Below are 57,244 nucleotides of genomic sequence, written 5' to 3' on the forward strand. Positions count from 1 at the left end.
TTTTTTTGTAGGTCGCGGCTTTAGCCCGTCAAGACGTGATGTATCGTAATGCGCTCATCTCCGTCTCAAGTAGTCTGTTTTGTTCAAGAAAAGTTCTTTGACGGCCTGAAGGCCGACCTACAACTTGATTCGCTTGGGCCTGTTTCGTCCCTCAATGCGTTGGCGCCTGTACACGTCTGTGTGCGTCTGTGTGGATTAAAGGACGAATGAACAGCTGCCTTGAATTTTGACTACCAAGGTCATTGCCTGTTCTATAGATAACCTAGCAGTTGGTTATCAGTTGCTTGTTTTAATTACTTCTTCAATGCCTTCAATTGCTTTAGGTACTTTGATTCTTCTCTGTTTTTATTCCAAGCATCGTAGAGCGCTATTAGGTTTTCTAATGCAATCTGTTTAGATGCGGTTGGTGCTTGTGCTTTTTCCATCAAGGAGAGTGATTGCAGAAAGAGGGGTTCTGCTTTTAGGTAGTCTCTTTTAGTATAGAAAATAGCCCCCGCTCTTGCGGCAGTATAGGCGGCTTGTAATGGCTGGGTCGGGATCTTGTCATGAAGTACTAGGCTCTGCTGATAAAGTGTTAAGGCTTCTTTAGTGTTGCCTTGATCTTCTTCTACACTACCGAGATTACCAAGTATGAGTGCTTGCTCTATACCTTGGGCGTGGTTGAGTTTATGTAATCCAGCTAGGGCTTCTTGATAAAGCGCTTTGGCTTTTGGGTAATCATTTTTCTGCTGGCTGTCTAATGCCAATTCATTTAAGTTCATAATATTGGCTAACGACGCTTCGCTCGATGTAGATCGAATAGTAAGGGCTTGCTTACGCAGAGGTGTGGCTGAACTCTGTTTTCCTTGAGCCTCTAAGATAGCAGCAAGACGTTCTAGTGTTTCGGCAAGGTGAACGTCATTACTTTCTAGAGCATTTTGCTCTCGTTCGAGTTCTTCTTTTAATGTGCGTTGCGCGGCATCTTGCTGGTTTTGTTGTACATATGCTTCGGCTAGTGAATAGTTTATTTGACGAAAAAGTTCACTAAATGGCTCATTACTTCTTCCTTTCATAAACTCTTCGACGATGGATATGGTCTCGGCATAATTCTGCGATTCATTATGAAGGCGAGTTAGCGCGTTTACGGTTTTTAAAATGTCATTCGCTTGAACATCTTCAAATTGTTGAATATCCCAAGCTTGGGTATAAGCCTCAATGGCATTTAGTGGTTGGTCAGCCTGTTCTAGGAAATTGCCTTTATTAAATAACAGAGTGGCTACTTGAGGGTGTTTGTCATCGTAAGCGCTTTTTGTAAACCGGATCGCATCATTGATTGAATCAATTGCAGGGTTCTGCTTGCCTTGTGCTATCTGGATAAAAGCCAATAGGTTGAGACTACTGGCACGAAACGCGGTACCGTTGTCGGCTTCTTTAGCGATTTTGGCCGCGTATTTTGCATTTTTTTCTGCCTCGATGTAATCGCCATTTTGGTAAAGAGTCATGGCTTTATCTTGGTAATACTGCCAATTTCCTGCGGCCCAGGACACAGAGCTGAATAATAGGGCGCAAAGAGTGACAAAAGTAGTTAAGTGATGCAGTTTTATCATGTTAGAAATTTTTCTCCAGTTTTAGGCTGACTTGGTTGTTTTCACGGCTATACAGCCAATCTACATTGCTGTTTATATTTGAGTGTTTGATGGTTAGGCTCGGAGCAAAACCTAAGATGGACAGTTGAGGCGATTTCATGACCAATGTGTAGCTGCTTTCATGGTCATTGCGTTTTGCACCAAGAATGTTGCTGTACGCTTTGTAGGTTTGTTCGCGGAAAGAGGTGAAAAATGTTGTGCTTAGAACATTAGAAAACGATTTTGAGACCCCAAGTCGTACGCCAAGTTGTAAGTAGCCATAGGGTTTATCATCTGCTTGTCGGTCTAATCCATCAACACCTCCGAATAATGTCCAGCTGTTTGGCAAGACTTGCCACATGGTCGCGTTTGCTGAGTAGGAAGGGCCGTTATAGCGTTCGTAGTTTTGTTTTTTGTAGCGCAGTTCTTTGTAATCGCCTTGGAGTTTGAGCATTTGCTTGTTAGAAAAGCGACGAGTCCATTCGCCATGTAGGCCTAAGGCACTGTACATGGCTTTATTTCCATAGGCAGAAAATTCAAAAGAAGGAGCGAGTTGTATTTGGTCATCGAGATCTTGATAGCGATAACCTAATTGCGTTACCGATGTGCTTTCATTGTAATCAGGGTAATCGTCATAACTTTTACCGTACAGCAAAGAGCGAAAATACAGTCCATTATGTCCGACAGTTGGCATGTATTTGTTTATGGTAAGTTCGTAATCAAGTCCAGTTGCTGAAATGGCGTCAGGGATTTTCCGCTCATAAATGCATTGGCCTTGAGCGATGAGTAAACAGGTTCGGCTTTCTGAAGATTGGTTAAGGTTATCATTCCATACTGCACCAAGCGCGATGGAGATCGACCAATCACGGCGCTGTTCAAGTGCTTTACGGAAACTTTCTACTGTACGATTTACGCCTGCTTGTTGTTCATTGTCTGGGTCAAGATTTGCCGATATTTGTGCAAAAACTACCTCTGCCTCTTTATCTTGGTGATCTTCGAATAGTACGCGGGCCAGTTCCAGTTGACCTGGCAAGAACCCAGGGTTGAGGCCGAGGAGCTGGCGATACTCTGTTGCGGCTTGCTTCATATTACCCTGGATTCGAGCTAATGCGCCTTTCGCATAAGCGAGTAAAAGTGGATCAGCATCGGAAAGTGTTCGGTATTCATCGAGAAAGTAAACGACGGCATTCCATTGTTTTTGTTTAATGGAAATATAGAGCGCACGCCCGATATCATTAGCATTGTGTCCTACGGTGTAAGACTTGCCATCAAGAATCAGCTCTGGGCGTTTTCCTGATAGGTAATCTTCATCTTTGAGTAACTCACTTTCCTTTGAATTGTTTTGTTGTTCTATGTTTTGGTTTAACCTGAGCTGAGTATCTAGATCGTGATCATCTGCTGTTGCAGATCGTGAGAACATAAACAGCAAGGCCAATCCGACTATCTTGCAATGAAGAAAGTTACTTTTTAAAAAATGCATGTAAATGGCTCATCATAGGCAGTAAAGAGAAAAGCCGAGCAGGATAATCATGCTCGGCTAAGGTTAAATCATAATAATGACTTAGTCTTTAGAGCCGCCAAATGCGGTGTCGTATTGCGTACCAGCAAAGTCAACAAGCCCCGCTAGATCTGCTTGGCCATTGTAGAATTGACCTGAAACGTTACCAGCAGAAGCGACTTCGATTACTGAAATACTTGCTGTTGCATCTGAGCCAGTAACAGAAGCATCGCTATTAATGGACGCTGTACCAATATCAACAGTAAGGCCATTTGTGTTCGCCATGCTGCCTGTTAGTGTTGCCGCAGCAAAGTCAGCGGTTAATGTACCGTTTAGCAGGCTTGCTGCTGTGCCGTCGTAGTTATTGATACCCACGACTGTATAGGTGGCCGTACCAGAGGTTGGCACAGAGGAGTCCGCAGAGACGCCTGAGTAGTACACAGTACGTGTTGCGTCGCCACTAGTGCCACTAGCAGACCATTCACCAAACCAAACGTCACTGGTGCCTACTTGAGCAAAGTGAAATACCCCCAAACCTGAGTGATCAGTTTCTGGTTCTTCACCTGGCTCGTAGTCATAAGGGAAGTTTAATACATGAACACCGTTTGATGTTCCGCCATAAGCACTTAGCCCCTGAAAATCGACAAAGTTAGTAATCCCAGTGTATTGCACCGCGATTCCTGCTTTTCCTGATGAATGTGGCCCACCGTTTACTGTTGAAATATCAATATCTACATAGCTAGTGTTGCTTGATGCACCTGGAGCGGTCGCTTGTACAGTACCTGATAATGCTAAAGTACCAAGAGCGAGAGTCATTGCGCTTACTAAATGTAACTTTTTCATTGTATTACTCCATTGTGTTGTGTGTTTCCCCAATGAAAACACGGTTGCTATGACACTACTTATGTTGTGTCATCCTTGCTAACAGGTCGCTAAAAGCGGCCTGTTAAACCCAGTTTAAATGTGCGCCCCGGCGCGGCGACAACGGATCGAGTTGCTGGATCCACATAATATTGGTCGCTTAGGTTTGAACCGGTGAACTCCACATCAAAGTTGTTGTTAATTCTGTAGCGAATATAAGCATCGACTAGGACGGTGTCGTCCCAAGAAAAGGGTGTGTTAAAGGTATAAACATACCCAGTACTGTTGTTTGAATTTTGAACGGAATTACGGATGTACCAGTCTAGGTCGTCGTTGTCATAGCCCTTGTAATAGGTAAGGCGTCCGCCTAGCTCCAAGCGGCGTTCCATAAAGCGCTGTCCTAAGGATAGATTGGCAGACAGTTTTGGGGTGGCCTGTGCAAGTTGATAGCCACCAGGGAAACCGTATTTGAAGCAAGTTGGGATCGGCTCATTAGCGGCTCGACTTATATCATTAATGGATAACATCGCCGCGCTGTCTTCATCACAGATTTCATTCTGTAAGGTGTAATTCACACCTAAACCGGTGAAAAAACGGCCATTGTCATAACGGGCACTGAGTTCTATGCCACGAATTTTTTGCTCGTCGACATTATTAAATTTAAAGTATTTATCACGTTCGATAACATCTTTAGTGAGATTGTCGTAGTAGGCGATTTTTACATCAGCGTGTTCGGCATTGGTAAGCCATTGGGTTAAATCGTGTACATAAGCCAGCTCCCAGTTATGGGCGTGTTCTGGTTTAACACCATAAATGCTTTGAGACGCGGAAAAGGCGATGGTGCTTTCAAACATGCTAGGGTAGCGTAAGGTTTCGCTGTATTTTAGATAGGCTCGACTGTAGTCGGTGAATTGGTAGCTGATGCCAGCATGGGGTACCCAGCCATGGTCTTTTTGTTTTTTCGCGGTTTGGGCGATAAATTCATTTACAGGCTTAGCACTGCAGCTAACGACATTTTCATTGGCTAATGAGCCATTGAGGCAAGGGTTGTCGGCGCGGTCGTAATTGCCATCAGCATCGGGCTTCCAAGTTGCATAGTTGTTGTAAGTATTCTCAATAACTGTCTTATCGTATGAAATACCAGCAACAATTTGATCATATACTGCTTGGCTTATAGCTCCAGAATCTAGGTAGGTTTTAAAAAATGCGGTTCTTTCAGCAACTAATGCTGCAATCTCTTCATCTGTGCGGACATATCCTGTGCTGTAAGAAATATTATAATAACTAGTGTTTGCTTCTGAGAATTCTCCATTGTGAGCATTCAAAAAATCATCGAATGCCCAATAAGCGGAATAGGTCATACCACCATTGAGTTTGAGTTTATCGGTTGGTTGCCAAGCAAGGTCGAAGTTGGTTTCCCATTCTTCCCGTCGTCCCGCTCGTGGAAAAGACAATTTGCCAGATTGTGTGAAACGTCCATCGTATTCGTCTTCTGAACTGAGCTCTTCATGCTGAAAACGACCACCTAGGGTCAAATCTAAAGTCTCCGTCAAATTCATCTTATTGCTTAGGGTAATGCCATCCACAAGGTTTGTGGCATTTGCCAACCCTGTGTTGATTAAAGGCGAGTCGGTATCGTTTGGGGGGGTGGCATTTGGGTATCCCCCAGAGGTGTAAGTATCACTGACGGTGTCGGTACGCCAAAGATTGGCATTAAAATCAACCCAGCGATTATCGAGAGGTTTGTAATTGTATTCTAGGTTATAAGCTTTGGCGTTGACTTTACTGAGTGGCCACTGAATAGCGCTTCTATCATCTTGGCTGCTAATTCTGGACGGCATGATCTCGCCATAAGTCGAATCAGACTCGCGGTAATTAAAGCTAATTTTTTGCTCATCGCTGATGTGTAGCGTTGTCTTTAGCAACCAAGATTCCATTAGGCTGGAGGTGTTAGTGACTTCGGTTCCAGGTTTCCAGTATTTGGCCATGGTGGTGATGTAATCTAAATCTTGACCAATTTCTTCTTGGCTGTAGTAGCTTGTGTTGTTTTTCCCTGAGTAATAATTGCCTCGCTCCCGATAAGCATAAGCAGCGAGCACGTCAAAGTGCTCACTCTTTTTGGCCGCAGCCACGCGATAGGCGTAGTCACCACCATTTAGCGGGTTGTTATCGCTATCCGATTTGTTTTTTACATTAACACGTAGAGTTTTATCGCTCGCTGGGAAACTACTGCCAACAGGGTAACCCTCTACTTCACTAGGTAATTCGCCCGTGTGAAGGCTTGGTACTCTTGCGTTCACAGCATTGCTACTGCCTTCTATTTTGAATTCTGCCCCAAAGGTTTCACCATCGCGGATTAAGTCGTCGGGTGACAGAGTTTTGACCACCATGGCGCCACCAACGCTGCTGTGTACATCACGCTCATTGGTGGCACCCTTGTAAATTTGTACGTTGCCTATCAGGTTCGGGTCGATGTAATTGCGGTTAGTCGCGCCGTTGTAGCCACGCCATACTGTCAGCGCTTGCTCTGTACCATCTATGGTAACAGGAACACGGCCAGGGCCTTGAACGCCACGAATGTTTAGATCGAGTGCGCCGCTGTTGCGAGCTTCGCCACTGAATACGCCGGGAACGCCTTGTAGTAAATCCGATGGGGTGGTGCCCTTGTAACGCTCTACCTCTGTTTTACCAATAAAGGTCGTGGAGGTGTTTTTGTCGTATACGTCGTCATAGCCCTTTTGATCACGGGCACTCATATCAGACATTGCGTTGTTGTCTTCAATGGTAATGGTAGGAAGATTGACTCCGTCATCTCCTTGCTCGGATTTTACGATGTAACTGCCATTTTGAGTTTGTTGGGCAACCAGATTGGTATTTGCCAGAATCTTTGCCAGTGCGGCGTCCTGTGTGTAGTCGCCGTTAAGGCCAGAGCTGCGTTTGCCTGTGGTAAGGGCAGAGTTAATGGATAAACTCACATCAGCGGTTAATGCAAATTGATTCAGTACTGAATCTAAAGAGCCTGCCGGAATGGAATAGTAGCGACTGTCTACTTGGGCCATGTTATCTGCGGCTAAAACGGGAGAAATTCCATATAATGCGACGGAAACGCTTAATGGTATGGCCAGTATTAATGGTTTGAAGAGGGGCTGTTTTTGGTGTTTCATTCTTTAACTTCTCGGCTGAATTAGTGTCTATACCCTTCATACCGAGTGAAGCTGGAAAACCCACAAAAGAAAATAAAAGTAATTATCATTTTTATTTGTGGGTTGTACTTAGCTTGCTGTTACGTTGACCCAATAGGGTGTTAATTGGTAAATGTTGATGGGGAGGCTTGCTTGTAGCTGTTGTAAAATTTGATCTGTATTGTCTATAGAAAACACGCCCGTGACGGCCAGCTGTCTGAGTTCCGGTGCCACTCTGACTATACCTTTTCTGTAACGACTTAGTTCATGTATAAAATCGGTGAGGGGCATTCGTTGTGCTACCAGCTTACCTGTAACCCAACCGACGGTATTGGGGTCCGTATTAGATATGCGGGATGTATTGATGGTATTGAAAGAGACACTTTCACCAGGGCTTATTGATAGTGGGTTATGCATTTGCTTACCAAGCAATTGGACGCTTTGACCTGAGAATACGCTAATACGGGTGATGTCATCGGTACGACGAATATTAAGCTTGCCTTGATTAAAAGAAATTATGCCATCCATTGTTTCTATTTGGTAAGGCGTTGCTTGTGACACATCTAGGAAGAATTCACCGTCATCAAGTTTAAATTGATGTTCTGTTGGCATAGCAAGAGTGGTCTTCGTATTCACAACTAGTTTATTGATATCGCTTAATGGAAAGCTTCTTACTTCCCCTGTCGCTGTGGCTAGGTTCTTATAGTAAGAGGCGTGAGAGCTTAGGGACCGATTATGTATATAGCCGCCAGCGAAGAAGAGCCCTCCAGTAGAAAGCCCTATTAAACTTAAAACATGACGACGAGACATTTTTCGGCTTCGAGCTATGATTTGAATCGTCTCTTTCGGGGCATCTCCGAAATGTGCCTGTGCTTGCATCAGGCATTGCCATGCTTTTTCATTGTCAGGGTCGGCGGCTCGCCATTTATTACAAGCGTGCTGATCATGTTTGGATGGTTTGTCTGACCAGAGTCTTGCCATCAGATGTGCTGCCTGTTGAATGCGTTCTAGATCAATTTGGTTTGGTTGCATTATTTGTGTCTCTCCATCATGGCTATGGCACACGCTTGTAATGCTTTGGCGATGTATTTCTCTACAGAAGATATTGATACGTTTAATTGCACTGCAATGTCGGAATAGGACAACCCTTCTAGTCTGCGCAGTAGAAATGCTTGGCGTGCTTTTTCCGACACTTGGTGTAATAGCGCATCGATCTCTATTAAGGTCTCGATAACTTCAAGGCGTTTTTCTGGTGACGAATGATACTCTTCAGGAAGATGGCTGATTGACTCCAAGTATGCCTGTTCAATACGCCACCGACGATATTGATCAACAACTAGACCCTTAGCGATACAGGTTAAATACTGGCGTGCGTATTCGGTAGGCGGTATTTTCCCACTAACCAATACTTTCAAGTAGGTATCTTGCATCAAATCTGCGGCTTTATGCGAGCAGTTAAGTCGCTTGCGCAGAAAGTTGGATAGCCATCCTTGATGTAGCTCGTACAGCTGAGTGAATTGGAGTTGTAAATCTCTATTCATATCGTAAAACCTATCATTTGATAATGGTTATCATTTATGATTTCAGGAGGGAGCTCAATATGCAATAGATTTAATAAAACTTAATATTTGGTTGGATATTTTTGTGTATTTCCTGTGCTCGTGTCACAAAAAAACGGCCCATTTAGGACCGTTGAATTTGAACTGCTTCTTATAGTGCTAGTTTTCTATTTGTGCCTTGTCGACGATGTGGTTATCACCAATGTCTTTCGGCAAAATTAAATTCAGCGTGATCGCGACGATGCCACATAGGCTGATGCCTTGTAGGCTGAATTCGCCAATGCCAAAGGCCATGCCGCCGATACCAAATACCAGCGTTACACCAACAATGATTAAGTTGCGTGATTTATGAAGGTCGACTTGATTCTTAATCAAGGTATTTAGCCCTACTGCGGCAATAGAGCCAAACAATAGAATCATAATGCCACCCATTACAGGTAGTGGGATAGTTTGCAGAGCCGCGCCTAACTTTCCTACCCATGCCAGTACGATGGCAGCAATGGCGGCCCACGTCATAATGATAGGGTTGAATGCTTTAGTAAGCATAACGGCGCCTGTTACTTCGCTGTAAGTTGTATTTGGTGGCGCGCCGACCATCGCTGCTGCCATCGTAGCAATACCATCGCCCGTGATGGTGCGGTGTAGGCCTGGTTTCTTTAGGTAGTCTTTCCCTGTTACATTGGAAATAGACAGGATATCGCCCACGTGTTCAACCGCTGGGGCAATGGCAACGGGCAACATAAATAAGATGGCGTTAATGTTGAATTCAGGCGCAGTAAAGTTCGGCATGGCAAACCATGCTGCATTATGAATGGGCTGGAAGTCGACAATGCCGAAGAATAAACTTAATGCGTAGCCAACGATAATGCCGCCGAAAACAGGCAGTAGCCTAAAGAGTCCTTTTGCGAATACACTAATTAAAATAGTGGTTAGCAAAGAAGCTAGGGCAATCCAGATCGCAATATCGGCATCAATAACTTGTGTGTTTCCTGCTTTGCCAAGTGCCATATTGACAGCAACAGGCGCGAGACCAAGACCGATTACCATTATGATAGGGCCGATGACAACAGGGGGTAATAATGTGTGGATGAAGCCCGCACCTTTTAGTCGAATGAATCCACCAAGTACAACGTAGACAAAGCCTGCTGCAATTAACCCTCCCATGGTAGCGGGAATTCCCCACGTTTGAACGCCGTACATGATGGGAGCAATAAAGGCAAAAGAAGAGGCAAGAAAAATAGGGACGGTACGGCGTGTGGTGAATTGAAATAGCAGCGTTCCCACACCGGCACCAAAAAGAGCAACACTAGGGTCCAAGCCTGTTAACAACGGGACAAGCACAAGAGCGCCAAATGCCACGAATAGCATTTGAATGCCTAAAACGGCATTTTTCATAATTTTAATCCTTGCAATGGTTTAAGTACGGGAATTTTATAGACAAGTCGATGTCAGCGCTATCATGATATGCGCCGTTCGGTAAATTGGCGTTTTATCTGTAATTAATGCGAGTAAAAAAACAAGAAACTTGCTGTGTAATTCAGTTCCAAGTGAGCTCGTTAATCTTACTGTTTGTCGTCACGCTTTATGTTTTTTATCGGGTGTTTAAATCATTGTAAGATTTTTAAATAAGATGGGAGCTGATATTTCGTCTGTTAAGTATGATGGAAAAGAAGCTCAAATAACCGTAAGGCTCTTGTTTACGCTTTTCGTATGAATATATTAAATATTTACTCTATCTGAACACTCGATAAGGTCGTAATTAGCTAATATAGATATTAATTTTTAACTGATAGGGTCATGTTATATGTTTCCTCAATGTTTTTCAGAGTCCATGAAGGATTCAAACGTGGTTGTGCCACAAGTTGTGCGCCATCCTCATAAAATTAATGCTTCCAATCGCTTAAATAGATTAGTCAGTCGATCTTTAGTCGCTGTTGGGGTGATGTTTAGCCTTACGGCTTGTGCGGCTCAGTCACAGACATCACCGTCTCAGGCTTCACAATCTGCTGCTCAGCCGGAAGAAGGGCAAGCGTTCAGTTATGCTTGGTTAAAAGGGTATGCGCGTCAATTGGCGACAACGCCTTATAAAAGCCATCAAGGTGAATTACCGGAGAGTTTAAAGCGTCTAGATTGGGATGATTACCAAGAAATTCGTTTTAATAAAGAGGCCGCCTTGTGGCGTGATCAAAAGTCAGAATTTCGTACTGAGCTTTTTCATCTTGGTTTGGGCTTTGATACGCCCATTCATATGAATGAGTTGGAAAATGGTAAATCAACGCCGATTCCTTACATGCCTTCTGAATTTACCTACGGTAAGTCTAAGGTAGATGGTAATAAACTTCCTAAAGATCTTGGCTTTGCCGGTTTTAGAATGCAATTTGCAACAGATTGGCAGCGTGATGTGGTTGCCTTTTTGGGCGCGAGTTACTTCCGTGCTGTAGGCGCTGAAATGCAGTATGGCCTTTCAGCACGTGGTTTAGCGATTGATACCGCGATGCCGCACCCTGAAGAGTTTCCAATTTTTACCGATTTTTGGTTAGAGAAACCAACGCCAGGCTCGGATGTGGTGACTGTGTACGCATTAATGGATTCTCCAAGTGTCACGGGGGCTTATCGCTTTGATATGACCCCAGGTGAACCGTTCAAGATGCGAGTAGATTCCGCTGTTTACCCTCGTAAATCCGTTGAGCGTTTAGGCGTTGCACCAATGACGAGTATGTTTATGGTCGGTGAAAATGATCGCAGAACCAATTACGATTGGCGTGCAGAAATTCATGACTCCGATGGCCTTGCTATGCAAACAGGAAGTGGGGAATGGATCTGGCGCCCGTTAGCGAATCCTGCCAATTTGCAGTTTAATGCTTACAGTGATGAAAATCCTAAAGGGTTTGGGTTATTGCAACGTGATCGTAACTTTGACCATTACCAAGATGACGGTGTTTTCTATGAGAAGCGCCCAAGTTTGTGGATTGAACCGATTGGTAATTGGGGGAAAGGATCTGTGCAATTGGTAGAGATTCCAACGCTCGATGAAACGTTCGACAATATTGTCGCTTTCTGGAATCCAGCGGCACCAGTTGAAGCCGGACAAGAGTTGCTTTACAGCTATAATATGTATTGGGGCAGTCATCCTCCTGTACAATCTAACCGCGCTCGTGTTGTCGATACCTTTACAGGTATTGGCGGTGTGATTGGTAAGAAGCGTCAGTATTACAGCAAGCGCTTTGTGGTCGACTTTGCTGGCGGTTCTTTAGCAATGTTAGGCAATGACACAAAAGTAAAAGCCGTCATTACCTCATCGGAAGGGCGAGTTGAAATTGAATCTGCTCGACCGCTGCATTCTATCGATGGGTATCGAGCAATGTTTGATTTGGTGCCACCAAAAGGTGAGCCTAAGCCAATTAACTTACGTGTTTACTTAGAAGCGAATGGTCAGCCGTTGACTGAAACTTGGCAGTACCAGTGGACTCCGCCAGCAGAGAGCGATAGAGAGCTTCATAATGCAGGCCATTTGAAGTAGCCATTATCCATTTGCTTTTGAAGCCAATAAAAAGCGCCCGATGAGTGATTCATTGGGCGTTTTTATTTGTTCATTAATAGGCTTGGGATTGTTAACCTTTGCGGCTGTTTAGAAAATCACGGTATTCATAACCACTGCGCTTAATGGTTCTTTTTTGAGTCTGATAATCGACGTAAGTGAGACCAAAGCGTTTGCTATAGCCTTCTGCCCATTCAAAGTTATCCATCAAGCTCCAAGCAAAATAACCACGAATATCAACACCGTTTTCAATCGCTTGATGTACCGCATTTAAATGGCCCTCTAAATAGCGTATCCGCTGCTCGTCGTTCACGTCGCCATCAATAAGTTGATCTGCACATGCGGCGCCATTTTCAGTGATATAAATGGGTGGCAGTGTATATTGCTTGTGAAGGTTGACTAATAGCTCGGCGAAAGCATGTGGGGCGATTTCCCAGCCGATATCGGTATACTCAACAGAGCGATGGTTTTTCACATTTTTGAAGAGGTTATCTGCGTCGAAGGCATTGTGATTACAGGTGTAGAAGTTCATTCCCAAAAAATCAATCGGTTGAGAAATAATGTCCATGTCACCAGGTAAAACGGTTGGCAAATACTGTGGTGCGACGGTTTTGAGTAGTTGAGGATATTGTCCTTTCATAAGTGGTTCAATGAAAAATTGATTGTCTAGGGTTTCCCTTACCAAACAAGCAAATTGGTCTTCGGTTTTTTCACTGGCCGCGTAAGAGCGGTTCATATTCAGAACAATACCAACCTGAGACTTTGGCGCATTTTTGCGAATAATTGGCAATGCTAAGCCATGGGCAAGTAAAATATGGTGAGCGGCTTGTCTGCCGTATTCTGGTTTGTTTAAACCGGGAGCATGTATGCCTAATTCATACCCCAAAATAGCGGCGCAGAAAGGTTCATTAAAGGTTGCCCAGCTGTCGACCCATTCGCCTAATTCTTTGGTCACTAAATCCGCATACTTTGTAAACTGGTAGGCGGTTTCTCTATTTAGCCAGCCACCTTTGTCTTCTAGGTGTTGTGGTAGGTCCCAATGGTAGAGTGTGACAAAGACGGTCAGTCCTTCGTCTTTGAGTTTTTTGAGCAAGCGACGATAGAAGTCGAGTCCGGCTTGATTGGCTTTCCCTTCTTTATCCATTACCCGAGGCCATGCAATGGATAATCGATAAGCATCGACTTCAAGTTGTTTGATCAGCTGGATGTCTTGTTCCCATAAATGGTAATGGTCGCACGCGATGTCGCCATTATCCATGCCCTTTACCTTGCCTGGCGTCGCACAGAATGTATCCCAAATAGAGGGCAGACGATTATCAGATTGGGCGGCGCCTTCTATTTGAAACGCCGCTGTGGCGACACCAAAGATGAAATCTTGGTTAAGCATTTTCGAGTTTGCAGGTAAGTTGATAGGCATGATTTCCTCAGTATTCTTATGGGTTTCCAATCGGAAGGTCAGTTATGTTCTCAAAGGTACTGGAGGAGAGGAAAAAGGGTCAATGATGATCGATGTATTTTAGTAATTTAAGGTATTTTAAGTGCTTTTTAAGTCTACTTTAGCGGAGAATATAGCGCATCGGTGTAAGGTCTCTGCCTTGAGCTGTGTAGGCTTGAAAGCGATTTTTGAGTTCAGCTGGTAACATTTCGATAGAGATAGTCGTAAAATGATTTGCATGATAAAAAGGCACCAAGTGGGTGAATGCAAAGCAGTAAGTCGGTCTGTCACTTAGTACGGAATAAAGGTTGTTAATGAGGTGAGTGCCAAGGCCCATATTACGATGGGAGGGTTCTGTTACCATGGCAGTGAGCAGTTGATACTCGGCAATTTGCTTGAGTCGAAGTGAGCAAACAATAGCATTCTTATGGTTGCGTAGGACCCAAATAGGGTCTGCTTTGTTAGGTTTTCCGCTGGGATAATGCGTTTGGTAAAACCTTTTTACCAGTGGGAACCAAAGGGAAGGTACTTGTTCAGCATCAGGGTAAGGTCTTTTCATAGGGAATAGATGTGGTGATCAAATAATGAATGTTAGCATAGCTTGTGGCGTTCAAAAAACATTGGTTAGATTGGGTTATTTAATAATGAGAGGGATTGGTATGTGGCAAAAAATAATGTTGTGGAGCGTGTGTCTTTTGACATTGCCCATTTCTGGGATGTTAAATGCGGCGGAGAAGCAAACAGCATTTGTTTTTGCACCAGACGAATCGTTTGACCAATATCTCGTACGTGCAGAAGAGTATCTTGGCAAAAATAAGCGGTGGCTTAATCCTGCCAATAAGTTTAGAGAGCTTGATGCTGTGATGCCTTTTGAATTACTGCCTGATCCAGAGTTTTGTGCTGGGCGGGCGAATATTGGTGTGCTCTTGTCCCATGGTTTATCCGATTCCCCATTTTCGATGCGAGACCCCGCTATTGCGTTGCAATCGGCTTGTTATCATGTCCGTGTTATTTTGTTGCCAGGTCATGGTACGAAAGCGGAAGACTTATTGAATGTCTCGCGTGATGATTGGCGGGCGACGTTTCGAAATGCAGCAGCTGAATTCAGTAAGCAAGTGGATGTCTTGTACGTGGGAGGTTTTTCAACGGGCGGGGCGCTGGCGACAGAATATGCTTGGCAGCATGCAGACCAAGTGGCAGGAGCGGTTTTGTTTTCTCCTGTATTTAAAGTAAACAGCAGCATAGATTGGCTTGCGCCTTGGTTGGCGTTAGTGAAAGACTGGCTAGACAATGACCCCAGTGATGATTTTGCGAAATACGCTTCTATCCCTTTGCCAGCCATTGCCGAGGTATACGAATTATCGGCAGAAGTACGTGATTTAGTGTTGGATAACCCTAAGCGCTTACCCGTGTTTATTGCCTTGTCTGAAGATGATCAGACGGTGGATTCGTCCGTCACAGAGGAGGTGTTTAAGGAAGGGATGATTGGCTCTAAGAGTCAAATGGTGTTGTACAGTAAAGATCAAATGAGTGCCAATACGGATCGGATCAAGGTTTATAATACCAATTGGCCTAAGGACAGAATCTTAGGGCTTTCACATATGGCTGTACATGGTAATCCTGAGAACACATATTACGGTGAGTCTGGTGTCTATCGTGTTTGTGGCTGGTATGTGTCAGATGAGGACTTATATCAGAGTTGTCGTACTGATCAAGCGAATTGGTTTGGCGAAAAGTCGGACGCTTTGCTGGAAAAAAGTCCTCATGCAGCAAGGGTCTCTTGGAATCCTCATTTTAATGCCTTGATGCAAGAGATCGTGTTTTTTATTAGAGCGAATGCAGGTAGCAACGGATAAAAGGAAGGGCATATGATCAATGAAATAGAGCTTGAGCTAAACGCTATCGAGATGACTCCAATGCAAGTGGATCAATATCATAGTAAAGGGTATTTGGTGTTGGAATCGGTGGTACCGGAATCTATTTGTGATGCCTTGAAAGCGCGCATGGCATTGTTGATGAAATCATTTGAACCAGAAGCGGTACGCTCTATTTTTACGACCAATGAACAATCTCGTCACACTGATCGTTATTTTATGGAGTCAGCCGATAACGTGTCTTTCTTCTTTGAAGAGGAGGCTTTTGACGAGGCTGGACAGCTGAAACAACCGCTCGAATTATCGATTAACAAAGTTGGGCATGGTTTGCATTCTCAAGATGCTTTGTTTAATGCTTTTTCTCTGTCTCCTGTATGGGCGACACTCTTACAGCGTTTAGGTATGAAAGATCCTCGAGCTGCTCAATCTATGTATATTTTTAAGCAGCCTGGAATTGGTGGTGAAGTAAACTGTCATCAAGACAGTACTTTTCTTTATACCTCGCCCATGAGTGTGATTGGGTTATGGTTTGCTGTCGAAGAAGCGACACTGGAAAATGGTTGTCTATGGGGAATACCAGAAGGGCATAAGCAAGGTCTACTAAAGCGTTTTGAGCGTGTCCAACCTAATGCCATAGAAACCAAAATGGTGACGCTGAAAGAGCATGTGTGGAATGCCGATGAGCTCGTGGCATTGCCTGTTCCCAAAGGGTCTTTGGTGATTCTTAATGGTGAGTTCCCACACCTTAGTTACGCAAATCGTTCGGATAAATCACGTCATGCCTATGCCATACACGCAGTTGATAATGTGTGCGATTACCCTGAATTGAATTGGCTGCAGGCACAACAAGGTCAGTCGTTTTTGCCTTTTCATTAGGCTTTGTGACTCAACATATAAGAGAAAATGGGAGAGCGTCGATGCAAGCCGTTTTAGCGCTGCTTAGTGATAATGAATTTCACTCTGGTGAAGAGCTGGGAGCCGCGCTAGGCGTGACTCGTGCTGCGGTATGGAAAAAGCTGAAGAAGCTTGAGTCTATCGGGGTGAGTGTCCATTCCGTTAAGGGGCGTGGCTATCGGTTGCCATCACCACTTGAATTATTGTCAGAAGATAGCCTGCGTCAGCATGGTGTGCCGGATGAGGTCACCATTAAATTGGCGTTTGAAACGGAGTCTACAAATGGTGATGCAAAGCGATGTATTTCCCAAGGTACTTCTTTACCCGCGTTGATTTCAGTCGAGCGTCAGACCCAGGGTAAAGGGCGCCGTGGTCGGCAATGGGAATCCGGCGTTGCTAAAAATATTACATTTTCGTTTGTATGGCGTTTTGAGAATGGTCCAAACGTAGTAGAGGGCTTAAGCCTTGCGACCGGGGTGGCGGTTGCTCGGGTGTTAAAGAAAATAGGTGTTCCCAACCCCGGTTTAAAATGGCCAAACGATGTACAGGTCGATGGGCAGAAAATTTGCGGAATTTTACTCGAGATGGTCGCAGACCAAGATGTATGCCATGTCATTATTGGGATTGGTCTCAATGTTGAAATGGACAGCAGTGTCATGAAGCATGTTGATCAGCCGTGGACAGACCTTGTTTCTCGATTAAAATCAAGGCCGAGTCGAAATAGGATATTGGCAGAGCTTACTAAAGAGCTTATTGAGGTCTGCAAGCTCTTCGAAGAGGGCCATGGAATGAAACATTTCCAACATCATTGGCAGGCATATGACGTGTTATTTAATCAATCTGTCACAGTAAGTACTGTGTCTCAACAGCGCCATGGCATTGCTCGAGGGATTGATCAAAAAGGGGCGTTGTTATTGGAAGAGCACGGTGAGCTGGTGGCTCTGCATGGAGGAGAGATCAGTGTCCGTCGAGTGTAAGTTATTGGTGATTGATGCGGGCAATACAAGCATCAAGTTTACAGCCTTGTTTGGCGATCAAGTGTTGTGGGTTAGGCGCGGCGATAGCTATCCCACTGACGCAGATTTTGCGCCAGATGTGATTTATTTTGCCAGTGTTCGTTCCAAAGAGTTGAGTGCTTTGTTACGTGCAGACATTCAGGCAGAGTTTCCGCAAAGTCAGTGGTTGACATTAAAGAGTCAAGCCTACGCTTGTGGGGTTCGTAATGCCTATCTTGAGCCAGAGCGTTTGGGTATAGATCGCTGGTTGGGTGTGATTGCTGCACATCATTTGGTAACTGGGGATGTGGTGGTCGTTGATGCTGGAACGGCCATCAAAATAGATGTAGTGAATCAAGCGGGTTTGCACCTAGGGGGGTACATTACTCCTGGACTTGCTATGATGGAAGAGTCCCTACTTTCTAAAACAGCGCGCATTCGTTACGAGGCACATGAGGTCGTAGCAGGGGAGGGGCTACCTAATTCTACTGCCAGAGCTGTGACGGAAGGGTGTCATGAAATGGCGCTGGGGTTTTTAGAGCGTATTTATCGTCGTTATCCTACTTTTAAATGGGTAGTGACGGGAGGTGACGCGCAAAGGCTATTGGATTTATTGGGTGTTTCTCTGGAGTGCCAGCCTAATCTTGTTGCGCTGGGCGCAAAATTAGTTGGTGATGAGCGCTTGCGAGGCGACAAATGAAGTGGCTATTTCTGTTTGTGGTGTTACTGAATGCTGGCTTTCTTGGCTGGCATGGTTTTGTAAAAGATAAGCCAAAGGTGGTGCAGGAGTCTGTTTACGGCCCCCCAGTGAGCGAAAAAATTCATTTGCTATCCGAGGGGTCGGCAAATGGTGAGCAAGTTACTCATTCGAATGTGGCATCGAATGAAAGCTTAGAAGAGGCGCTAAATCGCGTCATAGACCAAACGGTCGCGAAATCGCCAGCATTGTTGTGTCCGCGTATGGAGATGGAGCGACAAGAAGATAAAAAACAAATTACTCAGGCTCTGAACGATTTTGGCTGGTCTTACAAAGAGCAAGAGGTGACAGGTAAGCGTCCTAAATTTTGGTTGTATATTGCCGCACCAGATACGCCAGCAACCGCGGCTAAAATTGTCAAAGATCTTGCCTCCAAATCGGTTGATAGCTTTGTGATTAATCGTGCTGAAATGAAGAATCGTATTTCATTGGGTTTATATTCATCGCAAGAGCGAGCTGATCAAGCGAAACAGCGTATACAAAATATCTCTGGCTATACGGTGGATGTCTATGAACATATGAGGAATGTGTCACTCCAGCAGGTGGACATAGCGCAGCCTGTAAGTGAGAAAGATTGGGAGCGGTTTGTTTCACGCCTTGATCTGACCAAGATGATGATAAAATTAGAAAAAAATCCTTGCTAGTGCTTGCAATTGGCAAAGCGATTCATATAATGGCTCCCACCTTTTGGGGTGTTGCGTTGTAGCGCTGAGTACGTGGAGGGGTTCCCGAGTGGCCAAAGGGAGCAGATTGTAAATCTGCCACGAAAGTTTCGGTGGTTCGAATCCACCTCCCTCCACCAATTGCGGGTATGGTATAGTGGCTATTACCTCAGCCTTCCAAGCTGAAGAGGCGGGTTCGATTCCCGCTACCCGCTCCAGGCTCATGTAGCTCAGTTGGTAGAGCACACCCTTGGTAAGGGTGAGGTCGGCAGTTCAAATCTGCTCATGAGCTCCAGCATTTTCAATGCAAAAGATAGGTGGGTTAACCGCCTTTTTTATTGTCTGTTTTTTGGGCAGATACCCTTGCTAAGTTTAGCTTGTTCAGGTATCATCCTCCGCCCATACGAATGTAGGCCAATAGTTCAATTGGTAGAGCACCGGTTTCCAAAACCGGCTGTTGGGGGTTCGAGTCCCTCTTGGCCTGCCATCTTTCGTATCCTATTTCTTAGTTAGGGATCACCTGAAGTATGAGTTCGAGTACTGAAGCTCAAGCGTCTCGCGGAGATGTGTTTAAGTGGGCGATTGTTGTTCTGCTAGTTGCGGTAGGCGTGATTGGTAATAACTATTATTCTGCTGAGTCACTATTGTATCGTTTAATCGCTATTTTGGTGTTGGCCGGTGTCGCTGGTTTTGTTGCGCTACAAACTGTGAAAGGTAAGGCTTTTTTTACTCTTGCGAAAGAAGCCAAAACTGAAATTCGCAGAGTTGTGTGGCCGACAAGACAGGAAACTGTGCAAACGACCTTAATCGTGTTAGCGGTTGTTGTTTTTATGTCTCTCGTGCTATGGGGGGTGGATTCGCTCCTTGGCTGGATCGTTTCCTCGGTAATTAGTTAGGAGTTGCTCGTGACCAAACGATGGTATGTAGTACAGGCGTACTCAGGGTACGAAAAGCACGTAATGCGTTCGCTTATTGAGCGAGTGCAGGTTATGGGGCAGGAAGAGAATTTTGGTGACATTTTGGTGCCGACCGAAGAAGTGGTCGAAATCCGAGATGGTAAGAAGCGCAAGAGTGAAAGAAAGTTCTATCCAGGTTATGTGTTGGTTCAGATGGATATGAATGATGCCTCTTGGCACTTGGTTAAAGGTACGTCTCGTGTGTTAGGGTTTATTGGTGGTACGGCAGATAAGCCATCGCCAATTACCAGTCGCGAGGCTGACGCCATTCTACAACGTGTTAGTGATGGGGTTGATAAACCTCGTCCTAAAACCTTGTTTGAAGTGGGTGAGGTTGTTCGAGTTAATGAAGGGCCATTTGCTGACTTTAACGGTGTTGTGGAAGAAGTAGATTACGATAAAAGTCGAATCAAAGTGGCGGTGCTTATTTTTGGGCGCTCAACGCCAGTTGATTTGGAATTTAGTCAGGTTGAAAAAGCCTGATTTTGTTGAACGGGTAGCCTTCGGGCAGTGACCCAATTGGAGTTAAAAAATGGCTAAGAAAGTCCAAGCTTATATCAAGCTGCAAGTTAAAGCGGGTCAAGCGAACCCAAGTCCACCAGTTGGTCCAGCACTTGGTCAACACGGTGTGAACATTATGGAGTTCTGTAAAGCGTTTAATGCGAAAACTCAAGGTCTAGAGCCTGGTCTTCCAACGCCTGTTATCATCACTGTATACAGTGACCGTAGTTTTACATTCGAAACGAAATCTACTCCTGCGGCTGTTTTGCTTAAAAAAGCGGCTGGCCTAAAGAGTGGTTCTCCTCGTCCAAACACTCAAAAAGTGGGTACGGTTACTCGTGCTCAACTAGAAGAGATTGTTATTGCTAAGCAGGCTGATTTGACTGCTTCTAACATGGATGCAGCAGTTCGTACTATTGCTGGTAGCGCTCGCGCTATGGGTCTAGAAGTTGAGGGTGTTAACTAATGGCTAAATTAACTAAACGCGCTCGCTTGATCGCTGAAAAAGTAGAAGCAACTAAGTTTTACTCTGTTGAAGAGGCTGTTGCTCTATTGTCTGAGCTTTCTACTGTTAAGTTCAAAGAGTCTATCGACGTATCTGTTAACCTAGGCGTTGACCCACGTAAATCCGATCAGGTTGTTCGTGGTTCTACTGTATTGCCTCACGGTGCAGGTAAAGATGTTCGTGTTGCTGTGTTTGCACAAGGTGCAAATGCTGAAGCGGCGAAAGCGGCGGGTGCGGATGTTGTAGGTTTCGAAGATTTGGCTGAACAAGTTAAAGCTGGTAACCTTGATTTTGATGTTGTTATTGCTTCTCCAGACGCAATGCGCATCGTTGGTCAGCTAGGTCAGGTTTTAGGTCCTCGTGGTCTAATGCCTAACCCTAAAGTTGGCACAGTAACGCCTGATGTTGCGACTGCAGTTAAGAATGCAAAAGCAGGTCAAGCTCGTTACCGTACAGATAAAAATGGTATCATCCACGCTGCTGTTGGCTCTATCGAATTTGCTGCGGATGCTATCAAAGGTAACCTTGAAGCGCTTTTAACCGACCTGCGTCGTGCTAAGCCAGCGTCTTCAAAAGGTGTTTACCTGAAAAAAGTGACTTTGTCCTCTACAATGGGACCTGGTCTACAAATTGATCTAGGTGCGCTTAACTCAACTAAGTAAGCATCTAGATCATGAGCTTTGGGGTCTGCCTTCATTTATTTGTTGAGCAGGCCGTCAAAGACCGCAGGAACCTAACGGTTTAATAACAACGTTGAAAAATGTTTGTCCTGCGCAGATGGTGTGGCCCGATTCAGATATACTTGGATCTAACTCACCAGCAAGTACTTCGAGCAATCGGAGAGTTGGTAAATATAGGGGAATTTATTCCCTGCTAATCCAGGAGAAAACCAGTGGCATTAGGTCTAGAAGACAAAAAAGCCATTGTCGCCGAAGTTAGCGAAGTTGCTAAAACTGCATTGTCTGCGGTTGTTGCTGATTCTCGCGGTGTTACCGTGAGCAGCATGACGGCGCTACGTAAAGAAGCGCGCGAAGCAGGTGTTTATGTACGTGTAGTACGTAACACTTTGGCTCGCCGTGCAGTTGAAGGCACTGACTTCGAATGTCTAGCTGATAGCTTTGTTGGTCCTACGCTAATTGCTTTTTCTAACGAACACCCAGGTGCGGCTGCTCGTTTATTGAAAGCGTTTGCGAAAACTAACAGCAAGTTTGAAGTGAAGGCGTTGGCGTTCAACGGTGAGTTGATCCCAGCTGGCGACATTGATCGTTTGGCAACACTGCCTACATACAACGAAGCTATTGCGAAACTGATGAGTGTTATTCAGGGCGCAACAAGCAAGTTGGTACGTACTCTTGCAGCGGTTCGCGATCAAAAAGAGCAAGAAGCGGCTTAATACGGTTTACCGTGTCCCTTCTTGATAAATATTTTGTTTTATTACCCTCGGGTAATTTTAAAGAATGCTAGGAATCTGAGTCATGGCTCTAACTAAAGAAGATATCATCAATGCAGTAGCAGAAATGTCTGTGATGGACGTTGTTGAACTAATTTCTGCAATGGAAGAAAAATTCGGCGTATCTGCAGCAGCTGCTGTAGCTGCAGGTCCAGCTGCTGACGCTGGTCCAGCTGCTGAAGAACAAACGGAATTTGACGTTATTCTTACTGCCGCTGGCGATAAGAAAGTAAACGTAATTAAAGCAGTTCGTGCAGCGACTGGCCTAGGCTTGAAAGAAGCTAAAGCAATCGTTGACGGTGCTCCAATGACTGTTAAAGAAGCTGCTTCTAAAGAAGATGCTGCTGCTCTTAAAGCGGCTCTTGAAGAAGCTGGTGCATCTGTCGAAATCAAGTAATGATACTTGCATTTCCAGATTTCGACCAATAGTCGAAATGGCTGGTGACATTATTGTCACCGGCCTTTTTGGGTTTCTGAAACTCAAATAAACCTTAAAAGAATTTTCAAATGGGAGATAATGCTCCCATATATGGTAAGGCCTGATTTGGGCCTTTTGCGTCAATGTGCACAAGCTGGGGAATGCTGATGGCTTACTCATACACTGAGAAAAAACGTATCCGTAAGGATTTCGGTAAACTGCCGCCCGTTTTGGATGTGCCATACTTGCTGGCAATTCAGCTTGAATCCTACCGTAATTTTCTGCAGGAAGGTAAAAGTCTTGCAGAGCGTGGGGAATTAGGTCTGCATGGGGCCTTTAAATCTGTCTTTCCAATGGTCAGCTTTTCCGGCAATGCGGCGCTAGAATACGTCGATTACCGTTTAGGCAAGCCAGTTTTTGATGTTAAAGAGTGTCAGTTGCGTGGCGTTACTTACGCGGCACCTTTACGTGTTCGTGTGCGACTCATCATTTATGATAAAGAGTCGTCCAACAAAGCGATCAAAGACATTCGCGAGCAAGAAGTCTACATGGGCGAAATTCCGCTGATGACAGACAATGGTACCTTTGTAATTAACGGGACTGAGCGTGTTATTGTATCTCAATTACACCGTTCTCCTGGTGTGTTCTTCGACCACGACCGTGGTAAGACACACTCTTCAGGCAAGTTACTACATTCTGCTCGTATTATTCCTTACCGCGGTTCATGGTTGGACTTCGAGTTTGATCCAAAAGATTGCGTATTTGTTCGTATTGACCGTCGCCGTAAGTTGCCTGCAACGATTTTGTTGCGCGCTTTGGGTTACGGAACGGAACAAATTCTAGATACTTTCTTTGATTCTACTCGTTTCTATTTGAAGCGTGATGGTTTTGAAATGGATCTAGTGGCAAATCGTCTACGTGGCGAGACTGCACTGTTTAATATTGCTGATGCGAATGGCGAGTTAATCGTTGAAGAAGGCCGTCGTATTACGGCTAAGCATATTCGTGTAATGGAAAAATCAGGTCTTGAGCGTCTTTCTGTGCCGCTTGAGTACATGCTTGGTAAAGTAACGGCGAAAAACTTAGTTCATCCTGCGACGGGTGAGTTGATTGCGGAAGCAAACACTGAGTTGTCTGTTGATTTGCTAGAGGCATTGGTTTCTTCTGGTATTACTGAAGTAGATACGCTTTATACGAACGATTTGGACAATGGTCCATTTATTTCTGACACGCTTCGTATCGATCCAACCAGCAATCAGTTGGAAGCTTTGGTTGAAATTTATCGCATGATGCGTCCTGGCGAGCCACCGACCAAAGAGTCGGCTGAAGGCTTGTTCCAAGGTCTGTTCTTCTCAGAAGATCGTTATGATTTATCTGGCGTTGGTCGAATGAAGTTCAACCGTCGTTTAGGTCGTGAAGAAGATACGGGCGCTGGCGTTCTTGATAATGACGACATCGTAGCTGTTCTAAAAACTTTGCTTGATATCCGTAACGGTAACGGCATGGTTGATGACATCGATCACTTGGGTAACCGTCGAGTTCGTTCTGTTGGTGAAATGGCCGAGAACCAATTCCGTGTTGGCCTTGTACGTGTTGAGCGTGCTGTGAAAGAGCGTCTGTCTATGGCAGAAGCAGATGGCCTTATGCCGCAAGATCTTTTGAATGCGAAGCCTGTTGCGGCTGCAATCAAAGAGTTCTTCGGTTCAAGCCAATTGTCTCAGTTCATGGACCAAAACAACCCGCTATCTGAAGTAACGCATAAGCGTCGTGTTTCAGCGTTAGGGCCTGGTGGTCTTACACGTGAGCGTGCAGGCTTTGAAGTACGTGACGTACACGCTACTCACTATGGTCGTGTTTGTCCTATCGAAACACCGGAAGGTCCAAACATCGGTCTGATCAACTCGCTATCTACTTATGCGCGCACTAACAGCTACGGCTTCTTAGAAACGCCATACCGTAAAATTATCGACGGCAAGATGACGGATGAAACTGTCTACATCTCTGCGATCGATGAAGCGAAATATGTTATCGCCCAAGCGTCTGCCAATGTAGATGCAGAAGGTCGTTTGGTTGATGAGTTGGTTCAGGTGCGTCATATGCACGAAACAACTTTGATTCCAAAAGAAAAAGTAAACCTAATGGACGTGTCTCCTCGTCAGGTTGTATCTGTTGCGGCATCTTTGATTCCGTTCCTAGAGCACGACGATGCTAACCGTGCATTGATGGGTTCGAACATGCAACGTCAAGCGGTGCCAACACTTAAGGCAGATAAGCCTGTTGTGGGTACGGGCATGGAGCGAAATGTAGCAAAAGACTCTGGTGTTTGTATCGTTGCCAATCGTGGCGGTGTGATTGAGTCTGTTGATGCTAGTCGTATCGTTGTACGTGTGAACTCAGAAGAAACCGTAGCGGGTGAAGCGGGTGTAGATATCTACAACCTAACGAAATACGTGCGTTCTAACCAGAACACTTGTATTAACCAGCGTACTTTGGTGATGAAAGGCGAGAAGGTTGCTTCTGGCGACATTATGGCCGATGGTCCTTCTGTTGATATGGGTGATTTGGCGCTTGGTCAAAACATGCGTATCGCGTTCATGCCTTGGAACGGTTACAACTTCGAAGACTCGATTCTTGTTTCTGAGCGTGTTGTAGAAGAAGACCGATTTACTTCTATTCACATTCAAGAGTTAACGTGTGTTGCACGTGATACTAAGCTAGGGCCTGAAGAGATTACGGCCGACATCCCTAACGTGGGTGAAGGTGCGCTTTCTAAGTTGGACCAGTCAGGTATCGTTTATATCGGTGCTGAAGTTGAGCCAGGTGATATTCTAGTTGGTAAAGTAACCCCTAAAGGTGAAACGCAGCTGACTCCTGAAGAGAAACTTTTGCGAGCTATTTTCGGTGAAAAAGCCTCCGATGTAAAAGACACATCTCAACGCGTAAAAACGGGTACTCGCGGAACGGTTATCGACGTTCAGGTCTTTACTCGTGATGGTATTGAGAAAGACGAACGCGCTAAGTCTATTGAGAAATCGCAACTTGATCAGGTCCGTAAAGACTTGAATGAAGAGTTCCGTATTGTCGAAAAGGCAACGTTCGAGCGTCTGGCAGAAGCGCTAATTGGCCAGCAAGCCGAAGGTGGCCCTGGTTTGGCTCGTAATGCCATTATTACGGAAGAGTTCTTGGCGAATCTAGATCACCCAGAGTGGTTTAAAATTCGTGTGGCGAACGAAGAAGCGAGTGAGCAGCTTGAAAAAGCGCAAGCCGCTTTAATTGAGCGCCGTAAAGAGCTTGATGCAAAATTCGAAGATAAGAAACGTAAGCTACAAACCGGTGATGATCTAGCGCCTGGCGTTCTTAAAATCGTTAAAGTTTATGTTGCCATCAAACGTCGTATCCAGCCAGGTGATAAAATGGCCGGTCGTCATGGTAACAAGGGTGTAATTTCTAAAATTATGCCAGTTGAAGACATGCCGTACGATGAAAACGGTGATCCAGTTGATATCGTATTGAACCCACTAGGTGTTCCTTCACGTATGAACGTTGGTCAGGTCTTGGAGACTCACTTAGGTGCTGCTTCTAAAGGCTTGGGTCGTAAGATCAACGAAATGCTTGTTGCAGAGCGTGAGAAGGCTGAAGCAGTTGCAGAATTGCGTAGCTTCCTTGATGAAATCTACAACGGTTATGAAGGCGATTTGCGCTGTGCTCGTACTGAAGATCTTGACAGCTTTACAGACGAAGAAATCTTAACCTTGGCATCCAACCTAACGGGTGGTGTTCCAATGGCGTCTGGTGCCTTTGATGGTGCAAAAGAGTCTGAAATCAAACGTATGTTGCGCTTAGCTGGAATCAACGAAAGTGGTCAAGTTAAATTGTTTAACGGCCGTACTGGTGATGCTTTTGAACGTCCTGTAACCGTTGGTTACATGTATATGCTGAAGTTGAACCACTTGGTTGATGACAAAATGCACGCACGTTCTACGGGTTCTTACAGCTTGGTTACTCAGCAACCGCTGGGTGGTAAAGCTCAGTTCGGTGGTCAGCGTTTCGGGGAGATGGAGGTATGGGCACTAGAAGCATACGGTGCTGCTTACACGCTTCAAGAGATGTTGACTGTTAAATCCGATGACGTGAATGGCCGTACTAAGATGTACAAAAACATCGTAGACGGTGACCACCGTATGGAACCTGGCATGCCTGAGTCCTTCAACGTGTTGGTGAAAGAGATTCGTTCTCTTGGTATCGATATCGAGCTGGAAAACGAATAAGCACGAATCACATTTGACCTGCTGGGGAGCAAGACTCCCCGGCCTTACGAGTGGGGCGAATATCCATGAAAGACTTATTAGGTCTTCTAAAATCACAGGGACAATCTGACGAGTTTGATGCGATCCGCATTGGCTTGGCATCACCAGATATGATTCGTTCATGGTCTTATGGTGAAGTTAAAAAGCCAGAGACCATCAACTACCGTACGTTCAAACCAGAACGTGACGGTTTGTTCTGTGCAAAAATCTTTGGTCCTATAAAGGACTATGAGTGCTTGTGTGGTAAATACAAGCGTTTGAAACACCGTGGTGTTATCTGTGAGAAGTGTGGCGTTGAAGTGGCTCTGTCTAAAGTGCGTCGTGAACGCATGGGTCACATTGAGCTTGCATCGCCTGTTGCACACATTTGGTTTTTGAAATCTCTTCCGTCTCGTATCGGTCTTATCCTAGATATGACGTTGCGTGATATTGAGCGAGTTTTGTATTTTGAATCTTTCATCGTGATTGATCCAGGTATGACGACGCTTGAAAAGGGTCAGTTGCTAAATGACGAGCAGTATTTTGAAGCGCTAGAAGAATTCGGTGATGAATTTGATGCCCGTATGGGTGCAGAAGCGGTTCAGATGTTGCTTCGCGATCTAGACATGCCTGTAGAAATTAACAGCATGCGTGAAGAGCTTAACAGCACGAACTCTGAAACTCGTATTAAGAAGCTGTCTAAGCGTCTTAAGCTAGTAGAAGCTTTCTATCATTCTGGTAATAACCCAGAGTGGATGGTGCTCGATGTATTGCCGGTTCTTCCGCCAGATCTTCGTCCATTGGTACCACTAGAAGGTGGTCGTTTTGCGACGTCGGATTTGAACGATCTTTATCGTCGTGTGATTAACCGTAACAATCGTTTAAAACGCCTGTTAGAGCTTTCTGCTCCAGATATCATCGTACGTAACGAAAAACGTATGTTGCAAGAGTCTGTTGATGCTTTGCTTGATAACGGTCGTCGTGGTCGCGCGATTACGGGTTCTAACAAACGTCCTTTGAAATCTTTGGCTGATATGATCAAAGGTAAGCAAGGTCGTTTCCGTCAGAACTTGCTAGGTAAGCGTGTTGATTATTCTGGTCGTTCGGTAATCACAGTAGGTCCATCACTGCGTCTACATCAGTGTGGTCTGCCTAAAAAAATGGCACTTGAGCTATTCAAGCCATTCATTTTTTCTAAACTTGAACTTCGTGGCATGGCGACGACGATCAAAGCGGCGAAGAAAATGGTTGAGCGTGAAACGCCTGAAGTGTGGGATATCCTTGATGAGGTTATCCGTGAACATCCAGTGATGTTGAACCGTGCGCCAACACTTCACCGTTTGGGTATCCAAGCGTTTGAACCTATGTTGATCGAAGGTAAAGCGATCCAGTTGCACCCACTTGTGTGTGCGGCCTACAACGCTGACTTCGACGGTGACCAAATGGCGGTTCACGTTCCGTTGACAATTGAAGCGCAGCTAGAAGCTCGTGCCTTGATGATGTCTACGAACAACATTCTATCACCAGCAAACGGCGAGCCGATCATCGTTCCTTCTCAGGACGTTGTATTGGGTCTGTACTATATGACTCGTGAGAAAATCAATGCCAAAGGCGAAGGCATGGCATTTTCTGACATCAAAGAAGTACACCGTGCGTATGGTGCGAAACAAGTTGAATTGCACGCGAAAGTAAAAGTGCGTATCAGCCAAGTTGATACCACGCTGGATGGCGACAAAGTGCCGTCTACTTTCATTGCAGATACAACCGTTGGTCGTGCTTTGTTGTTTGATATTGTTCCTGATGGCCTACCGTTCTCTGTGGTTAACCAAACCATGAAGAAGAAAGCGATCTCTAACTTGATCAACGAGTGTTACCGTAAAGTCGGCTTGAAAGAGAGCTGTATTTTTGCTGACCAATTGATGTACACAGGTTTTGCTTACGCGACCGCGTCTGGCTCTTCTGTTGGTGTTGACGACTTCGTTATACCGCCAGAGAAAGCAGCCATCATTGCTAAGGCAGAAGCCGAAGTTAAAGAAATCGAATACCAATATGCGGACGGTCTTGTAACGCAAGGCGAGAAGTACAACAAAGTAATCGACTTATGGTCTCGTACTAACGAAACGGTTACTGAAGCCATGATGAAAAACTTGGCAAAAGAGATGACTGTCAATAAAGCAGGTGAAACGGTTGAGCAACAATCTTTCAACTCTGTATACATGATGGCCGACTCTGGTGCCCGTGGTAGTGTGGCTCAGATGCGTCAGTTGGGTGGTATGCGTGGTCTGATGGCGAAACCAGATGGTTCCATCATCGAGACGCCAATCACAGCAAACTTCCGTGAAGGTCTGTCAGTACTTCAGTACTTTACGTCTACTCACGGTGCCCGTAAGGGTCTTGCTGATACGGCATTGAAAACGGCAAACTCTGGTTACTTGACTCGTCGTCTCGTAGACGTAGCGCAGGATTTGGTTATCACTGAGGTTGATTGTGGCTCTACAAACGGTATTTCCGTTGCCGCTATGATTGAAGGTGGTGATGTGGTTGTGCCACTAGGTCATCGTGTATTGGGTCGCGTTGTGGCTCAAGACGTTATTGATGCGAAAGGCAATTTAGTATTGTCTGCTGGCACATTGATCGATGAACATGACGTACGAACGATCGAAGCGGCTGGTGTTGACGAAATGATCATTCGCTCTGTTATCACTTGTAATACACGTCATGGTGTATGTGCTAAGTGTTATGGACGTGATCTTGCTCGTGGTCATCAGGTTAATATTGGTGAGGCCATTGGTGTTGTTGCGGCACAGTCAATCGGTGAGCCTGGTACACAGTTAACAATGCGTACCTTCCACATCGGTGGTGCGGCTTCTCGAGCGTCTGCGGTTGATAGTGTTCAAGTGAAGAGTGCGGGTACGGTTCGTTTTAATAAAATGAAGAGTATCGAGCGCCACACTGGGCATCTAGTGGTTGCATCTCGTTCTTCTGAATTGGCCATTGCCGATGAAGCGGGTCGTGAGAAAGAGCGTTACAAGCTTCCTTACGGTGCGGTATTGAGTGTGCGTGAAGGTGATCAAGTGACAGCGGGTCAAATCGTTGCTAACTGGGATCCACATACACACCCAATCGTATCTGAGATGGAAGGCCGTCTAGAATTTAGTGGTATGGAAGAGAACGTCACCATTCGTCGTCAATCAGACGAGATGACGGGCTTGACGACCATTGAAGTAATGGAAATGCGCGATCGTCCAGCGGCAGGTAAGGACATTCGTCCGATGATTTCTGTTGTTGATGCAGAGGGTAACCCAGTATTGATTCCAGGTACTGAATCGCCAGTACAGTATATGTTGCCTGAAAAAGCATTGTTAAGCCTAGATCATGGTGCAACAGTGAAATCCGGTGAGGTTCTTGCGCGTATTCCTCAAGAATCTATTGGTAACAAGGATATTACCGGTGGTTTGCCACGAGTGGCGGACCTATTTGAAGCGCGTCGTCCAAAAGATCCTGCTGTCATGGCGGAAACGAGCGGTGTTGTTAGCTTCGGTAAAGAGACAAAAGGTAAGATCCGTTTGGTTATCACGCCGCAAAACGGTGATGAGCCAGTTGAGACTTTGATTCCTAAATGGCGTCAAATTAACATCTTCGACGGTGAGGAAGTGGCAAAAGGTGAGATTATCGCCGACGGTCCGTTAAGTCCTCATGACATTCTGCGTCTTCAAGGTGTAGAGGCTTTGGCTGACTACATTACAAACGAAGTGCAGGAAGTTTACCGCTTACAAGGCGTTGTGATTAACGATAAGCATATTGAAGTTATTGTTAACCAAATGTTGCGTAAAGTGGAAGTTGGAGAGTCTGGTGATACAGATCTTATTCAAGGTGATCAGGTTGAGTTTACTCACCTGCTAGACGCAAACGAAAAAGCAATTGCTGAGGGTAAATTCCCAGCTAAGTATGAGCGTGTGCTTCTAGGTATCACCAAAGCTTCTTTGGCTACTGAGTCCTTTATATCAGCAGCGTCTTTCCAAGAGACTACTCGAGTTCTTACGGAAGGTGCGGTAACTGGTAAAAAAGATCACTTACGTGGCTTGAAAGAAAACGTTGTTGTAGGTCGTTTGATACCAGCGGGTACAGGCTTGGCTTACCACAATGAGCGCAAGAGAAAGAAAGAGCTTGCGCAAGCAGCAAAAGAAGGAAGTTCAACAGTGAGTGCATCCGATGTGGAAGAAGCATTGAGTGCAGCATTGAAAGACTAGTTATTTGCTGTTAAATCGTAAGGGAGGTGATTTTTTAGTCGCCTCCCTATTGACTGTTTTATAGGCGCAAATTAAACTTGCGCCTCCTTAATTTTGGCGATTTCCGTCATAAGAATTGGATTTGTGGAGCTTGTCTAATGGCAACCGTTAACCAGTTGGTTCGTAAACCACGTAAACGTAAAGTGGCAAAGAGTGACGTTCCTGCGTTACAAGCTTGTCCGCAACGCCGCGGTGTCTGCACTCGCGTATATACTACTACTCCTAAGAAGCCAAACTCGGCTTTGCGTAAAGTATGTCGTGTTCGCTTGACCAACGGCTTCGAAGTTACTTCCTACATCGGTGGTGAAGGTCACAACCTGCAAGAACACAGCGTCGTGCTGATTCGTGGCGGTCGTGTAAAAGACCTTCCTGGTGTTCGTTACCACACAGTACGTGGTAGCTTGGATACTTCAGGCGTACAAAAACGTAAGCAAGGCCGTTCTAAATACGGTACTAAACGTCCTAAGTAAGCTGAAGCTACTTAATTCATCGTTTAGACATAATTTTTTAATACAGTAAGGCCGAGCAATAATTAAATTGTCTCGGGCGAACCTGAAGAGGATGTAGATATGCCTAGAAGACGCGTCGTCGCTAAGCGTGAAATCCTTCCGGATCCTAAACACGGAAGCCAACTTCTCGCTAAATTTATTAACCATGTAATGGTTAGTGGTAAAAAATCTGTAGCAGAAAGCATTGTTTACAATGCATTGAACACTGTTGCAACACGCGCTAAAACAGAAGAGCCAATGGCTATCTTCGAAAAAGCACTAGAATCTATCCAGCCAATGGTTGAGGTTAAATCTCGCCGTGTTGGTGGTGCTACTTACCAAGTTCCTGTTGAAGTACGTCCTGCTCGCCGCGCAGCATTGTCTATGCGTTGGTTGGTTGATGCTTCTCGTAAGCGTGGTGAAAAATCCATGGCTCTACGTCTTGCAGGCGAAATCTTAGATGCTGCCGAAAACAAAGGTTCTGCTGTTAAGAAGCGTGAAGACGTTCATCGCATGGCAGAAGCTAACAAAGCATTCTCTCACTACCGTTTCTAATCATCCAGAGAAGGATACACAGTGGCACGTAAAACACCTATCAACCGCTACCGTAATATCGGTATTTGTGCGCACGTTGATGCTGGTAAAACGACGACAACTGAGCGCGTTCTTTTCTATACTGGTCTGTCTCATAAAATTGGTGAAGTGCACGATGGTGCTGCCACCATGGATTGGATGGAGCAGGAGCAAGAACGTGGTATCACGATAACTTCAGCAGCAACAACTTGCTTCTGGAGTGGAATGAATAAGCAGTTTGAAGAGCATCGTATCAATATTATTGATACCCCTGGGCACGTAGACTTTACGATTGAAGTAGAGCGTTCATTGCGTGTGCTGGATGGTGCTGTTGTTGTGCTTTGTGGTTCTTCGGGTGTGCAGCCTCAAACCGAGACAGTTTGGCGTCAGGCGAATAAGTATGAAGTTCCTCGTATGGTCTTTGTTAATAAGATGGACCGTACGGGAGCGAATTTCTTTTCGGTTGTGCGTCAATTAAAAACGCGTCTTGGGGCAAATGCTGTTCCCATTCAGATTAACATTGGTGCCGAAGAAGATTTTAAAGGCGTCATTGATTTAGTCTTAATGAAAACAATAATGTGGAATGAAGAAGATCAGGGGATGACTTTCTCTTTAGAGGAGATTCCTGAAGATTTGCTTGATGAAGCGTTAGAGTGGCGTGAACAGATGGTGGAGGCCGCAGCGGAAGCGAATGATGAATTGATGGATAAGTACCTTGAAGAAGGTGAATTGTCTGTTGATGAGATTAAAAGCGGCTTGCGAATTCGTACGTTGTCCAATGAGATTGTCTTGGTTACGTGTGGTTCGGCCTTTAAAAACAAAGGCGTTCAGGCTGTTTTGGATGCGGTTGTTGAATATTTACCTTCTCCGCTTGAAGTAAAGGCGATTGAGGGGACGCTTGAAGATGGTGAAACGGTTGTGACTCGAGTGGCAAATGATGAAGATCCTTTTTCGTCATTGGCTTTTAAGATCGCAACGGATCCATTTGTGGGCACATTGACATTTATTCGTGTGTATTCAGGTGTGTTGCGTTCTGGTGATGCGGTTTACAACTCTGTTAAACAGAAGCGTGAGCGTATCGGTAGAATGGTACAGATGCATGCAAATAATCGTGAAGAGATCAAAGAGGTTTTAGCGGGTGATATTGCTGCTCTCGTAGGTATGAAGTTTGCAACTACGGGTGATACTCTTTGTGATATGAATGATGTTGTTGTGTTAGAGCGTATGGAGTTTCCTGAGCCAGTTATCTCTGTTGCGGTTGAGCCTAAATCTCAAGCGGATCAAGATAAAATGGCTGTTGCGTTAGGTAAATTGGCGCAAGAAGACCCTTCTTTCCGTGTGGAGACGCATGAGGAGACGGGGCAAACTATTATTTCTGGTATGGGTGAACTGCACCTTGATATTCTTGTTGACCGTATGCGTCGCGAGTTTAAGGTGGAGGCAAACATTGGTAAGCCTCAGGTTTCCTACCGGGAGAAAATTCGCAAAGAAGTGGTGGTTAATCACAAGTTTGTGCGTCAATCCGGTGGTCGTGGTCAATACGGTCACGTCGTAATGAAGTTAATCCCAACTGAAAAAGATGGGCTTGAATTCGTTAACGAGATTGTTGGTGGTGCTATTCCTAAAGAATACATCCCTGCAGTAGAAAAGGGTGTTTCAGAGCAAATGAAGAATGGCGTGATCGCTGGTTATCCATTGTTGGGTATCAAGGTTGTGCTGATCGATGGTTCATTCCATGATGTTGACTCTAATGAAATGGCCTTTAAAATTGCAGCTTCTCAGGGCTTAAGAAAAGGAGCAGTTGACGCTGACCCTTGTGTTCTTGAACCTGTAATGAAAGTGGAAGTTGTAACTCCTGAAGAATACATGGGCGATGTGATGGGTGACCTGAACCGTCGTCGTGGTCTTGTTCAGGGGATGGACGATTCCCCGTCAGGGAAAATTATTCGTGCGGAAGTTCCTCTTGGGGAAATGTTCGGATATGCAACTGACGTGCGTAGCTTGTCGCAAGGGCGTGCAAGTTATGCAATGGAGTTTGAGAAATACGCTGAAGCACCGGCTAGTGTGGCAGACGCGATCATCAAAAATGAAGATTAATCATCATACTTACTAATTCTTAAGGTGTATGTATCATGGCAAAGAGTAAATTCGAACGTAATAAACCACACGTTAACGTTGGCACAATCGGTCACGTTGACCATGGTAAAACAACTCTAACTGCAGCATTGACTCGCGTATGTGCAGAAGTATATGGCGGTACAGCTGTTGCTTTTGACGGTATCGATAATGCTCCTGAAGAGCGTGAGCGTGGTATCACTATCTCTACTTCTCACGTAGAGTACGATTCTCCAGTGCGTCACTATGCACACGTAGACTGCCCAGGACACGCCGATTATGTTAAAAACATGATCACTGGTGCTGCTCAAATGGACGGTGCGATCCTTGTTTGTGGTGCGACTGACGGTCCTATGCCTCAGACTCGTGAGCACATCCTTCTTTCTCGTCAAGTAGGTGTTCCTTACATCGTTGTTTTCTTGAACAAGTCTGACTTGTTGGCAGAAGACTGTGGTGGTGCGGATTCTGAAGAATACGCTGAAATGCTAGAGTTGGTTGAGATGGAATTGCGTGATCTTCTATCTGAATACGACTTCCCAGGTGATGATACTCCAATCATCCCAGGTTCTGCGCTAATGGCGTTGAAAGGCGAAGACGACAACGAAATGGGTACTACGGCTGTACGTAAACTAGTTGAAACACTAGATTCTTACATTCCTGAGCCAGAGCGTGCTATCGATGGTGCATTCTTGATGCCTATCGAGGACGTATTCTCTATCCAAGGTCGTGGTACAGTTGTGACTGGTCGTGTTGAGCGCGGCATCATCAAAATCCAAGAAGAAGTTGAAATTGTTGGTATCGTGAATACTATCAAAACAACTTGTACTGGTGTTGAGATGTTCCGTAAGCTTCTTGACGAAGGTCGTGCTGGTGAGAACTGTGGTATTCTTCTACGTGGTACTAAGCGTGAAGACGTTCAGCGTGGTCAAGTATTGGCTAAGCCTGGTTCAATCACTCCTCACACTCAGTTCGAAGCAGAAGTGTACGTGTTGGGTAAAGATGAAGGTGGTCGTCACACTCCATTCTTCAAAGGTTACCGTCCACAGTTCTACTTCCGTACAACTGACGTAACTGGTGCATGTTCTCTTCCTGAAGGCGTAGAAATGGTTATGCCTGGTGATAACATTCAAATGACTGTTGAACTAATTCACCCAATCGCGATGGACGAAGGTCTACGTTTCGCGATCCGTGAAGGTGGTCGTACAGTTGGTGCTGGTGTTGTAGCTAAAATCCTTAAGTAATTAGATAGTAATATCTGCTTACTTTGATTTGGAAAAGGCCACTCGCTTGTCGGGTGGCCTTTTTATTTTATGGTTTATTTTGTTTGTTCAGAAATTGGTTACTTGACAACCAGTTTTTGAATGGCTAATATTCGCCGTCCTTAAAAAAGGATTGTGGCTTAATAAATGTACAGTTAAGTCATCAAAACATTGTATTTGGAGTTGGAAATGCAAAGCCAAAAAATCCGTATTCGTCTGAAAGCGTTTGATCATCGTCTGATCGATGCTTCAACACAAGAAATTGTGGACACAGCGAAACGTACAGGTGCGCAAGTGCGTGGACCGATTCCACTTCCTACTCGCAAAGAGCGTTATACAGTATTGATTTCTCCACACGTAAACAAAGATGCGCGTGATCAGTATGAAATCCGTACACACAAACGTGTTCTAGACATTGTTGAGCCAACTGAGAAAACGGTTGATGCTCTAATGAAGCTAGATCTTGCGGCAGGCGTGGAAGTACAAATTTCTTTGGGTTAATAGCTCAAAGTTTGGGGTGCGACAACCGGCTGGTTATCAGTCGGCTATATGCACAATAGTGGAATGATCTGGAATGATCAGCCGTAGCGGGTGATAGCCCCATACACAACTGGCAAATGAGGTAAAAAATGGCTATTCAATTAGTCGGACGCAAAGCCGGAATGACACGTATCTTCACTGAAGAAGGTGTATCCGTGCCAGTAACCGTCATCGAGGTTGAACCGAACCGCGTTACTCAGGTGAAAACTGCAGAAACTGATGGCTACCAAGCTGTCCAAGTTACTGTTGGTACTCGCCGTTCGAGCCGCGTTAACAAAGCTGCTGCGGGTCATTATGCAAAAGCGAATGTTGAAGCAGGTCGTGGTTTGTGGGAGTTCCGCCTGTCTGGTGATGAAAAAGAAATCAATGTTGGTGATGAGCTAACAGTTGCTGATTTCGAATCTATCCAAATGGTTGATGTAACTGGTCAATCAAAGGGTAAAGGGTTTCAAGGTGCCATTAAGCGTCACAATTTCCGTACGCAAGATGCTACACATGGTAACTCATTGTCTCACCGTGCACCTGGTTCTATCGGCCAATGTCAAACACCTGGTCGTGTTTGGAAAGGCAAGAAGATGGCTGGCCATATGGGTGCTGCACAAGTCACTACGCAATCACTAGAAGTGGTTCGTGTAGACACAGAGCGTAACCTTATCCTTGTGAAAGGTGCCGTACCTGGTGCAGTAAATGGTGATGTTATTCTTCAATCAGCTGTTAAAGCTCGCTAAGAGGGGTAGACAATGAACTTGAATCTAACAGGCGCGGAAGGAACGGTAGAAGTTTCTGATGTAGCCTTTGCTCGTGAATATAACGAAGCGTTGGTACACCAAGTAGTAACATCTTACTTGGCTGGCGCTCGTCAAGGCTCACGCGCACAGAAAACACGCTCTGAAGTAGCAGGTGGTGGACGCAAACCTTGGAAACAAAAAGGTTCTGGTCGTGCTCGCGCAGGTACTATCCGCAGTCCGCTATGGCGTTCTGGTGGTGTCACTTTCGCAGCGAAACCACAAGACCACTCTCAGAAAGTGAACAAGAAGATGTATCGTGCAGCAATGCGCACCATCTGGTCTGAACTTGTACGTCAAGACCGTCTTGTTGTGGTTGAAGATCTTAAATTGGAAGCTCCAAAAACTAAGCTCTTCATAGCAAAAATGGCAGAATTGAATATTGAGAACGCTTTGATTGTTTCCCACGATTTGGATGACAATTTATTCTTAGCGGCTCGCAACATTCCTAACGTAGATGTACGTGATGCAGCGTCTATCGACCCTGTTAGCTTGATTGCTTACGACAAAGTGTTGGTGACAGTTGGTGCTCTGAAACAAGTTGAGGAGGCACTAGCATGATCGGCGAACGTATTTATAAAGTTCTGTTGGGTCCACACATTTCCGAAAAAGCAACGATCGTAGCCGAAGGCAATGGTCAGTATGTTTTTCGTGTAACTGGTGATGCAACGAAACCTGAAATCAAACAAGCTATCGAAGCGCTTTTTGAAGTCAAAGTTGAGTCTGTTCGCACGTTGAACCATAAAGGTAAAACAAAGCGTACAGTTCGTGGTCTAGGCAAGCGTAAAGACGTGAAAAAAGCGTACGTACGTTTGGCTGAAGGCCAAGACATTGATTTCATGGTCGCTGAATAAGGGGAGATAGGTCAATGGCTGTTGTTAAAAGTAAGCCAACGTCTGCAGGCCGTCGTCACGTTGTTAAAGTTACCAACAACGATTTGCACAAAGGCGCACCATATGCACCTTTGCTAGACACAAAAAGCAAATCTGGTGGACGTAACAATAACGGACGCATCACTACGCGTCACGTAGGTGGTGGTCATAAGCAGCATTACCGTATGGTTGATTTCCGTCGTAATAAAGATGGGATTTCTGCGGTAGTTGAGCGTTTGGAATATGATCCAAACCGTTCTGCAAATATTGCATTGATTAGATATGCTGATGGTGAGCGTCGTTACATTATCGCTTCCAAAGGTATGGTCGCAGGCAATGTTGTTTTTAGTGGTGCAGATGCGCCTATCAAAGCCGGTAATACTTTGCCTCTGCAAAATATTCCAGTTGGTAGTACCGTACACTGTGTCGAGCTTAAGCCAGGTAAAGGTGCACAAGTTGCCCGTTCTGCTGGTGCTTCTGCTCAGCTAGTTGCTCGTGAAGGTCGTTACGTTACTCTTCGCCTACGTTCAGGTGAAATGCGTAAAGTATTGACAGAATGTCGCGCTACTTTAGGTGAAGTATCAAACTCTGAGCATAGCTTGCGAGTTCTTGGTAAAGCTGGTGCTACGCGTTGGCGTGGTGTTCGTCCTACCGTTCGCGGTGCGGCGATGAACCCAGTGGATCACCCACATGGTGGTGGTGAAGGTCGTAGCAAAGGTGGTCGTCACCCAGTTACGCCATGGGGTGTGCCTACTAAAGGGTACAAAACGCGCAGCAACAAGCGTACTGATAAACTTATTGTACGTCGCCGTACTAAGTAATAAGAGGAAACGACTGTGCCACGTTCACTAAAAAAAGGTCCTTTTATCGACCTTCATTTGTTGAAAAAGGTAGAGGCTGCGGTAGAGAAAAATGATCGTCGTCCAATTAAAACTTGGTCACGCCGTTCTACTATCTTCCCTGATTTTGTAGGGTTGACTATCGCTGTCCATAATGGTCGCCAGCATGTTCCAGTTCTAGTAACTGAAGATATGGTCGGTCATAAATTGGGTGAGTTCGCTCCGACCCGTACATATCGTGGTCATGCTGCGGACAAGAAAGCCAAACGGTAATAAGGGGTATTAACATGAGTGAAGTAAGCGCTTCATTGAAGGGTGCTCGCCTCTCAGCGCAGAAGGCCCGTTTGGTTGTAGATCAAATCCGCGGCAAATCTGTTAGCGAAGCACTGAACATTTTAACGTTCAGTCCTAAAAAGGCGGCAGTAATTGTCAAGAAAGTACTAGAGTCTGCGATAGCTAACGCTGAGCATAACGAAGGTGCTGATGTAGATGACTTGCGTGTGTCTACGGCTTACGTTGATGAGGCTATGACTCTGAAACGTATTATGCCACGTGCCAAAGGCCGTGCTGACCGTATTCTAAAACGCGGTTGCCATATTACAGTTAAAGTCGCTGACTAATTAGGAGAAACCCAATGGGTCAGAAGGTTCATCCAACTGGTATACGCCTAGGGATAGTTAAAGATCATACTTCTACTTGGTATGCGAATAATCAAAACTACTCTAAGCTGTTATTAAACGATCTTCAAGTTCGTGAGTACTTGGAGAAAAAATTGGTTCAGGCTTCTGTTTCTCGTATCGAGATTCAGCGTCCTGCTCAGACAGCCCGTATTACAATTCACACTGCTCGTCCGGGTATCGTGATTGGTAAGAAAGGTGAAGATGTTGAGAAACTACGTAATGCAGTTTCTGAAATGATGGGCGTTCCTGTCCACATTAACATCGAAGAAATTCGTAAGCCTGAAATGGATGCGAAATTGGTTGCGCAAAATATTGCAAGCCAACTTGAGCGTCGCGTTATGTTCCGTCGTGCTATGAAGCGCGCAGTACAAAATGCTATGCGTGCAGGCGCAAAAGGGATCAAGGTTCAGGTAAGTGGTCGTTTAGGCGGTGCAGAAATTGCACGTGCTGAGTGGTACCGTGAAGGCCGTGTGCCTCTACACACTCTACGCGCTGACATTGACTACGCTACTTATGAAGCAGCTACAACTTACGGCATCATTGGTGTTAAAGTGTGGATCTTCAAAGGCGAAATCTTGGGCGGTATTGAACAAGTGCGAGCTGATAAAGGCGCACAAAAGAAGAAGTCTAAGTAGGGGGTAAGTCATGTTACAACCGAAACGTACTAAGTTCCGTAAGATGCAAAAAGGCCGTAACCGCGGTCTTGCTCTTCGCGGAAACCAAGTTAGCTTTGGTGAATTCGGATTGAAGTCCACTGAACGTGGTCGTCTTACTGCTCGTCAAATTGAAGCGGCGCGTCGTGCAATGACTCGTCACATCAAGCGTGGTGGTAGAATCTGGATTCGTGTGTTCCCTGATAAGCCGATTACTCAGAAGCCTCTTGAGGTTCGTCAGGGTAAAGGTAAGGGTAGCGTAGAATACTGGGTTGCGCAGATCCAACCTGGAAAAATGCTTTATGAAGTTGAGGGCGTTTCTGAGCAGTTAGCACGCGAAGCGTTTGCGTTAGCTGCAGCTAAGCTTCCTCTGTCCACAACTTTCGTAACGCGTACGGTGATGTAGATGAAAGCAAAAGAAATGCAAGAAAAGTCTGTAGCTGAGCTACAAGCGACCTTGATTGAACTGCTACGTGAGCAATTTACTCTGCGTATGCAGAAAGCCACTGGTCAGTTAGCGCAAACTCATTTGCTCTCGCAAGTTCGCCGCAATATCGCACGTGTTAAAACCGTGCTAAATGATAAGGCAGGTAACTAAGATGGCAGAAACAAAAGCGCGTACCGCTACTGGTAAAGTAGTTAGCGACAAGATGGATAAAACCATTACGGTACTAGTTGAGCGTACAGAGAAACACCCTTTATACGGTAAGTTTGTCCGTCGTTCGACTAAATTACACGCTCATGATGAAAACAATGAATGTCAGATCGGTGATATCGTTAAGGTTGTGGAAACACGTCCTTACTCTAAGTCTAAGACTTGGAATCTGGTTCAAGTTGTTGAGAAAGCAGCAGCTGTATAAGCTGCTCCTTCCTTCGTGAGACTTGTTATCTAATTTGATTGGAGAGCAGAAATGATTCAAACAGAATCGATGCTTGATGTTGCAGATAACAGCGGCGCAAAGCGTGTTCAGTGTATTAAAGTACTGGGTGGCTCACATCGTCGTTATGCTGCTATCGGTGACATTATTAAGGTCACAGTGAAAGAAGCGATCCCACGTGGTCGTGTTAAAAAAGGGCAGGTTCTTAACGCAGTTGTCGTTAGAACTAAGAAAGGTGTTCGTCGTTCTGATGGCTCAGTGATCCGTTTTGATGTAAACTCAGCGGTTCTATTGAATGCTTCAGGACAGCCTATTGGTACTCGTATCTTTGGCCCTGTAACACGTGAATTGCGTACAGAGCAGTTCATGAAAATTGTTTCTCTTGCACCTGAAGTGCTGTAAGAGGGAGAGGGGACATTATGCGTAAAATCAAACGTAACGACGAAGTTATCGTGATTGCTGGTAAAGATAAAGGCAAGCGCGGTAAAGTTGTTAAGGTAGTAGACGAAAACCGAGTTCTAGTTTCTGGCATTAATACTGTTAAGAAACACGAGAAACCAAACCCTATGAAGGGTTCAACTGGTGGTATCGTTGAACAAGAAGCACCTATCCAGGTTTCCAATGTAGCCATTTTTAACAGTGCTACGGGTAAAGCGGATCGCGTCGGCTTTAAATTGAACGAAGACGGTACGAAAGTGCGTGTTTTTAAATCAAATAGTGAAGCGATCGACGCCTAAGAGCGAGAATTATAGCCATGGCGAGACTTAAGCAAGTTTATAAAGATCAAGTTGTAGCAAAACTTACTGAAGAGTTTGGTTACAAAAACGTGATGGAAGTGCCTAAAATCACTAAAATCACATTAAATATGGGTGTTGGTGAAGCTATCGCAGACAAGAAACTTCTTGAGCATGCGGTAAATGATCTTCAAGCACTTAGCGGCCAGAAAGTAGTAGTAACTAAGGCTCGTAAATCAGTAGCAGGCTTTAAAATCCGTGACGGTTATCCGATCGGTTGTAAAGTGACGCTACGTGGCGACCGTATGTGGGATTTCTTCGACCGTTTGGTTGATGTGGCTATCCCGCGTATTCGTGACTTCCGTGGACTTAATCCAAAGTCTTTCGACGGTCGCGGTAACTACAGTATGGGTGTTAAAGAGCAAATCATCTTCCCTGAAATCGACTACGATAAAGTAGACCGTGTACGTGGTATGGATATTACCATTACAACGACTGCTCGTACCGACGAAGAAGGTCGTGCTTTGCTAGCCGCCTTTAGTTTCCCTTTCAAGAAATAAGAGGTAGGAATCATGGCTAAAGTATCAATGATTCAGCGCGAAGCAAAACGTACCAAATTAGTAGCTAAGTTCGCTGAAAAGCGTGCGGCTCTAAAAGCGATCATTAGCGACGTTAATGCATCGGACGATGAAAAGTGGGAAGCAACGCTTAAATTACAAGCGCTTCCACGCGATTCATCTTCTTCTCGCCAGCGTAACCGTTGCCAAATCACAGGTCGTCCGCACGGTGTATACCGTCGTTTCGGTCTGTCTCGTATCAAACTGCGTGAAGCAGCGATGCGCGGTGACGTACCAGGCTTGAAGAAAGCTAGTTGGTAAGCAAGTAGAGCGCGATCATAATACATGGCAGTGAGTGGGGTGTCTAAATACTGGACATTCTGCTCGCTGCTGTGTACTATGCGCGAGCTCTATTTGCTGCACAATGGTTTTTAAATTAGGAGCTCTTAAATGAGTATGCAAGATACCCTTGCGGATATGTTTACACGTATTCGTAATGCCCAGATGGCTGCAAAGTCTTCTGTGAGTATGCCTTCATCAAAAATGAAGGCATCGATTGCTGCTGTTCTACGCGAAGAAGGTTACGTAGGTGACTTCTCTGTAGATGAAGCAGTAAAACCAACGCTTACAATCGAGTTGAAATACTACGAAGGTAAGCCAGTTATCGAACAAATCAAACGCGCATCTCGTCCAAGTTTGCGTCAATACAAAGGCACAGCGGCTCTACCTAAAGTAGAAGCTGGTCTTGGTGTTGCAATCATCTCTACCTCTAAAGGTGTGATGACAGACCGTGCAGCTCGTGCTGCTGGTATCGGTGGCGAAGTAATCTGCACAGTATTCTAGGAGTTAGTATGTCTCGAGTTGCTAATAGTCCCGTGACGCTTCCTAGTGGTGTAGATTTGACCCTAAATGGACAAACTGTCGTTGTTAAAGGCGGCAAAGGTTCTTTAGAGTTTAATGTTCACACAAGCGTACAAGTGTCTAAAGAAGAAAATGTTATTACCTTCGCTGCGCGCGATGGTGCAAAACAAAGCCGTGCCTTAGCTGGTACAACTCGTGCTTTGGTTAACAACATGGTTGTTGGTGTTAGCCAAGGTTTCGAGAAAAGATTGCTTCTTCAAGGTGTTGGTTACCGTGCTGCGCTTAAAGGCAACGTACTTAACCTATCTCTGGGTTTTTCTCACCCAGTTGATTATGAACTACCTGAAGGCATCACAGCTGAATGTGCTTCTCAAACAGAAATCGTGATTCGTGGTGTTGATAAACAAGCCGTTGGTCAGGTTGCTGCAGAAGTTCGCGGTTTCCGTCCACCAGAGCCATACAAAGGCAAAGGTGTTCGCTATGCTGACGAAATTATTCGTCGTAAAGAAGCTAAGAAGAAGTAGGTAGGCATTCATGAACACTAAAAAACAATCTCGGATTCGTCGTGCACGTCGTGCTCGTTTGCATATTCGTGACTTAGGTGCGAATCGTCTTACTGTACATCGCACACCACGCCATATGTATGCTCAAGTGATTTCTCCTTGTGGTAGCAAAGTGCTAGCAAGCGCTTCTACTCTTGAAGAAGCTCTTCGTGGCTCAGCGACTGGTAACAAAGCAGCGGCTAAAGAAGTCGGTACTTTGATTGCTGCTCGCGCTAAAGAAGCAGGTGTCACTTCGGTCGCTTTTGACCGTTCTGGCTTCAAATATCATGGTCGCGTTCAGGTTCTTGCTGACGCTGCACGTGAAGCCGGTCTAGAGTTCTAAGGGGTAGCAAATGGCAGTTAATGATCAACAAACTAGCGACCTCCAAGAGAAGCTAGTACAAGTAAACCGCGTTGCTAAAGTAGTGAAGGGTGGTCGTATCTTCTCTTTCACAGCTTTGACAGTCGTTGGTGATGGTAAAGGTAAGGTTGGCTTCGGTCGCGGTAAAGCGCGTGAAGTTCCTCAAGCAATTCAAAAAGCTATGGAACAAGCTCGCCGTAACATGATTTCTGTTAAGCTTGATGGCGATACTTTACAGTATCCAGTTAAAGCAAATCATGGTGCGTCTAATGTTTACATGCAGCCTGCGTCTCAAGGTACTGGTATCATAGCCGGTGGTGCAATGCGTGCGGTTCTAGAAATCGCTGGCGTTCACAACGTATTGGCAAAATGTTACGGTTCTACAAACCCAGTAAACGTAGTTCGCGCTACGATCAAAGGTTTGCAGGATATGAAAGCACCTGAACAAATCGCGGCTAAACGCGGTAAGTCAGTCGATCAAATTTTGGGGTAATGTGTTATGGCGAATAATACCATCACAGTTCAACTAACCCGCAGCCCGATCGGTCGTCTTCCAAAGCACCGTGAAACTGTTAAAGGCTTGGGTTTGCGTAAAGTTGGCCAAACTCGTCAGTTGGAAGATACTCCTTCTGTACGTGGTATGGTTAATAAAGTTTATTACATGGTTAAAGTGGTAGGGGAATAACATGTTCTTAAATACACTTCGTCCTGGCGAAGGTAGCAAGCATGCTCCTAAACGTGTTGGTCGCGGCATTGGTAGCGGCTTGGGCAAAACCGGCGGACGAGGCCATAAAGGTCTTAAGTCTCGCTCTGGTGGCTCAGTAAAACCTGGTTTTGAAGGTGGTCAAATGCCTTTGCAGCGTCGTCTGCCAAAATTCGGTTTTACTTCACGTCAGGCAAAGTATGTTGCTGAAGTTCGTTTAAACGAGCTTGCTGCTGTAAATGCTGAAGTTGTAGATTTGGCTGCTCTTAAAGGCGCCGACATTCTAGGTCATCAAATTAAGACTGCACGTGTGATTTTGTCTGGTTCCATCGACAAAGCCATCACTGTTCGTGGTCTTAAAGTGACTAAAGGTGCTCGTGCCGCTATTGAAGCAGCTGGCGGAAAAGTCGAGGAATAAATGGCAAAGCGTGGCTCACTACCTGCTGGAATGCAAAATGGATTAGGCGAGCTTTGGGCTCGTATACGCTTTGTGTTTATAGCAATTATTGTATACCGAATTGGTGCACATATTCCTGTTCCGGGTATTAACCCTGATAGGTTATCAGCGCTGTTTGATCAAAATGAAGGCACTATTCTGAGTTTATTTAACGTATTCTCAGGGGGCGCGCTTGAGCGCATGAGTATTCTTGCGCTTGGGATTTTGCCCTATATTTCTGCCTCTATTATTATGCAGTTATTGACGGTTGTGAGTCCGCAGCTAGAGCAGCTCAAGAAAGAGGGTGAAGCGGGTCGTCGTAAGATTACTCAGTACACTCGTTACGGTACGGTGCTTCTTGCCCTAGTCCAGTCCGCCAGTATGGCGGTTGGTTTGGCAAGCCAAGGTATATCATTTAGCAGCGGCATAGAGTTTTATGCTGTGGCTGTTGTGACACTTGTGGCTGGTACTGTTTTCTTGATGTGGTTGGGTGAGCAAGTTACCGAAAAAGGGATTGGTAATGGTATTTCCATATTAATCTTTGCCGGTATCGTTGCTGGTCTGCCTTCCGCTCTAGGTCGTTCGTTTGAGTCGGCTCGTCAAGGCGATATTAATATTTTAGCTCTGTTGTTGATTGGTATATTGGCCATTGCGACTATTGCGTTCGTTGTGTTCATCGAACGTGGTCAACGTCGCATAACGGTGAATTATGCTAAGCGCCAACAAGGCAAAAAGGTGTTTGCCGCACAAAAGAGTCATTTGCCTCTTAAAGTAAATATGGCTGGTGTTATACCACCTATTTTTGCTTCAAGTATCCTTCTTTTCCCAGCTTCGATTGGACAATGGTTCGGTCAGGGTGAGGGGATGGAGTGGTTGCAAAATACCTCTTTGGCTCTGGCTCCTGGGCAACCGCTCTATGTGCTGTTGTTTGCGATAGCAATTGTGTTCTTTTGCTTCTTCTACACAGCGCTAGTGTTCAATCCTAAAGATGTGGCAGATAACTTGAAAAAATCCGGTGCGTTTTTGCCGGGTATTCGTCCAGGCGATCATACAGCTCGATATATTGATGGTGTAATGACTCGTTTGACACTGTTTGGTGCTTTATACATCACGCTTGTGTCACTGATGCCTCAGTTCTTTGTTGTTGCGTGGAATGTTCCATTCTACTTTGGCGGTACTTCTATGTTGATCGTAGTGGTTGTCGTCATGGACTTTATGTCGCAAGTTCAAAGTCACTTGATGAGTCAGCAATACGAATCATTAATGAAGAAATCTAATCTGACTGGTTATGGTCCAAATGGCCTAATGCGCTGAGCGTAAGGTTGGAGTTGAACATGAAAGTACGTGCTTCTGTAAAGAAAATCTGTCGTAACTGCAAAATCGTTCGTCGTAACGGTTCAGTTCGAGTGATTTGCGTTGAACCTCGTCACAAACAGCGTCAAGGTTAATCGCGAGTTTGCTTGATGATAGGAAAGGGTGGTTGATTTATGGCCTAAAGATAGGCATAATCAGCCGCCCTCATGAAAGTAAAGTGATGAATTATCATTTAATCATCAATAACAACGGAGTAAAATGAATGGCTCGTATAGCCGGTGTCAATATTCCTGACAATAAACATGCGGTCATTTCTCTGACTTACATCTTCGGAATTGGTCGCACTCGTTCGCGCGCTATTTGCGCCGCTACAGGTGTTGCAGAGACTGCTAAAATCGGTTCTCTAAGCGATGATACGCTTGACCAACTTCGTGGCGAAGTTGCTAAGTATACTGTAGAGGGTGACTTACGTCGTGAAGTCAGTATGTCTATCAAACGTTTGATGGACTTGGGTTGCAACCGCGGGATTCGTCATCGCCGCAGCCTACCAGTTCGTGGTCAACGTACCAAAACGAACGCCCGTACACGAAAAGGCCCTCGTAAGCCTATTCGTAAGTAATTTAAACGCGTTTCGCTCTAGTCACAAGTTCACTAGAGCTGAGCATTAAATAGGAAAGTGCAATATGGCTAAGCCAGCTACGCGCAACACCAAGAAAAAAGTCAAAAAGACGGTCGTCGACGGTGTTGCTCATGTACACGCGTCATTTAATAATACGATCGTGACTATCACTGACCGCCAAGGCAATGCTTTGTCTTGGGCTACTGCAGGTGGTTCTGGTTTTCGCGGATCTCGTAAAAGTACTCCTTTCGCAGCTCAAGTAGCCGCGGAACGTGCCGGTGCTGTCGCACAAGAGTTCGGCCTTAAAAACGTTGACGTAATGATCAAGGGCCCAGGTCCTGGTCGTGAGTCCGCAGTTCGTGCATTGAATGCATTGGGCTTGCGTATCAATAACATCACAGATGTGACGCCAATTCCGCACAACGGTTGCCGTCCACCTAAGAAACGTCGCGTTTAATTGAGGAGACAGATACATGGCTCGTTATATAGGTCCAACTTGTAAGTTGTCTCGTCGTGAAGGTACCGACTTGCAATTGAAGAGCGGTTCACGCGCTCTTGAGTCGAAATGTAAAGTAGAGACGGTTCCTGGTGTGCATGGTGCACGTCGCGGTCGTCTTTCTGATTACGGCTTGCAGTTACGTGAGAAACAAAAAGTACGTCGTATGTACGGTATTTTGGAAAAGCAATTCCGTAACTACTATAAATCTGCTGCTCGTCTTAAAGGCGCGACAGGTGAAAACCTTTTGCAACTTTTGGAATCACGTTTAGACAACGTTGTATACCGCGCAGGTTTTGGTTCTACACGTGCGGAAGCTCGTCAGCTAGTAGGCCATAAAGGCATTCTAGTAAATGGCGCTACGGTTAACATCCCGTCTTACCAAGTGAAAGCTGGTGACGTTGTGTCAATTCGTGAAAAAGCTAAGAAGCAATTGCGTGTACAAAGCGCATTAGAGCTATCTAAAGGTCGTGCACCGATCCATTGGATCGAAGTTGATTCAACTAAACTGGAAGCAACTTACAAAGCTGTTCCAGAACGTGCCGATTTATCAGCTGAAATTAATGAGAACCTAATTGTCGAACTTTACTCTAAGTAAGTCGGTAATTAGGATTAAGAAATAGGTGGATCTATGCAGCGTTCAGTGAGCGAATTGTTAACCCCACGCAACATTGAAGTTCAGGAACTAGGCAACTGTCGCGCTAAAGTTACACTACAACCGCTAGAGCGTGGTTTTGGTCATACTTTGGGTAACGCTTTGCGCCGTATCCTGCTTTCTTCAATGCCAGGTTGTGCGATTGTTGAAGTTGAAATCGACGGTGTATTACACGAATACAGCGCAATCGAAGGGGTTAAAGAAGATGTAATTGAAATTCTTCTTAACCTGAAAGGAGTTGCGATCGCTCTACACGGGCAAGATGAAGCAACTCTTACTCTAAGTAAAAAGGGTCCCGGTATCGTAACAGCTGGAGATATCCAGTTGGTTGCTGATGCAGAGATCGCTAACCCTGACCACGTTATTGCGCACTTAGACGATACTGCTGAGTTAACGATGCAGATCAAAGTCGCTCGTGGCCGTGGTTATGAGCCTGCTGATGCTCGTGTTGCTGGCGACGATGAGACTCGTCCAATCGGTCGCTTGCAACTGGATGCCTCATTCAGCCCTGTTCGCCGTGTTGCGTACAGTGTCGATAATGCTCGTGTAGAGCAGCGTACAGATTTAGATAAGTTAGTCTTAGACATCGAATCTAATGGTACAATCGATCCTGAAGAAGCAATTCGTCGTGCAGCGACTATTTTACAACAGCAAATTGCTGTGTTCGTCGCCCTTGAAAGCGAGAGCGAAGCACCTGTTGTAGAAGAAGAGGATGAGATTGATCCAATTTTGCTACGCCCGGTTGATGATCTTGAATTGACCGTTCGCAGTGCTAACTGTTTAAAAGCAGAGAACATTTATTACATCGGTGATTTGATTCAACGCACTGAGGTTGAGCTTCTTAAGACGCCTAACCTAGGTAAGAAGTCGTTAACTGAAATCAAAGATGTTTTAGCACAGCGTGGTTTGTCTTTGGGAATGCGTTTAGAGAACTGGCCACCGGCTAGTTTGAAAGACGATAGCAAAGTTCTAGCTCGCTAGGTCATTGTTCCCTGACCACCGTAGTTTGGTAAGGAATGTAAAATGCGTCATCGTAAGAGTGGACGTCACTTAAACCGTACTAGCTCACATCGTAAAGCGATGTTTAAGAACATGGCTGCTTCTTTGTTCGAACACGAAGTTATCAAAACTACGTTGCCGAAAGCCAAAGAACTACGTCGTGTTGCTGAGCCGTTAATCACATTGGCGAAAGTTGATTCTGTTGCGAATCGTCGCCTTGCCTTTGCTCGTACTCGTAGCAAAGACGCAGTAGGTAAATTGTTCACTGAACTTGGTCCTCGTTACCAAGCTCGTCCTGGTGGTTATGTTCGCATTCTTAAATGTGGCTTCCGCTCAGGTGACAACGCGCCTATGGCTTATGTTGAATTGGTCGATCGTCCAGTCACAGAAGCCGCTGAGTAATATCAGTTTGTAATAAAAAGCCGAGCTATTTGATTAGCTCGGCTTTTTTTTGCCAAATTTTTACATCCAAAACGTTAATTAAGATATAAAAAAACACCCGATATAATGCGCTTTCATCGGGTGTTTGTGTTTGTTTAATAACAATAGCTAATTTAGCATCAGTTTCAAGAATCGACCGGTATGAGAGCGTTCAGCTTGGGCAATCTCCTCAGGGGTTCCTTCAGCGATGATGTAGCCTCCGCCACTGCCTCCTTCCGGACCTAAGTCGACAATCCAATCGGCCGTTTTTATCACATCAAGATTATGTTCAATCACCACAACCGTATTGCCATGGTCTCTTAGTCGATGAAGTACTTTTAATAACTGCTCAATATCGGCAAAGTGTAAGCCTGTCGTCGGTTCATCCAGAATGTAGAGCGTTGTGCCTGTGTCTCTTTTGGATAACTCTTTGGCGAGCTTGACGCGCTGAGCTTCACCACCAGACAAGGTGGTCGCCGCTTGACCTAGACGAATATAGCCTAAGCCTACATCCATTAAGGTCTGCAACTTTCGAGCGATAGAAGGCACAGGGTCAAAGAAATCGCGTGCGTCTTCGATGGTCATTTCAAGGCATTCGTGGATATTCTTGCCCTTGTAGTGTATTTCTAAGGTTTCACGATTATAACGTTTTCCTTTGCAGGTATCGCACGGAACGTAAATGTCCGGTAGGAAATGCATTTCTACTTTGATCACCCCATCGCCTTGGCAGGCTTCACATCGACCTCCTTTCACGTTAAAGCTGAAACGCCCTGGTTTGTATCCTCGTGAACGAGATTCCTGTGTTCCTGAGAATAGCTCCCTCATAGGTGTGAAAATACCAGTATAAGTGGCAGGATTTGATCTTGGTGTACGGCCAATTGGGCTTTGATCAATATCGACACACTTATCGAATAAATTGAGCCCTTCAATGCGTTCATGTGGCGCCGCTTTAAGGGTTGTTGCGCCATTAAGGGCTGTAGCGGCAAGCGGGTATAAGGTGCCATTGATTAACGTTGACTTGCCTGAGCCGGATACGCCAGTAATACAGGTCATTACCCCAACTGGGATTTTTAAATCCACGGTATTTAGGTTGTTGCCTGTTGCGCCAATGAGAGTTAGAAATTGCTTATCTTTGGCCTTGTGTCGAATGGCTGGTATTTCAATTTTGCGCTTGCCCGTTAGGAATTGTCCCGTTACGGATTCTGGGCAATCCATGATGTCTTGAGGTGTGCCGCTGGCGATAATTCGACCGCCATGAACGCCAGCACCTGGACCGATATCAACGACGAAATCAGCAATTCTGATCGCGTCTTCGTCATGTTCGACCACAATGACGGTGTTGCCCAAATCTCTAAGTCTGGTTAATGTGGCAATGAGTCGCTCGTTGTCTCGTTGGTGTAAGCCAATTGAGGGTTCATCCAGTATGTACATAACGCCGACAAGCCCCGCGCCTATTTGGCTGGCAAGTCTTATACGTTGCGCTTCACCGCCGGACAGTGAGTCCGCTTTACGATCAAGAGTTAGGTATTCCAAGCCGACATTCACTAGGAAGGTTAAGCGATCGCGAATCTCTTTGAGGATTTTGGACGCTATTTCTCCGCGTGCTCCTGGTAACTCAAGTGTCTCAAAATATTTTAAGCATTCTGCGATCGGGTAGGTCACCACTTCTGGTAGCGTTTGTTCAGCAATAAAAACATTTCGTGCTGATCTATTGAGTCGTGACCCGTGGCAATCTGGACAAGGCTGAATACTGATGTATTGTGAAAGGTCATCGCGTACGCTGTCAGATTCTGTCTCATGATAGCGGCGTTGTAGATTGGGGATAACACCTTCAAACGCATGGGCGCGAGTCATTTTATCGCCACGTTCGTTGATGTAAACAAAATCTATTTTGTCTTTTCCTGATCCCTGCAGAATGCGTTTTTTGAACTCATTAGGGATGTCTTTATACTTTGCCTCTATGTCGAAGCCATAATGCTTGGCGAGGGCGCTCAATTGCTGATAGTAAAAAATACTGCGTCGGCCCCAGCCGCGAATTGCACCTTCCGCTAAGGTTAATGTTTCATCTTGAATGATTCGTTCAGGGTCAAACATTTGATGTGTGCCAAGGCCATCACAGGTCTGGCAGGCGCCATTAGGGTTGTTAAATGAGAATAGGCGAGGTTCCAACTCAGTCAAACTGTAGCCGCACACTGGACAGGCGAATTTGCTGGAAAAAATGTATTCCTCTTTTTCATCATCCATGTTGATGACTTTCGCGATGCCATCAGATAAGCCAAGACAGGTTTCAAACGATTCCGCTAAGCGCAATTGCAGGTCAGAACGCACTTTGAAACGATCAATGACCACCTCAATGGTGTGCTTTTTGTTTTTTTCTAAGGTGGGTGCATCATCAAGATCGACAACAATGCCATTGATCCTAGCGCGGATGAAACCTTTTGAGAGTAAATCGCTGATAGTATGTAGGTGCTCGCCTTTACGATCCTTTATAATAGGCGCAAGCAGCATCATCTTAGTGTCTTCTGGTAGCGATATAACTTTATCGACCATTTGTGATATGGTTTGTGCCTCTAGCGGTTCACCATGATCTGGACAGCGAGGTTGCCCTGCACGAGCAAATAGCAATCGTAGATAATCATAGATTTCTGTTATTGTACCGACTGTTGATCGAGGGTTATGGGACGTTGATTTTTGTTCGATAGAGATAGCAGGGGAAAGGCCTTCAATGTGGTCTATGTCTGGCTTTTCCATCATCGACAAAAATTGTCGAGCGTAAGTAGACAATGATTCTACATAGCGACGCTGACCTTCCGCATAGAGTGTATCGAACGCAAGAGAGGATTTACCCGAGCCGGATAGGCCAGTAATCACCACTAGTTTGTCTCTTGGTATGTCTAGGTCCACATTTTTTAGATTGTGAGTGCGGGCCCCGCGTATGGTAATGGTATCCATGAGTCTCCAATGTGAAGTCGATCAACAGAAAGTAATCTGCTAGTAAATTAAATAACTGTCTATTTTTACAGTAGTTGAAATGGAGCTTCAACGGTATTTTTTGTAAAATTGACAATCTTTTTTCTTAATACCCAAGTTAAACGGTTTAAACCACTTTATGGATCTACTCGAACGTCGTTCAGTTCTTGCTTTAGCGCTGATTTATTTGTTCAGAATGTTGGGCTTATTTCTCATCATGCCGGTGATCAGTGTGGCCGCAGATGGGCTGACTGGTGCGGATGCTGCCTTAATTGGTACGGCAATTGGCATTTATGGCCTGACTCAAGCGAGCCTGCAAATCCCGATGGGTATGTGGTCTGACAAGATAGGCCGCAAACGCGTCATCATCATCGGGCTGCTATTGTTTGCCGTAGGGAGTTTGATTTGTGCCAATGCAAATGACATAACGACTTTAATCGTTGGGCGAGCGGTTCAGGGAGCCGGCGCGATTGCGAGCACCTTGATGGCATTATTAAGTGATGTGACAAGAGAGCAAAATCGCACCAAGGCTATGGCCATCGTTGGCATTAGTATCGGCGCTTCGTTCATGTTGTCTTTGGTTTTAGGGCCTTGGATTTTTGCTTTAGTTGGGCTTTCAGGGTTATTTTATTTATCCTTTGCACTCTCTTTACTGGGCATTGCCTTGATCATTTTTGCTGTGCCGAATATCGTTCAGCATACTTTTCGACGGGACACCACACCCAGTCTTCAGGCGTTAGGGTTGGTGTTAAAAGATGCAAAATTACGCTTCTTAAATGTGAGTGTGTTGTTGCTGCACGCAAGTCTGACGGCACTTTTTGTCACTGTGCCAAACTTATTGATTCAGCAATTTGCATTGCCCTTGTCACAACATAGCTGGCTATACTTAGCCATCATGGGTTTTGCCTTCGCAGGTATGTTACCATTAGTGATTATTGCTGAATCAAAAGGTAAGACAAAAGCCGTCCTGATTGCCGTGATGGTATTGTTGGGTTTAAGCTCGATATTGTTGCAATGGGCGCCTTATTTATGGGTTTTTGGGCTTTTATTGTGGGTTTATTTTGTCGGTTTTAACTCCTTAGAGGCCGTGCTGCCATCGCTTCTTAGTAAGTTGGCACCTGTCGGTTATCGCGGTACGGCAATGGGCGTGTTTTCTACCCATCAATTTATGGGGTCATTTTTGGGGGGTGTTGGTGGCGGTTGGCTGCTTCAGCATCACTCGAATAGCGGTGTCTTTTGGGTGGTTGGTGTGGTGTTTTTGGCTTGGTCGCTGGTTTGCGCCGTTCAGCCTGCACCGCGTCAATTGAGTAGTTTGGCGTTTAGCCTGCCCAATATGACGGATGAAGAAGTAACGAAGTTGGCGGATCAACTTTCTGAAATCCAAGGAGTGGAAGGTATGCAAATTTTTAAAGATGAGCAAACGGCTTATCTGAAAGTCGATAAGAAAGTATTAGACAAAGAAGCTCTGGTGCGTCTGGCACCACAAGTGCGTCTTTAATTAAACACTATTCTGTCTTTATAGTTGGAGAAAAACGTCATGGCACGTGGAATAAACAAAGTAATCTTGATCGGTAACGCAGGCAACGATGCCGAAGTGCGTTTTATGCCGTCCGGCGCCGCCGTTGCAAACGTTAACTTAGCAACAACAGAGAGCTGGCGTGATAAACAGACCGGTCAAATGCAAGAGCGTACCGAATGGCATCGAGTGTCTTTTATGGATCGCGGTAATTTTCGTCTTGGTCAAATTGCCGGCGATTTTATCAAGAAAGGCTCTAAGGTTTATGTTGAGGGTTCATTACGTACTCGTGAATGGGAAAAAGACGGCATTAAGCGCTACACCACTGAGATCGTTGCGAATGAAATGCAATTGCTAGATGGCCGTGGCGATAATGCTGGGCAGCAAGGTGGTGGTTACGACTCAATGCAAGGTGGCGGTTACAGTAGCGCACCACAACAGTCTGCACCTCAGCAAGGTGGCTATGGTCAAGCGCCCCAACAAGCTGCGCCGCAGCAGCACGCACCACAAGGAGGCTTCAACCAACCTCAAGGCGGTTACGGCCACGCACCACAGCAACCGGCTCATCAGCCAGCAGCGCCTCAAGCGCAACCGCAGTCTTTTGGTAGTTGGGGAAATGCGCCACAGCAAGCGCCCGCTCAAGCGGCACCACAGCAACGTGCACCGCAGCAGCCAGCACCACAACGCGCTCCTGAACCAAAACCTCAGCCAGCACCAAACTTTGATGACTTCGACGATGATATTCCGTTTTGACGTAAGACATAGAATGTAAAGAAATGCTTCAAAAGCCTGCAAGTTGCAGGCTTTTTAGTTTTATGAAAGAGATAGAGAAGAAGAGTTAATACTTCTATTTCCTTGGTTGATTGGCGAAAGTAGGCAGAAACGAATCTAGAAGGCTAAGGGCATTTTGAGATAAGGAAAATCAATAATGCTGATTCTATTGGTCAAAGTGTTTTTTATTCAATTGTTTGATCGGTAATAGAAAGAGTTCTCTTATTTTAATGAAGTGTTATATTAACGAAGTCAGATATATTAAAAGCTAATATCTAAGTACGATCACTATGTTAAGAAAAATGTCTAGACTGAGACTAGTCCCCGACGGCTAAAAAATCACAACAATAGATTAATGGGTAAGAACAGTATGGAAATTGAAGCTATCTACGAAGAGCTACATGAGGCAGTCAAGGAACAATGTGCAGCCAGTGAATTTCATTTGAAGAAAAAGCTGTCGGGAAAATCAGGTGACTCTGTTTACTTATGTGACATCACTATCAGTAGTCCGCCCTATTCTGGATTTGCTATCATCAAATATAGTACTAGTCGTCCTGATTACTCTAAAAATGAATATGGTTCACACCAACTTGCAGTTGGTGCATTGCCTGAATTTGCTGCCCAGCATATTCCCAAGTTGATCAAAAAAGTAAATAGTAATAATAAGTCTGCGTTCATTATGTCCATTGCAGGAAGTGGACTTGGGCTAACCGAAGAGTTAGCAAGTCTTACACATGATACTCAGACGAAGACCATGTGTCTTGTATCGAACTTGCTGCTGGATCAGTGGCATACAGGAGGCATAGCAGAAGAATGTTCGGCACAAACCGTTCTGTCTAACTGGCTTGACTACCGTATTAGCGATCAAAGTACGCTACCTAATCTATTGCAAAACGTGTTATCTGTCTCGCCTCAAGTAGAGTCTTTTTATTTGGCAAACAGGTCTTTTTCCAACCCCTATTACTATGCTAAATGTGGTGACTTACCTCTCAGTGGAATGAAGTTAAGGCCTCTGGAAGGATACATGCACGGTGATTTGCATGGCCATAACTGTTTGTATGGTGGGCATAACAAGCGTAAGCAAAGTGTATTTTTGATTGACCTTGAACAGTTTAAAGCACAAATGCCTTTGTTTTTTGACCAGGCCTACCTTGAATTTTCATTGTTGCTTAATAATCACGCAGAGGTATCTGTGCAGGAGTGGACTAGCGTCATTGATTTGCTGAGCGATATTGAGGAGTGCGAAGAATCAGATGTTATTGATCTGAATGGTGAAATGTATGCCAGAGTGCGTCAGATTCAGACCTTTCGCAAAAGTATAAGAACGTGGGCAACAGAGCACTATGATCACAGAATAGAAGATGTGTATACACAGTTGATGCTGGCCAGAGTCGCCGTTGGTCTTAATTTCGCGAATAAAGGTCGTCTTGCGGATGTCGAAGCACAGTCTAACAAAATGAAGGTGTTCGCATTCTTATATGCCGCAGAAAATTTGAACTACCTACTCAAATTCAAAAAGCAAGATGTACGTGAGCCGCAAGTAATCGCAAAACCTACTTTTTTTACGGCCATAAAGGATGAAGGTGCCATCAAAACAATCTGGAGTGAATGCGATTATTTCAATCGTCACAAGGCGAAATATGCACTTCTGGCTGGGGATGAATTGAGCCGCTTGTCCGCCAGGGACTCCGAGTTGTTGAGTTCACTGCCCTGGAATCTGGTATTCGATTTTGACACTCGGCGTGACGGTATTCTTGGAAGGTCACAGCAGCGCTTGTCAGAAAATACCGCTTGGAAGCATTACTTCCCTGAGCAAATTGAAAAAGAACTTGAAACTGACATCCTTATTTGGCTAAGCGTGAACGGCCATCAGCTGGATAGTAGTTCTATGTATAGCAGCTTTAGAGATTGGCGTAGGGCAGTAATTAAGAAGTTGAGGGTATTAAGTGAGGAGTTTGCTCGGCACACTTCCGTGCTACCGGTTAATTTGGTTGTGATAGCAGGTGAAGAGGATGCTAATAAAGTTGAGCATATTATCCAAGTGCTGGACGAAAGTTTGGGAGATAAACTTAAAGTCATTGTGATTTGTAGTGATGAGGCTGAGCAGCAAGCGTATCAAGAGCTTGGTGAGAAACTTGGGTTAGATGATATAACGTGCTTACAGTGCAAGGCTCCAAGTTTTGTCCGAAGTATCTCTCAATATTACAGTCTACCTACTCAGGGAGACAAAGTGTTAATTCCGATGGCAAACACGTGTAGTAATGAGCCTTTGAAAATAGAGGTGCCCAAAGAGGTTTATGCCGCCAGCTCTAAATGTGTGACTATTTTGCACCCAGGTCTGGTA

59 protein-coding genes and 4 tRNA genes (1 of these 63 cut by a window edge) are annotated in these 57,244 nt (G+C 45.2%); 53 read left to right on the forward strand and 10 right to left on the reverse strand.

Annotated elements, in window-relative coordinates:
- Positions 1-293: 293 nt before the first annotated feature.
- The 7 genes from DKT73_RS17135 to DKT73_RS17165 all read right to left on the reverse strand — a co-directional run bounded on the left by DKT73_RS17135 (position 294) and on the right by DKT73_RS17165 (position 10,099).
- Positions 294-1,586, reverse strand: a complete 1,293-nt coding sequence (locus DKT73_RS17135; protein WP_111639771.1) for a tetratricopeptide repeat protein — start codon at positions 1,584-1,586, stop codon at positions 294-296.
- A 1-nt stretch (position 1,587) separates the two neighbouring features.
- The gene (locus DKT73_RS17140; RefSeq protein ID WP_111639772.1) at positions 1,588-3,084 is read right to left on the reverse strand and encodes a surface lipoprotein assembly modifier; all 1,497 of its coding nucleotides are present in this window, start codon (positions 3,082-3,084) and stop codon (positions 1,588-1,590) included.
- 81 nt (positions 3,085-3,165) lie between these two features.
- Positions 3,166-3,945 (reverse strand): Slam-dependent surface lipoprotein, encoded by a 780-nt coding sequence (locus DKT73_RS17145; protein WP_111639773.1) that lies wholly within the window; start codon positions 3,943-3,945, stop codon positions 3,166-3,168.
- Between the two features lie 89 nt (positions 3,946-4,034).
- Positions 4,035-7,127, reverse strand: coding sequence for a TonB-dependent receptor (locus DKT73_RS17150; protein ID WP_111639774.1), 3,093 nt, complete (start codon positions 7,125-7,127; stop codon positions 4,035-4,037).
- A 108-nt stretch (positions 7,128-7,235) separates the two neighbouring features.
- Positions 7,236-8,177, reverse strand: a complete 942-nt coding sequence (locus tag DKT73_RS17155; protein WP_111639775.1) for a FecR family protein — start codon at positions 8,175-8,177, stop codon at positions 7,236-7,238.
- Positions 8,177-8,686 carry a sigma-70 family RNA polymerase sigma factor gene (locus tag DKT73_RS17160; protein WP_111639776.1) on the reverse strand — a complete coding sequence of 170 codons (510 nt, stop codon included), beginning with the start codon at positions 8,684-8,686 and terminating at the stop codon, positions 8,177-8,179. The genes DKT73_RS17155 and DKT73_RS17160 overlap by 1 nt, the downstream gene beginning before the upstream one ends.
- Positions 8,687-8,863: 177 nt before the next feature.
- Positions 8,864-10,099: a uracil-xanthine permease family protein gene (locus tag DKT73_RS17165; RefSeq protein ID WP_111639777.1), complete on the reverse strand. Its 1,236-nt coding sequence runs from the start codon at positions 10,097-10,099 to the stop codon at positions 8,864-8,866.
- Between the two features lie 436 nt (positions 10,100-10,535).
- Here DKT73_RS17165 and DKT73_RS17170 point away from each other — a divergent pair, with 436 nt between their 5' ends.
- A complete protein-coding gene (locus DKT73_RS17170) occupies positions 10,536-12,224 on the forward strand; it encodes an OpgD/OpgG family glucan biosynthesis protein (protein WP_232827919.1) in 1,689 nt (562 codons plus the stop codon).
- Between the two features lie 91 nt (positions 12,225-12,315).
- Here DKT73_RS17170 and DKT73_RS17175 read toward each other — a convergent pair whose 3' ends face one another.
- Together DKT73_RS17175 and DKT73_RS17180 are read right to left on the reverse strand one after the other, a co-directional pair.
- Positions 12,316-13,659, reverse strand: a complete 1,344-nt coding sequence (locus DKT73_RS17175) for a GH1 family beta-glucosidase (RefSeq protein ID WP_111639778.1) — start codon at positions 13,657-13,659, stop codon at positions 12,316-12,318.
- Positions 13,660-13,798: 139 nt separating this feature from the next.
- Positions 13,799-14,236 carry a GNAT family N-acetyltransferase gene (locus tag DKT73_RS17180; protein ID WP_111639779.1) on the reverse strand — a complete coding sequence of 146 codons (438 nt, stop codon included), beginning with the start codon at positions 14,234-14,236 and terminating at the stop codon, positions 13,799-13,801.
- 100 nt (positions 14,237-14,336) lie between these two features.
- On the opposite strand from DKT73_RS17180, the gene DKT73_RS17185 reads away from it, so the two are divergent.
- The 49 genes from DKT73_RS17185 to rplQ all read left to right on the forward strand — a co-directional run bounded on the left by DKT73_RS17185 (position 14,337) and on the right by rplQ (position 49,625).
- Positions 14,337-15,533 (forward strand): alpha/beta hydrolase, encoded by a 1,197-nt coding sequence (locus DKT73_RS17185; protein WP_111639780.1) that lies wholly within the window; start codon positions 14,337-14,339, stop codon positions 15,531-15,533.
- Between the two features lie 12 nt (positions 15,534-15,545).
- On the forward strand, positions 15,546-16,427 hold the full coding sequence (locus DKT73_RS17190) for a phytanoyl-CoA dioxygenase family protein (protein ID WP_111639781.1): 882 nt from the start codon (positions 15,546-15,548) through the stop codon (positions 16,425-16,427).
- 41 nt (positions 16,428-16,468) lie between these two features.
- Positions 16,469-17,422, forward strand: a complete 954-nt coding sequence (locus DKT73_RS17195) for a biotin--[acetyl-CoA-carboxylase] ligase (RefSeq protein ID WP_111639782.1) — start codon at positions 16,469-16,471, stop codon at positions 17,420-17,422.
- Positions 17,406-18,140, forward strand: coding sequence for a type III pantothenate kinase (locus tag DKT73_RS17200; protein WP_111639783.1), 735 nt, complete (start codon positions 17,406-17,408; stop codon positions 18,138-18,140). Before DKT73_RS17195 ends, DKT73_RS17200 begins: the two co-directional genes overlap by 17 nt.
- Positions 18,137-18,841, forward strand: coding sequence for an SPOR domain-containing protein (locus tag DKT73_RS17205; RefSeq protein ID WP_111639784.1), 705 nt, complete (start codon positions 18,137-18,139; stop codon positions 18,839-18,841). Before DKT73_RS17200 ends, DKT73_RS17205 begins: the two co-directional genes overlap by 4 nt.
- 74 nt (positions 18,842-18,915) lie before the next feature.
- Positions 18,916-18,999 (forward strand) — tRNA-Tyr (locus DKT73_RS17210).
- Positions 19,000-19,002: 3 nt separating this feature from the next.
- Positions 19,003-19,077: transfer RNA gene (locus tag DKT73_RS17215), tRNA-Gly, on the forward strand.
- 1 nt (position 19,078) lies between these two features.
- Positions 19,079-19,154, forward strand: a tRNA-Thr gene (locus tag DKT73_RS17220).
- A gap of 116 nt (positions 19,155-19,270) precedes the next feature.
- Positions 19,271-19,346 (forward strand) — tRNA-Trp (locus DKT73_RS17225).
- A gap of 40 nt (positions 19,347-19,386) precedes the next feature.
- Entirely contained in the window at positions 19,387-19,755 is a 369-nt protein-coding gene (secE, locus tag DKT73_RS17230) for a preprotein translocase subunit SecE (RefSeq protein WP_111608617.1), read from the forward strand.
- A gap of 9 nt (positions 19,756-19,764) precedes the next feature.
- Positions 19,765-20,298 carry a transcription termination/antitermination protein NusG gene (nusG, locus tag DKT73_RS17235; protein WP_012071948.1) on the forward strand — a complete coding sequence of 178 codons (534 nt, stop codon included), beginning with the start codon at positions 19,765-19,767 and terminating at the stop codon, positions 20,296-20,298.
- Between the two features lie 49 nt (positions 20,299-20,347).
- Positions 20,348-20,782 (forward strand): 50S ribosomal protein L11, encoded by a 435-nt coding sequence (gene rplK, locus DKT73_RS17240; protein ID WP_111639785.1) that lies wholly within the window; start codon positions 20,348-20,350, stop codon positions 20,780-20,782.
- The gene (gene rplA / locus DKT73_RS17245; RefSeq protein WP_111639786.1) at positions 20,782-21,483 is read left to right on the forward strand and encodes a 50S ribosomal protein L1; all 702 of its coding nucleotides are present in this window, start codon (positions 20,782-20,784) and stop codon (positions 21,481-21,483) included. Before rplK ends, rplA begins: the two co-directional genes overlap by 1 nt.
- 230 nt (positions 21,484-21,713) lie before the next feature.
- Positions 21,714-22,214 (forward strand): 50S ribosomal protein L10, encoded by a 501-nt coding sequence (gene rplJ / locus DKT73_RS17250; protein ID WP_111639787.1) that lies wholly within the window; start codon positions 21,714-21,716, stop codon positions 22,212-22,214.
- Positions 22,215-22,296: 82 nt separating this feature from the next.
- Positions 22,297-22,668: a 50S ribosomal protein L7/L12 gene (gene rplL, locus DKT73_RS17255; RefSeq protein ID WP_111639788.1), complete on the forward strand. Its 372-nt coding sequence runs from the start codon at positions 22,297-22,299 to the stop codon at positions 22,666-22,668.
- 188 nt (positions 22,669-22,856) lie between these two features.
- Positions 22,857-26,957 (forward strand): DNA-directed RNA polymerase subunit beta, encoded by a 4,101-nt coding sequence (gene rpoB / locus DKT73_RS17260; protein ID WP_111639789.1) that lies wholly within the window; start codon positions 22,857-22,859, stop codon positions 26,955-26,957.
- Between the two features lie 65 nt (positions 26,958-27,022).
- The gene (gene rpoC, locus DKT73_RS17265; RefSeq protein ID WP_111639790.1) at positions 27,023-31,225 is read left to right on the forward strand and encodes a DNA-directed RNA polymerase subunit beta'; all 4,203 of its coding nucleotides are present in this window, start codon (positions 27,023-27,025) and stop codon (positions 31,223-31,225) included.
- Positions 31,226-31,362: 137 nt separating this feature from the next.
- Positions 31,363-31,734, forward strand: coding sequence for a 30S ribosomal protein S12 (gene rpsL / locus DKT73_RS17270; RefSeq protein WP_111608624.1), 372 nt, complete (start codon positions 31,363-31,365; stop codon positions 31,732-31,734).
- A gap of 99 nt (positions 31,735-31,833) precedes the next feature.
- A complete protein-coding gene (gene rpsG / locus DKT73_RS17275; protein WP_111608625.1) occupies positions 31,834-32,307 on the forward strand; it encodes a 30S ribosomal protein S7 in 474 nt (157 codons plus the stop codon).
- 21 nt (positions 32,308-32,328) lie between these two features.
- Positions 32,329-34,422 (forward strand): elongation factor G, encoded by a 2,094-nt coding sequence (gene fusA, locus DKT73_RS17280; protein WP_111608626.1) that lies wholly within the window; start codon positions 32,329-32,331, stop codon positions 34,420-34,422.
- Positions 34,423-34,457: 35 nt separating this feature from the next.
- A complete protein-coding gene (gene tuf / locus DKT73_RS17285; RefSeq protein ID WP_111639791.1) occupies positions 34,458-35,681 on the forward strand; it encodes an elongation factor Tu in 1,224 nt (407 codons plus the stop codon).
- Positions 35,682-35,888: 207 nt separating this feature from the next.
- On the forward strand, positions 35,889-36,200 hold the full coding sequence (gene rpsJ, locus DKT73_RS17290; RefSeq protein WP_012071937.1) for a 30S ribosomal protein S10: 312 nt from the start codon (positions 35,889-35,891) through the stop codon (positions 36,198-36,200).
- A 128-nt stretch (positions 36,201-36,328) separates the two neighbouring features.
- Positions 36,329-36,967: a 50S ribosomal protein L3 gene (rplC, locus tag DKT73_RS17295; RefSeq protein ID WP_111639792.1), complete on the forward strand. Its 639-nt coding sequence runs from the start codon at positions 36,329-36,331 to the stop codon at positions 36,965-36,967.
- A gap of 12 nt (positions 36,968-36,979) precedes the next feature.
- Positions 36,980-37,585, forward strand: a complete 606-nt coding sequence (gene rplD, locus DKT73_RS17300; RefSeq protein WP_012071935.1) for a 50S ribosomal protein L4 — start codon at positions 36,980-36,982, stop codon at positions 37,583-37,585.
- Positions 37,582-37,878, forward strand: coding sequence for a 50S ribosomal protein L23 (rplW, locus tag DKT73_RS17305; RefSeq protein WP_012071934.1), 297 nt, complete (start codon positions 37,582-37,584; stop codon positions 37,876-37,878). Before rplD ends, rplW begins: the two co-directional genes overlap by 4 nt.
- Positions 37,879-37,892: 14 nt before the next feature.
- Positions 37,893-38,717 carry a 50S ribosomal protein L2 gene (rplB, locus tag DKT73_RS17310; protein WP_111639793.1) on the forward strand — a complete coding sequence of 275 codons (825 nt, stop codon included), beginning with the start codon at positions 37,893-37,895 and terminating at the stop codon, positions 38,715-38,717.
- A 15-nt stretch (positions 38,718-38,732) separates the two neighbouring features.
- On the forward strand, positions 38,733-39,008 hold the full coding sequence (rpsS, locus tag DKT73_RS17315) for a 30S ribosomal protein S19 (protein ID WP_012071932.1): 276 nt from the start codon (positions 38,733-38,735) through the stop codon (positions 39,006-39,008).
- Positions 39,009-39,022: 14 nt separating this feature from the next.
- A complete protein-coding gene (gene rplV, locus DKT73_RS17320; protein ID WP_110577367.1) occupies positions 39,023-39,355 on the forward strand; it encodes a 50S ribosomal protein L22 in 333 nt (110 codons plus the stop codon).
- A 14-nt stretch (positions 39,356-39,369) separates the two neighbouring features.
- Positions 39,370-40,050: a 30S ribosomal protein S3 gene (gene rpsC / locus DKT73_RS17325; RefSeq protein WP_110577368.1), complete on the forward strand. Its 681-nt coding sequence runs from the start codon at positions 39,370-39,372 to the stop codon at positions 40,048-40,050.
- Positions 40,051-40,060: 10 nt separating this feature from the next.
- Positions 40,061-40,474 carry a 50S ribosomal protein L16 gene (gene rplP / locus DKT73_RS17330; RefSeq protein WP_012071929.1) on the forward strand — a complete coding sequence of 138 codons (414 nt, stop codon included), beginning with the start codon at positions 40,061-40,063 and terminating at the stop codon, positions 40,472-40,474.
- Positions 40,475-40,666 carry a 50S ribosomal protein L29 gene (rpmC, locus tag DKT73_RS17335; RefSeq protein ID WP_012071928.1) on the forward strand — a complete coding sequence of 64 codons (192 nt, stop codon included), beginning with the start codon at positions 40,475-40,477 and terminating at the stop codon, positions 40,664-40,666.
- 1 nt (position 40,667) lies between these two features.
- Positions 40,668-40,928, forward strand: coding sequence for a 30S ribosomal protein S17 (gene rpsQ / locus DKT73_RS17340; RefSeq protein WP_111608632.1), 261 nt, complete (start codon positions 40,668-40,670; stop codon positions 40,926-40,928).
- Positions 40,929-40,979: 51 nt separating this feature from the next.
- Positions 40,980-41,348, forward strand: coding sequence for a 50S ribosomal protein L14 (gene rplN / locus DKT73_RS17345; RefSeq protein ID WP_067020125.1), 369 nt, complete (start codon positions 40,980-40,982; stop codon positions 41,346-41,348).
- A gap of 17 nt (positions 41,349-41,365) precedes the next feature.
- Positions 41,366-41,683, forward strand: coding sequence for a 50S ribosomal protein L24 (rplX, locus tag DKT73_RS17350; protein ID WP_111608633.1), 318 nt, complete (start codon positions 41,366-41,368; stop codon positions 41,681-41,683).
- Between the two features lie 17 nt (positions 41,684-41,700).
- Positions 41,701-42,240: a 50S ribosomal protein L5 gene (rplE, locus tag DKT73_RS17355; RefSeq protein ID WP_111608634.1), complete on the forward strand. Its 540-nt coding sequence runs from the start codon at positions 41,701-41,703 to the stop codon at positions 42,238-42,240.
- A gap of 12 nt (positions 42,241-42,252) precedes the next feature.
- Entirely contained in the window at positions 42,253-42,558 is a 306-nt protein-coding gene (gene rpsN, locus DKT73_RS17360; protein WP_012071923.1) for a 30S ribosomal protein S14, read from the forward strand.
- A gap of 129 nt (positions 42,559-42,687) precedes the next feature.
- A complete protein-coding gene (gene rpsH / locus DKT73_RS17365; RefSeq protein ID WP_111639794.1) occupies positions 42,688-43,080 on the forward strand; it encodes a 30S ribosomal protein S8 in 393 nt (130 codons plus the stop codon).
- A gap of 8 nt (positions 43,081-43,088) precedes the next feature.
- A complete protein-coding gene (gene rplF, locus DKT73_RS17370; protein ID WP_111608636.1) occupies positions 43,089-43,622 on the forward strand; it encodes a 50S ribosomal protein L6 in 534 nt (177 codons plus the stop codon).
- A 10-nt stretch (positions 43,623-43,632) separates the two neighbouring features.
- Positions 43,633-43,983, forward strand: coding sequence for a 50S ribosomal protein L18 (gene rplR / locus DKT73_RS17375; RefSeq protein WP_111608637.1), 351 nt, complete (start codon positions 43,633-43,635; stop codon positions 43,981-43,983).
- 10 nt (positions 43,984-43,993) lie between these two features.
- Positions 43,994-44,494, forward strand: coding sequence for a 30S ribosomal protein S5 (gene rpsE, locus DKT73_RS17380; protein ID WP_111608638.1), 501 nt, complete (start codon positions 43,994-43,996; stop codon positions 44,492-44,494).
- Positions 44,495-44,500: 6 nt separating this feature from the next.
- The gene (rpmD, locus tag DKT73_RS17385) at positions 44,501-44,686 is read left to right on the forward strand and encodes a 50S ribosomal protein L30 (protein ID WP_111608639.1); all 186 of its coding nucleotides are present in this window, start codon (positions 44,501-44,503) and stop codon (positions 44,684-44,686) included.
- Between the two features lies 1 nt (position 44,687).
- Positions 44,688-45,122 (forward strand): 50S ribosomal protein L15, encoded by a 435-nt coding sequence (gene rplO / locus DKT73_RS17390; RefSeq protein WP_072841824.1) that lies wholly within the window; start codon positions 44,688-44,690, stop codon positions 45,120-45,122.
- Positions 45,123-46,454 (forward strand): preprotein translocase subunit SecY, encoded by a 1,332-nt coding sequence (gene secY / locus DKT73_RS17395; RefSeq protein ID WP_111639795.1) that lies wholly within the window; start codon positions 45,123-45,125, stop codon positions 46,452-46,454.
- 20 nt (positions 46,455-46,474) lie between these two features.
- Complete coding sequence (gene rpmJ, locus DKT73_RS17400; protein WP_012071915.1) at positions 46,475-46,588, forward strand: 50S ribosomal protein L36; 114 nt, start codon at positions 46,475-46,477, stop codon at positions 46,586-46,588.
- 128 nt (positions 46,589-46,716) lie between these two features.
- A complete protein-coding gene (rpsM, locus tag DKT73_RS17405; protein ID WP_111608642.1) occupies positions 46,717-47,073 on the forward strand; it encodes a 30S ribosomal protein S13 in 357 nt (118 codons plus the stop codon).
- Positions 47,074-47,137: 64 nt separating this feature from the next.
- Positions 47,138-47,530, forward strand: a complete 393-nt coding sequence (rpsK, locus tag DKT73_RS17410; RefSeq protein ID WP_009836290.1) for a 30S ribosomal protein S11 — start codon at positions 47,138-47,140, stop codon at positions 47,528-47,530.
- A gap of 16 nt (positions 47,531-47,546) precedes the next feature.
- Positions 47,547-48,167 carry a 30S ribosomal protein S4 gene (gene rpsD / locus DKT73_RS17415; RefSeq protein ID WP_111608643.1) on the forward strand — a complete coding sequence of 207 codons (621 nt, stop codon included), beginning with the start codon at positions 47,547-47,549 and terminating at the stop codon, positions 48,165-48,167.
- Between the two features lie 33 nt (positions 48,168-48,200).
- Positions 48,201-49,205, forward strand: a complete 1,005-nt coding sequence (locus DKT73_RS17420) for a DNA-directed RNA polymerase subunit alpha (protein ID WP_111608644.1) — start codon at positions 48,201-48,203, stop codon at positions 49,203-49,205.
- A gap of 42 nt (positions 49,206-49,247) precedes the next feature.
- Entirely contained in the window at positions 49,248-49,625 is a 378-nt protein-coding gene (gene rplQ / locus DKT73_RS17425) for a 50S ribosomal protein L17 (protein ID WP_111608645.1), read from the forward strand.
- Positions 49,626-49,772: 147 nt separating this feature from the next.
- Here rplQ and uvrA read toward each other — a convergent pair whose 3' ends face one another.
- Positions 49,773-52,595 (reverse strand): excinuclease ABC subunit UvrA, encoded by a 2,823-nt coding sequence (gene uvrA, locus DKT73_RS17430; protein WP_111639796.1) that lies wholly within the window; start codon positions 52,593-52,595, stop codon positions 49,773-49,775.
- 157 nt (positions 52,596-52,752) lie between these two features.
- On the opposite strand from uvrA, the gene DKT73_RS17435 reads away from it, so the two are divergent.
- The 3 genes from DKT73_RS17435 to DKT73_RS17445 all read left to right on the forward strand — a co-directional run.
- Positions 52,753-54,111 (forward strand): MFS transporter, encoded by a 1,359-nt coding sequence (locus DKT73_RS17435; RefSeq protein ID WP_111639797.1) that lies wholly within the window; start codon positions 52,753-52,755, stop codon positions 54,109-54,111.
- Between the two features lie 39 nt (positions 54,112-54,150).
- Positions 54,151-54,882: a single-stranded DNA-binding protein gene (gene ssb / locus DKT73_RS17440; RefSeq protein WP_111639798.1), complete on the forward strand. Its 732-nt coding sequence runs from the start codon at positions 54,151-54,153 to the stop codon at positions 54,880-54,882.
- A gap of 388 nt (positions 54,883-55,270) precedes the next feature.
- Positions 55,271-57,244: the start of a P-loop NTPase gene (locus tag DKT73_RS17445; protein WP_111639799.1), read on the forward strand. The gene runs 2,433 nt beyond the window's last position; only the first 1,974 of its 4,407 coding nucleotides appear in the window; the start codon lies at positions 55,271-55,273; its stop codon lies beyond the right edge, outside the window.

The sequence above is a fragment of the Marinomonas shanghaiensis genome, assembly GCF_003259175.1.
GTDB lineage: Bacteria > Pseudomonadota > Gammaproteobacteria > Pseudomonadales > Marinomonadaceae > Marinomonas > Marinomonas shanghaiensis.

Coding starts and splice junctions, on each gene's coding strand:
- DKT73_RS17135 (WP_111639771.1), bottom strand. CDS start 1,586: ATGATAAAACTGCATCACTTAACTACTTTTGTCACTCTTTGCGCCCTA.
- DKT73_RS17140 (WP_111639772.1), bottom strand. CDS start 3,084: ATGCATTTTTTAAAAAGTAACTTTCTTCATTGCAAGATAGTCGGATTG.
- DKT73_RS17145 (WP_111639773.1), bottom strand. CDS start 3,945: ATGAAAAAGTTACATTTAGTAAGCGCAATGACTCTCGCTCTTGGTACT.
- DKT73_RS17150 (WP_111639774.1), bottom strand. CDS start 7,127: ATGAAACACCAAAAACAGCCCCTCTTCAAACCATTAATACTGGCCATA.
- DKT73_RS17155 (WP_111639775.1), bottom strand. CDS start 8,177: ATGCAACCAAACCAAATTGATCTAGAACGCATTCAACAGGCAGCACAT.
- DKT73_RS17160 (WP_111639776.1), bottom strand. CDS start 8,686: ATGAATAGAGATTTACAACTCCAATTCACTCAGCTGTACGAGCTACAT.
- DKT73_RS17165 (WP_111639777.1), bottom strand. CDS start 10,099: ATGAAAAATGCCGTTTTAGGCATTCAAATGCTATTCGTGGCATTTGGC.
- DKT73_RS17170 (WP_232827919.1), top strand. CDS start 10,536: ATGAAGGATTCAAACGTGGTTGTGCCACAAGTTGTGCGCCATCCTCAT.
- DKT73_RS17175 (WP_111639778.1), bottom strand. CDS start 13,659: ATGCCTATCAACTTACCTGCAAACTCGAAAATGCTTAACCAAGATTTC.
- DKT73_RS17180 (WP_111639779.1), bottom strand. CDS start 14,236: ATGAAAAGACCTTACCCTGATGCTGAACAAGTACCTTCCCTTTGGTTC.
- DKT73_RS17185 (WP_111639780.1), top strand. CDS start 14,337: ATGTGGCAAAAAATAATGTTGTGGAGCGTGTGTCTTTTGACATTGCCC.
- DKT73_RS17190 (WP_111639781.1), top strand. CDS start 15,546: ATGATCAATGAAATAGAGCTTGAGCTAAACGCTATCGAGATGACTCCA.
- DKT73_RS17195 (WP_111639782.1), top strand. CDS start 16,469: ATGCAAGCCGTTTTAGCGCTGCTTAGTGATAATGAATTTCACTCTGGT.
- DKT73_RS17205 (WP_111639784.1), top strand. CDS start 18,137: ATGAAGTGGCTATTTCTGTTTGTGGTGTTACTGAATGCTGGCTTTCTT.
- secE (WP_111608617.1), top strand. CDS start 19,387: ATGAGTTCGAGTACTGAAGCTCAAGCGTCTCGCGGAGATGTGTTTAAG.
- rplK (WP_111639785.1), top strand. CDS start 20,348: ATGGCTAAGAAAGTCCAAGCTTATATCAAGCTGCAAGTTAAAGCGGGT.
- rplA (WP_111639786.1), top strand. CDS start 20,782: ATGGCTAAATTAACTAAACGCGCTCGCTTGATCGCTGAAAAAGTAGAA.
- rplL (WP_111639788.1), top strand. CDS start 22,297: ATGGCTCTAACTAAAGAAGATATCATCAATGCAGTAGCAGAAATGTCT.
- rpoB (WP_111639789.1), top strand. CDS start 22,857: ATGGCTTACTCATACACTGAGAAAAAACGTATCCGTAAGGATTTCGGT.
- rpoC (WP_111639790.1), top strand. CDS start 27,023: ATGAAAGACTTATTAGGTCTTCTAAAATCACAGGGACAATCTGACGAG.
- rpsL (WP_111608624.1), top strand. CDS start 31,363: ATGGCAACCGTTAACCAGTTGGTTCGTAAACCACGTAAACGTAAAGTG.
- rpsG (WP_111608625.1), top strand. CDS start 31,834: ATGCCTAGAAGACGCGTCGTCGCTAAGCGTGAAATCCTTCCGGATCCT.
- tuf (WP_111639791.1), top strand. CDS start 34,458: ATGGCAAAGAGTAAATTCGAACGTAATAAACCACACGTTAACGTTGGC.
- rpsJ (WP_012071937.1), top strand. CDS start 35,889: ATGCAAAGCCAAAAAATCCGTATTCGTCTGAAAGCGTTTGATCATCGT.
- rplC (WP_111639792.1), top strand. CDS start 36,329: ATGGCTATTCAATTAGTCGGACGCAAAGCCGGAATGACACGTATCTTC.
- rplD (WP_012071935.1), top strand. CDS start 36,980: ATGAACTTGAATCTAACAGGCGCGGAAGGAACGGTAGAAGTTTCTGAT.
- rplW (WP_012071934.1), top strand. CDS start 37,582: ATGATCGGCGAACGTATTTATAAAGTTCTGTTGGGTCCACACATTTCC.
- rplB (WP_111639793.1), top strand. CDS start 37,893: ATGGCTGTTGTTAAAAGTAAGCCAACGTCTGCAGGCCGTCGTCACGTT.
- rplV (WP_110577367.1), top strand. CDS start 39,023: ATGAGTGAAGTAAGCGCTTCATTGAAGGGTGCTCGCCTCTCAGCGCAG.
- rpsC (WP_110577368.1), top strand. CDS start 39,370: ATGGGTCAGAAGGTTCATCCAACTGGTATACGCCTAGGGATAGTTAAA.
- rplP (WP_012071929.1), top strand. CDS start 40,061: ATGTTACAACCGAAACGTACTAAGTTCCGTAAGATGCAAAAAGGCCGT.
- rpmC (WP_012071928.1), top strand. CDS start 40,475: ATGAAAGCAAAAGAAATGCAAGAAAAGTCTGTAGCTGAGCTACAAGCG.
- rpsQ (WP_111608632.1), top strand. CDS start 40,668: ATGGCAGAAACAAAAGCGCGTACCGCTACTGGTAAAGTAGTTAGCGAC.
- rplN (WP_067020125.1), top strand. CDS start 40,980: ATGATTCAAACAGAATCGATGCTTGATGTTGCAGATAACAGCGGCGCA.
- rplX (WP_111608633.1), top strand. CDS start 41,366: ATGCGTAAAATCAAACGTAACGACGAAGTTATCGTGATTGCTGGTAAA.
- rplE (WP_111608634.1), top strand. CDS start 41,701: ATGGCGAGACTTAAGCAAGTTTATAAAGATCAAGTTGTAGCAAAACTT.
- rpsN (WP_012071923.1), top strand. CDS start 42,253: ATGGCTAAAGTATCAATGATTCAGCGCGAAGCAAAACGTACCAAATTA.
- rpsH (WP_111639794.1), top strand. CDS start 42,688: ATGAGTATGCAAGATACCCTTGCGGATATGTTTACACGTATTCGTAAT.
- rplF (WP_111608636.1), top strand. CDS start 43,089: ATGTCTCGAGTTGCTAATAGTCCCGTGACGCTTCCTAGTGGTGTAGAT.
- rplR (WP_111608637.1), top strand. CDS start 43,633: ATGAACACTAAAAAACAATCTCGGATTCGTCGTGCACGTCGTGCTCGT.
- rpsE (WP_111608638.1), top strand. CDS start 43,994: ATGGCAGTTAATGATCAACAAACTAGCGACCTCCAAGAGAAGCTAGTA.
- rpmD (WP_111608639.1), top strand. CDS start 44,501: ATGGCGAATAATACCATCACAGTTCAACTAACCCGCAGCCCGATCGGT.
- rplO (WP_072841824.1), top strand. CDS start 44,688: ATGTTCTTAAATACACTTCGTCCTGGCGAAGGTAGCAAGCATGCTCCT.
- secY (WP_111639795.1), top strand. CDS start 45,123: ATGGCAAAGCGTGGCTCACTACCTGCTGGAATGCAAAATGGATTAGGC.
- rpmJ (WP_012071915.1), top strand. CDS start 46,475: ATGAAAGTACGTGCTTCTGTAAAGAAAATCTGTCGTAACTGCAAAATC.
- rpsM (WP_111608642.1), top strand. CDS start 46,717: ATGGCTCGTATAGCCGGTGTCAATATTCCTGACAATAAACATGCGGTC.
- rpsK (WP_009836290.1), top strand. CDS start 47,138: ATGGCTAAGCCAGCTACGCGCAACACCAAGAAAAAAGTCAAAAAGACG.
- rpsD (WP_111608643.1), top strand. CDS start 47,547: ATGGCTCGTTATATAGGTCCAACTTGTAAGTTGTCTCGTCGTGAAGGT.
- DKT73_RS17420 (WP_111608644.1), top strand. CDS start 48,201: ATGCAGCGTTCAGTGAGCGAATTGTTAACCCCACGCAACATTGAAGTT.
- rplQ (WP_111608645.1), top strand. CDS start 49,248: ATGCGTCATCGTAAGAGTGGACGTCACTTAAACCGTACTAGCTCACAT.
- uvrA (WP_111639796.1), bottom strand. CDS start 52,595: ATGGATACCATTACCATACGCGGGGCCCGCACTCACAATCTAAAAAAT.
- DKT73_RS17435 (WP_111639797.1), top strand. CDS start 52,753: ATGGATCTACTCGAACGTCGTTCAGTTCTTGCTTTAGCGCTGATTTAT.
- ssb (WP_111639798.1), top strand. CDS start 54,151: ATGGCACGTGGAATAAACAAAGTAATCTTGATCGGTAACGCAGGCAAC.